Consider the following 55,009-nt stretch of genomic DNA (forward strand, 5'->3'; position numbering starts at 1 on the left):
ACCGAGGCCGGTACCGACTCGATCAACGACATCACGCCGGTGCTGAACAAGGAGACCGGCCGCGACGTCTACCGCAGTGTCGAGATCTCCGACCGTAAGGCCGACGCCGAGCAGACCGACAAGCTGCGCGACGATGTGATCCGTAGCGTCGACGACGGTCGGGCGCTGGTGGCCAACATCGCCGGTACCGCCATCGACACCGGCGGTGGGGTGCACTCCTTCGAGGGCGGCCACTACATCAGCGTGGTGGGTTACCGTGACGGCGGCGAGCAGGTGAAGATCGCCGACTCGGCCAACCCGGACACCGCCTCGTACTGGATGACCACCGAGGCTCTGGCCGACTGGATCGCCACCCGCGGCTACGCCACCTCCTGACCCAACCACACACACGACAAGGGCCGGCCCCCGGGCCGGCCCTTGCGTCGTCACCCCGACGCCTACTCCCGCCCGACGGGCGGCACCGGACCGGTGACCGGCTCGGCCATCCGACGCCGCAGCGAGGTGGTCGCGAGAGCGAGGGCCGCCACCACGAGCAGGCTGGAGACGGCGATCAGGATCATGGCGGTGCGCTGCACCGAGTTCATCCCGTCGGTGGTGTCGTCCGACGCGCTGACGGCCCGGACGCCCTGGGAATGCTCCGGCCCGGGCGGTGACGCCACCGGCGTGGCCAGGGCCGCGGCGGCGACGATCCGGAAACTCAACCGGACCTGCCGGGCCTTGCCGCTGCGCGGGTCGAGCTCCCCGACGACCGCGCCGGCGAGCGGCGCGTCCCGCTGGGCCTCAGGCGTGGCCGTCACCGGCAGCCGCAGGTCGGACGTGCGGCCGGCGCGGACGATGCCGACGGTGCACCGCGTGCGGGTGGGGTCGACGGCGACGCAGCCGGGCGGCTGCGTCGGCACGGTCACCCCGGCCGGGAGGACCACCTCCACGCGCCCGCTGGCATCCACCGAACCGGTGTTGCCGAGCCGCACCTGGAGTGCACTCGCCGCGCCGCTCATGTCGAAGGCGACCTCGTCCGCCTCCAACCTGATGCCGGCGGCCGGCGGGCCGGACGGGAAGAGGACGGCGAAGCCCTGGTTGTCGCTCACCGGCGCGGCACCCGGCGCGGTAGCCGTGACCTGCACCGAACCGCTCAGCGGCATCCGCCGCCAGGCGTCCCGGCTCACCCGCAGCCGCAGGTCGGTGCTGAACCGGGAGCCCGGCGCGCTGGTCCACGCGCCGCACTGGTGCCCACCGCCGCCCGTGGCGGCACAGCCCGCCGTGCCGGCGTCGGTGATCCCGGCCGGCAGGGTGTACGCGAGGCCGATCCGCTCGGAGACGCTGCCGGTGTTGGTGATGGTGACCCGGAGGGTCGTCACGGTGGATCGGGCGTTCCAGTACGCGGACGTGAGAACGACGTCGCCGGTGCTGACGGTCACGCCGAGCGGCGCGGCCCCGCCCGGCGGAGTGGGCTTGACCGGCGGGGGTGGGGGTGGCGGAGCCGCGGTCGTCGGGGCGGCCGTGGTCGGCGCGGTGGTGACCGGGGCGGGATCCGGTGGCCGGGTGGTGGTCGGCGCGGGGTCGCCGGTCGGGGCGGTCGACGTCGGCTCCGCCGTCGTGGGCGGCGGGCTGGTCGGCACCGGCCCGGTCGAGGTCGGGTCGCCGGTCGGCGTCTCCCCGCCCGGCTCGGTCGCACCTGCACCGGGCTCGGTCGGCTCGGTGGTCGCGACGGCGACGCGGTCGAGGACCGGGGCAGCGGTGGCCCACCCCGGCATCGCGGCGACCGTCAGCGCGACCGCCAACGAGGCGGCCAGCCGGTACGCCGTACGCGGGTCGCGCGCGCGGCGCCCGGCGGATTGGTCCACGCGGGCCATCAGTCCTCCGTGAGGATCAGTGAAGAGTCAATACTCGGTAATCGTTGCCTGGAGGCACTAGTCCCACGGGGAAACAAATCCGTAACGTGTTCGGTGCGGGTCCCGGGGCGGACCGGTAGGCTGACCCACCGTGACCGGTTACCTGGGCTCGTACGCGACGCTCGGGCTGCTGCTCCTCGCCAGCCTCCTCTTTTTTGTTACTGCGTTCTCAGCCAATCGGGTGTTACGTCCTGCCCGTCCGGCCGAGCCGGCGGGCAAGCGGGCCACCTACGAGTGCGGGCTGGACCCGGTCGGCGCCGACTGGGCGCAGGTGCAGATCCGTTACTACGTGTACGCGTACCTCTACGTGTTGTTCGCCGTGGAGGCCGTGTTCCTCTTCCCCTGGGCGGTCGTGTTCGACCGGCCCGGGTTCGGCCTGGTCACCGTCGTCGAGATGGCGGTGTTCGTGGCGGTGCTGGCGCTGGGCATCCTCTACGCCTGGCGGAAGAACATCCTGCGCTGGACCTGACGCCGGCCCATCCGGGCGGCCGGCGTGGGTGTGGCGCCGGGCGCCTGTCAGGCCAGCCCGCGCCGCGTCAGCGTCGGCGGGCGGTCCCCCCGGATCGACGCCACCATGTCGAGGACGCGGCGCGTCGGCCGGACCTGATGGGCGCGGAACACCCGGGCGCCGAGCCAGGCCGAGATCGCGGTGGCGGCGAGCGTCCCCTCCAGCCGCTCGGCGACCGGCAGGTCCAGCGTCTCGCCCACGAAGTCCTTGTTCGACAGGGCGACCAGCAGCGGCCAGCCCGTGTCGGTCAGCTCGTCCAGCCGGCGGGTGATCTCCAGTGAGTGGCGGGTGTTCTTGCCGAAATCGTGCGCGGGGTCGATGAGGATGCCGTCCCGCCGCACCCCCAGCGTGACCGCGCGCTCGGCGAGCCCGGTCACCGTCGCGACCACGTCGGCCACCACGTCGTCGAAGGCGGCCCGGTGCGGCCGGGTCCGCGGCGTCAACCCGCCCGCGTGGGAGCAGACCAGTCCCGCGCCGGTCTCGGCCGCGACCCGGGCCAGCGCCGGGTCGGCGCCCGACCACGTGTCGTTCAGCAGGTCCGCGCCCGCGGCGACCGCCTCCACCGCCACCTCCGCGCGCCAGGTGTCGATCGAGATCACCACGTCGGGGAAGGCGGCTCGCACGGCGGCGATGGTGTCGACGGTACGGCGGATCTCCTCCGTCGCGTCCACCTCGGCGCCCGGGCCGGCCTTGACCCCGCCGATGTCGATGATGTCGGCGCCGTCGGCGACCGCACGATCGACCGCGCGCAGCGCGCTGTCCAGGGCGAAGGTCGCCCCCCGGTCGAAGAACGAGTCCGGTGTGCGGTTGACGATCGCCATGACCACCAGGTCACCGGGGCCGAACGTCCGCCCGCCGAGCCGAAGCGCGCCCGCCATCCCGCCTCCCGAGGATCTTCGCCGCCGGCCGTCCGGCCGACCACGACGCTAGCCGGTGCCCGGCCGGCCACGACGCTAGCCGGTGCCCGGCCGGCCACGACGCTAGCCGGTGCCCGGCCGGGCCGGACCGACCGGTCGCCCTCGTCGTCGCAGGTGAGGAGTCGCTGGGGTGGTGGGGTCGCCCCGGTCCGTTCGACATGCCACGATCTGTGCATGGGTCAGGTTCTGCTCCTGCTGGTCGTGGCGCTGACCGTCGCGGCGGTCGTGTTCGGGGTGACGGTGCTGGTCACCGGTCGGGATCCGGGCCTCGCGCCGGCCGAGCCGGACGGGAAGGCCGTCCCCCTGCCCGGCACCCGCCCGCTGCGCGAGTCCGACATCGGGGAGGTCCGGTTCGACACGGCCCTGCGCGGGTACCGGATGGCCCAGGTCGACCAGGCGATGCGCCGGGCGGCGTACGACATCGGCTACAAGTCGGAGTTGATCGGCGTGCTGGAGGCGGAGGTCGCGGCGTTGCGCGAGGGGCGCACCGCCGAGGCCGACGCGCTGCGCAGCGCCCGTGAGAAGGCGGCCGGCGCGCAGCCGGCGCCGCCCGACGCCGCGGCTCTCCCGCCCGCCGACTCGGCCGACCGCACCGGCGCTCCGGCCGCCGCAGCGGTGGCCGGCGCCAACGGCGCCGCCCCGCCGCCCGGCGGTGGGTCCGGGCCGGACGCCGACGCGGCCGGTACGGGCCAGCTCGGCGAGCACGGCCCGGTGGTGCGCTCGGAGTCGGCGTGAGAGCCGAGGACGGCGCGGAGAACCTTCGCGAGGCGGCGCGACCCGGCGCCGCCGAGGTCACCGCCACCGTGATCGTCAGGGCGCCCGCGGAACGGGTCTTCGCGGCCCTGACCGCCTGGGAACGCCAGTCGGACTGGATCCCGTTCACCCGGGTGCGGGTGGTCGAGGGCGACGGGGGCGAGGGCAGCCTGGTGGAGGCGGTCACCGCGGTCGGGCCGGCCGCGCTCCGCGACGAGATGCGGGTGGTCCGGGTGGACGCGCCGTACGAGGTCGGCGTGGTGCACTGCGGGAAGCTGCTGCGGGGCCCGGGCGTGCTGCGCTGCACGCCGCTGGCCGGGGACCGGACGCAGGTCGTCTGGCACGAGTGGTTCCACCTGCCCGGCGGTGCCGCCGGACGGGTCGTCTGGCCGCTGCTGTGGCCCGGGTCGAAGGTCGGCCTCACCCAGGCGCTGAAGCGTTTCGGCCGGATGGTCGAGCAGGGCCGCCTCCCCTGACCATCGAGATCCGCCGCGACCTGGCGTCCGTCAACCGTGTCCCGGCGGCCGGACCGCCGCGCAGCCGGCGCACTCCCGCCCGGCCCCCTTTGCTCTGCTTCAACGGGCGCAACGGTCTCGCGCCGAAATCCTTGCGTGGGTTGAAGCAGAGCAAAGGCGACGACCGGGTGGTCAGCGGGTCGTCGCGGGCGCGGGCGGCGTGGCCGACGCCGGTGCGGTGACCGCCGGATCCTGCGCCGCGACCGCCGGCTCCGGCTGCCAGCCGGGCGTACCGAACAGGTGCCCCGCCCGGTTCCGCCAACTCGTCGCCGCGCGCACGTCACGGGCGATCGCGGCGTACTCGTGGAAGGCCACCCGAACCGGGTTGTAGGTGGCGATGTTCTTGGTGAGCCCGTAGACGCACCGCTCCCGCTCCGGCGCGAACGTGCCGAACAGCCGGTCCCAGACGATCAGGATGCCGCCGAAGTTGCGGTCCAGGTAGCCGCCCTGGGAGGCGTGGTGGACCCGATGGTGCGACGGGGTGTTGAAGACGAACTCGTACCAGCGGGGCAGCCGGTCGATCCGTTCGGTGTGGATCCAGAACTGGTAGAGCAGGTTGAGCGAACCGCAGAACGCCAGCACGGCCGGGTGGACGCCGGCGAGGATCAGCGGGATGTAGAAGACCCAACTGGTGAGACCCGTCCAGGGCTGGCGCAGCGCGGTGGAGAGGTTGAACCGCTGCGACGAGTGGTGCACCACGTGCGACGCCCACAGGATGCGGATGACGTGATGCCCCCGGTGCGACCAGTAGTAGCAGAAGTCCTGACCCAGCAGGATCAGCGGCCAGGTCCACCACATCTCGGCGAGCCGCAGCGGGGTGAGCGTGTAGAGCAGCGCGTACGCGGCGGCGACCGGAACCTTCCAGAGCAGGTCGGTGAAGACGCTGCCCAGCCCCATGGCGAGGCTGGTGGCCGTGTCGGCGGCGCCGTAGCCCACCTCGTCGTCGTCGCGGTGGACCAGGTACGAGATCCGCTCCAGCACGATGAGCAGCAGGAAGGCCGGGATCGACCAGGTGATGACGTCCGGGAAATCCTTCATCTCGGCGGCCTCCCCGTGCCGTTCCTGTGCCGACCGTCACAGCTACCGCTTGGTAACGAGCACCATAGGCAGCGGGCGGGCCGCCAGGCAATGGGTGTGTCGGTGGGCTGCCCTAGCGTTGACGCGTGACTGACCTGGTGATCGGCGCCGACGGGCTGCCGCGCTGCGCCTGGGGGGCGAGCACCCCCGACTACGCCGTCTACCACGACACGGAGTGGGGCCGGCCGGTGCGCGGCGACGACGCGCTCTACGAGCGGATGACGTTGGAGGCGTTCCAGTCGGGCCTGTCCTGGCTCACCATCCTGCGGAAGCGTCCGGCGTTCCGGCAGGCCTTCGACGGGTTCCGGATCGAGTCGGTGGCCGCCTTCACCGAGGCGGACGTCGCCCGCCTCCTCGCCGACGCGGGCATCGTCCGCAACCGCGCCAAGATCGAGGCGGCGGTCGCCAACGCGCGCGCCGCGCTGGACCTGCCGGACGGGCTCTCCGCCCTGCTGTGGTCCTTCGTCCCGCCGCCCCGGTCGGCACGCCCGACCTCGTTCGCCGAGGTTCCGGCGCTGACCGCCGAGTCCACCGCGATGGCCAAGGCGCTCAAGAAGCGGGGCTTCCGCTTCGTCGGCCCGACCACGGCCTACGCGTTGATGCAGGCCACCGGCATGGTGGACGACCATCTCGCCGGCTGCCACGTGTTCGCTCCAGAGGCGACGTGATGGGATGGGGAGCATGACGACCGACGCCGCGTACCGGACCGACCGGACGACCCACGCCGACGGCACGGGCACCTGGGCCGTGCTGCTGCCGCCCGACCGGTACGAGGCCGAGCGGCTCGTCCACCACGACACCCTGGAACTCACCGGTCTCGACGACGAGCCCCGGCCCCGCCTCGGCGACCGGATCGCGGTGCTCGCCGACGAGCCGCTCCGGCTGGTCGCGCTGGGCCGGGTCACCGACGCCGGCGACCGCCGCCCGGAGGTGCCGGAGGACCCGCTGTCCGACCGCGTCGGGCCGCGGCTCGTGGTCGCGTACACCCGGCGGGCCTTCGACGGGCCGGTGCCCGTCGACGCGCTGGAGCTGGCCGGGCCGCTCACCGCGCTGGCCCCGGCCGCCTTCCGGGACCTGGCCGACCGGCTCGGCCCGCCCCCGCCACGGCGCACCTGGCTGGTCAGCCTGGACCTGCCGATCGAGGCCGCGTCGCCGGCGGAGGCGGTCGGGCTGTTCTGGTCGTACGTGCAGGAGTTGGGCCCCCGCGAACTGCCCGCGTTCGTCTCGCCGTCCGGCGACGAGCTGGCGATGCAGGCGTTCGTCCTCGGCGAGGAGGCCAACCAGGACCCGGAGGAGGACGACTGACCGGAGGGCCGCCCCCGACCGGAGCGGTTCGCGTCAGTGGCCCTCGAAGACCGGCTTCTGCTTGTTGACGAACGCCATGGTGGCCGAGCGGTGGTCGGCGGTGGCGCCGCAGATCGACTGTGCCTGCGCCTCGGCGGCGAGGGCGTCGGCGAGGGTGCCCGCGTCGGCGATGGAGAGCTGCCGCTTGATGGCCCCGTACGCGACCGTCGGGCCGGCGGCGAGCCGGGCGGCCAGCTCCTGGGCGGTCGGCAGCACCTCCTCGTCGTCGGCGACCAGCCGGTTGAGCAGGCCCAGCTGGCAGGCCGCCTCGGCGCGGACCGGCTCGGCGAGCATCAGCAGCTCGACGGCCTTGGCGTGACCGACCAGCCGCGGCAGCGTCCAGGACGCGCCGGTGTCGGCGGCGAGCCCGACCTTGGCGAACGCCATCAGGAAGCTGGTCGAGGGCCCGCCGATGCGGATGTCGGCGAGGAAGGCCAGCGAGGCGCCCGCGCCGGCGGCCATGCCCCGCACGGCGGCGACGACCGGCTTGGGCAGGTTCGCCAGCCGGGCGGCGATCGGGTTGTAGTGCGCCCGGACGGTGTCGAGCGGGTTGCCCTCGGTCGACTCCAGGGTCCTCACGTGCTCGCGCAGGTCCTGACCGGCGGAGAACGAGCCGCCCGCCCCGGCCAGCACCACCGCCCGGCAGGTCCGGTCGCTCTCCAGCTCGGCGAGGGTGTCCCGCAGGGCCTCCTTGAGCGCCACGTCGAGCGCGTTCATGGCCGTCGGCCGGTTCAGCGTCAGGGTGACGACGGCGTCGGTGCGGTCGACGAGCAGCGGCTCGGTCACGGTGTCAACGACCCTTCTGTCGGGCGATGCGGTTGCCGGCGTCGAGGCAGTGCTCGACGTACCGGTCGGCGGCCGGCCGCAGCCGGGCCGCGTGCCGGTCGAAGAAGCTGGCCGCCGCGGTGCCCGGCCAACGCTCGGGGAGCAGTGCCGGCGGCAGCTGCGGGTCCCGGAACAGGAAGGTACGCCACGCGTGCACGAGCCGGAACCGGGCCGCGTACGCCTCCTCGTCGGGGCTGCGGACGGTGACGCCGGACAGCAGCGGGCGCTGCTCGGCGACGAACTGCTCGTACGCCCGGCCGATCTCGGCCAGGTCCCACGCCCGGCGGACGACACCCATCGCTCCCGGTGTGCCGGCGGAGTGGGCGGCGGTGAACCGCTCGTAGCGCACCCCTGCCTCCTCCAGCAGCAGGTCCACGTCCTCGCCGGGACGGGTCGCCACCCAGGTGCACTCGTCGAGGGTGCCGTAGCCGAGGAAGCTCAGGTTGGCGGCGAGGCGTTGCCGCTCGCGCCGGGAGGCCGGCGCCTCCAGGACCAGCAGGTCGAACCGCCCGTCCCAGGTGATCCGGCCGGTGCGGTAGATGCGCGCCGCCGCCTCGTCGAGCCGGCGGGCGGCTTTTGGTGTGATGGCGTAACCCGGCCCGGAGGCCATCCGGAGCGGCTCCAGCCATCCCTGGCGCACCATGCGCGAGACCGCCGTCCGCACCGCGGGCGGCGCGATGCCGAGCGGCGCCAGCAGCTTGACCAGGGCGGCGACCGGCGCCCGACCGCCCCGGGGCCGGAGGTAGTCACCGTACAGGTCGAAGAGTGCCGACCGTGCCTGCATGACCGCACATTGTGACAGGCCTTCTCAAGATAAGCTAGATGCTGTTACATCAATGCTGCCTCGGTTTGGGTCCGGCGGTGTTCATCAGGGAAAATCGTTGGTCGACACCTCCGCACAGGTTGCGGATGGTCGTGGCGAAGTGGCTGTGGGGCAACCCACCGACCCTGGTTCAGGTCTGAGGGGAGACAACATGGCGGCGATGAAGCCGCGGACGGGCGACGGTCCGCTGGAAGTCACCAAGGAGGGCCGGGGCATCGTCATGCGGGTCCCGCTGGAGGGCGGTGGCCGGCTCGTCGTCGAGATGACTCCCGACGAGGCCAACGCGCTCGGTGACGCGCTGAAGGCGGCCGCCGGCTGATCAAGAAGCGTTTGGGCGGCGTCCGTCGCCCGGACGGTTCGTCATACCCTGAGCCACCGGCCCGGCCGGTGGCTCAGGGTTTCACCGGCGCGGGGCGCCCGGGTCACTCCCGCTCCGCGCGATCTCAGTCCTGGAGGTACGGTCCCGCGTGCTCGCCATCCGCCTGGTCGCCGAGCCTGAGCGCCTCGACACGCTCGTCCTGCCCCTTCGTCCGGCCAGGGAGGGGGCGGGCGACGACGCACCGGCCGCGCCCGTACCGACCGCGGTGGCGCTGCCCGACGGCGTCGCCGACGAGGCCGCCGCGCTGGCCCCGGCCGCCCGCTCCACCGGCCGCGCCGGTGAGATCCGCACCCAGTTCCGCCCGGGGCGGAACCCCGGTGTGCTGGTCCTGCTCGGGATCGGTGACGGCGAGGAGGGAAGCTGGCGGCGGGCCGGCGCCGCGCTGGTCCGCGCCGTCGCGGATGAGACGCACGTCACGATCGCGCTGCCGCCGGACGCGTCGCCGGCCGCCGTCCGGGGCATCTACGAGGGGCTGCTGCTGGCGTCGTACCGGTTCCGGCTGACCGACGCCGGCGGTGTGCCCGCGCTCACCGGGGTCGACCTGCTGGTGACCGACCCGGACCGCTACGGCGCCGTGGTCGAGACGGCCCGGACCACCGCCCGGCTGACCCGGTGGGCCCGCGACCTGACCAACACCCCGTCGTCGGTGAAGAACCCCGAGTGGTTCGCCGGACAGGTGGCCGCCCACGCCGCCGGGACGCCGGACCTGCACCTGCGGGTACGCGAGCCGGCCGAACTGGCCGCCGAGGGCTTCGGCGGCATCCTCGCCGTGGGCGGCGGCTCGGCCCACGGCCCCCGCCTGGTCGAGTTGGACTGGCGGCCGGCCGACGCCCGCACCCACGTGGTGCTGGTCGGCAAGGGCATCACCTTCGACACCGGCGGCATCTCGATCAAGCCGGTGCCGGCGATGAAGCTGATGCGCAAGGACATGGCCGGGGCGGCCGCGGTGGTGGCGGCCACCGTCGGCGCCGCGGCGCTGCGGCTGCCGGTGCGGGTCACCGCGCTCGCGCCGTTGGCCGAGAACATGGTCAGCGGCTCGGCGTTCCGGCCGGGCGACATCATCCACCACTACGGCGGCCTGACCAGCGAGACCACCAACTCCGACGCCGAGGGACGACTGGTCCTCGCCGACGCCCTCGCGTACGCGGTCCGTGAGCTGCGACCGGACGTGCTGGTCGACCTGGCCACGCTGACCGGGGCGAACGCGGTGGCGCTCGGCAAGCGGACCGGCGCCCTCTACAGCGAGAACGACCGGCTCGCCGGCGACGTGCTGGCGGCGGTCGAGGCGGCCGGCGAGGCGGTGTGGCGGATGCCGCTGCCCGCCGACTACGTCGAGTACCTGGGCAGCGACCTCGCCGACCTGTACAGTGCGCCGAACCAGGGTGCCGGGTCGGTGGTGGCGGCCCTGTACCTGCGCGAGTTCACCGGCGAGCTGCGCGACCGGTGGGTGCACGTGGACATGTCCGCGCCGTCCTGGGCGGACGGCGACGACGCGGAGCTGACCAGGGGCGCGACCGGTTGGGGCGTACGCTCGCTGCTGCGCTGGCTGGACACGCTGCGCTGAGCCGCCCGACGGCGCCGACCGGCCCCGGACCGACGGGGGCCGGGCCGACGCCGGACGGGCTGTCGTGCCGGGCCGGCGGCGGCGCGCTCAGCAGCGCACGGCGGCGAGCAGGCCGTGGCCGACCGGCAGCAGGGCGGGGATCCAGTGCTCCGACTCGCGGATCGCCTTGACCGTCTCCCGGATCGTCACCGTTTCCACGTCCCGGGCCGCCGGGTCGCCGATCCGGCCGCCGGCCAGCGTGCCGTTGAGCGCGAGCACCCCGCCCGGACGCAGCAGCCGCTGGGCGGCGTCCACGCAGGCGGCGAAGCCGGTCGACTCGGCGTCGACGAAGACCAGGTCGTACGCCCCGTCGGCGAGGCGGGGAAGGACGTCCAGCGCCCGGCCGGTGATGATCCGCGTCCGGCCGGCGGGGAAGCCGGCCTCGGCGAAGATCCGGCGGGCGATCCGCTGATGCTCCACCTCGACGTCGATGGTGGTGAGCACGCCGTCGGGGCGCATTCCGCGCAGCAGCCAGAGGCCGCTGACGCCGGTTCCGGTGCCGATCTCCACGACCGCGCGCGCGTTCCCCGCGGCGGCCAGCAGCCGCAGCGCCGCGCCGGCGCCGGGCGTCACCGCGTCGAGGCCGACCTCACGGGCGAGACTGCGGGCCGTGCGGAGCACGAGATCCTCGGTCACGTACGACTCGGCGAACTGCAGGGCCTGAGCCGTCGACGGACCGGAACCGGCGACCGTGGCGATGGGACACCTCCGGGCGGCACATGTGGTACGGGTCGAGTGGGCACTGTGAGCCTAGATGTGACACGTGACGGGCGCAGCCGGGCGTCCCGGCATCGACGATCACGCGCGGCAACCGCTGACCCCACTCACGGCATCCGTGTAATCCTGGAAGCGGCGTCCGTCCGATCGGACGGGGCGGCCCGAGGGCCGCGTGGACGGGCCCGGGGACGAGTGGGAGGCAACGACGTGACCGACGGCTGGGACTGGCGCCAGCCCGGGACGAGCCCCGGACCGGCGGGCCCGCCACCGCCCGCGCACCCGCCGGCGGTGTCGCCGCCGGGCGGCACCGGTGGCACGGCCTCACCCTGGTGGTCCGACGCGCTCGCCGACCCGTGGCGTGACCCGGCGGCGCCCGCGGCGGTGGTGGTGCCCGCGGCGCCGGCCGCCGCCGGCGAGCCGGAGCCGGTGACCGACCCGGACGCCCCCGGTCGGCCGGCGCTGCGGCACCTGCTCCTCATCCCGCTGATCACCGCCCTGCTCGCGGGCGCGCTGGGCGGTGCCCTCGGGTACGCGTTCGCCGTTCGCGGCGGCGGTGGCGCGGGGTCCGTGCTCGGTGCCGGCCCGGTGCAACCGCCGGAGTTGGCGCAGCGGAAGCCGGAGTCGCTGGCCGGGGTGGCGGAACGGGTCCTGCCGAGCGTGGTCACGGTCCGCGTGGCCAGCCTCGGCGGGACGAGCGAGGGCTCCGGGTTCATCGTCAGCGCCGACGGCCACGTGATCACCAACGACCACGTGGTGGCGGGTGCGACCGGCCGGGCCTCCGTGGTCTTCAACGACGGCAGCACGGCCCCGGCCACCGTCGTCGGGCAGGACCCGGAATCCGACATCGCGGTCATCAAGGTCGCCAGGAGCGGCCTGCGGCCGGTGGAGTTCGGCGACTCCGACGCGCTGGCCGTGGGCGACCCGGTGCTCGCCATCGGCTCGCCGCTCTCGCTGGCCAACACGGTCACCGCGGGCATCATCAGTGCCCTCGACCGCACCATGCAGGCGGGTGAGCCGGGCGGCCCGACCCGCTACTACGCGGCGATCCAGACCGACGCGGCGGTCAACCACGGCAACTCCGGCGGTCCACTGATCGACGGCGCCGGCCGGGTGATCGGCGTCAACTCCACGATCAAGTCACTGGTCGCGGACGGGCAGGAGGCGGGCAACATCGGGCTCGCCTTCGCCATTCCCATCAACCAGGCCAAACGGATCACCCAGGACATCATCGGCACCGGCAAGGCCCGGCGTACGGTGATCGGCGCCCAGGTCGGTGGCCCCGGCCTGGGCGCGGGTGCCGGCGTACGGCTGAACTCGGTGGAGCCGTCCGGCCCCGCGGCGGGCGCCGGGCTGAAGGCCGGCGACGTGATCCTCAAGCTCAACGGACGTCCGATGACCGAGCCCACCGACCTGATCGCCCTGGTCCGCAAGTTCGCGCCTGGATCCGTGGTGACCGTTGAGTACCGTCGGGGCACGTCCCAGCAGAACGCCTCGGTGACGCTCGCCGCAGACGTGAAGTGACGCCCGCACCCCCTCCCCGGGTGGCCTACGACGTGCGTAGGCTTGCGGTGACGCCGAGAGGAGGCCCGCGCAGTGTTCGACAACCTGAACTGGTGGGAGATCGGTGCGCTGCTGCTCCTGGCGCTGCTGATCTTCGGTGATCGGCTGCCCGCCGTCATCAACGACGGCCTCCGGATGGTGCGCAACCTCCGCCGGATGGCGACCAGCGCCACCAGCGACCTGAGCCGCGAGCTGGGCACCGACATCCAGCTGGAGGACCTGCACCCCAAGGCGTTCATCCGCAAGCACCTGCTCAGCGAGGAGGACGAGGCGGCCATCCGGAAGCCGTTGCAGGGTGTCTACGACAACCTGCGCGCCGACGTCACCGGCGTGCACAACGAGCTGAAGGACGTGGCCGCCGCCGCGGACGTGCGTTCGAACGGGAGCCGGCCGACCACGGCCACCGGCAGCACCCCCACCGCCCCGGCCCCCCGCGTCAGCTACGACGACGCGACCTGACCGCCGCCGTACCCGGCCGCGCCACAAGATCGACTCGACCCACCGCACATCGCGGCGTCCCGGCACCGGGACACCACGACTCGCCGCACCTCGAATTCGCTCAGTAGGCCCGCGCCGGTCGGCCGTCAGCGGCCGGCGGGCTTGAGACCCAGCGGCTTGCCGAGCAGGGACTCCCGCCGGACGGCGAGCCGGTCGGCGACCTGGCCCAGGGCCTTGGCGGCCGGCGACTCCGGCTCGGCCAGCACGATCGGGGTGCCCTCGTCACCGGCCTCGCGGACCCGCGTGTCGAGCGGAATCTGACCCAGCAGCGGCACCTGTGCGCCGATCGTCCGGGTCAGCGACTCGGCGACGGTCTGGCCGCCGCCCGCCCCGAAGACCTCCATCCGGGAACCGTCCGGCAGCTCCAGCCACGACATGTTCTCGATGACGCCGACGATCCGCTGGTGGGTCTGCAGCGCGATCGCGCCGGCCCGCTCCGCCACCTCGGCGGCGGCGGCCTGCGGCGTGGTGACCACCAGGATCTCCGAGTTGGGCAGCAGCTGGGCCAGGGAGATGGCCACGTCGCCGGTGCCCGGCGGCAGGTCGAGCAGGAGCACGTCCAGGTCGCCCCAGTACACGTCGGCGAGGAACTGCTGCAACGCCCGGTGCAGCATCGGGCCGCGCCAGACGACGGCGGCGTTGCCGGCGGTGAACATGCCGATCGAGATGACCTTCACGCCGTGCGACTCCGGCGGCATGATCATGTCCTCGACGCGGGTGGGCCGGCCGTCGGCGCCGAGCATCCGGGGCACCGAGTGGCCGTAGATGTCGGCGTCGACCACGCCGACGGAGAGCCCGCGGGCGGCCAGCGCCGCCGCCAGGTTGACCGTCACGCTGGACTTGCCGACGCCGCCCTTGCCGCTGGCGACCGCGTACACCCGGGTGCGGGACCCCGGCTGGGCGAACGGGATCACCGGCTCCTCGCTGGCGGCACCGCCGCGCAGCGTCGCCTGGAGCTCCTTGCGCTGCTCCGGGCTCATCACGCCGAACTCGATCTCCACGCCGGCGACGCCCGGCACCGCGCCCACGGCGGCGGTGATGTCGGTGCGCAGCTTGTCCTTCAGCGGGCAACCGGCCACGGTGAGCAGCAGCTCGACCCGGACGACACCGTCGTCCCCGACCGTGGCGGAGCGGACCATGCCCAGCTCGGTGATGGGCCGGCGGATCTCCGGGTCGTTGACGGTGGCCAGGGCGGCCTGGATCGCGTCGGAGACGGTGCTGACGGGTGCTGACATGCCCGCAATGCTACGTCGGCGGAAATCCGTCACCGCCGCTGACGGGGGCCGGTGTGAGCGATTCGATGGCCGGCGGTGTCTGGACGGGATCCGGCGGAAATGCGACGATCCGAGGCGAACGCCGCTCGCCTGGCCCCTTGAGGCAAGCGGCGTTCACCGCGTCTCCGGGCGGCCGTCGCGGGCGTAGTCGGTGTCCCGGTCGTCCCGGGGCTCGTCCAGCCCGTCCCCGCCGCCCGGCCGCCCCCGCCGCTGCCGGCGCTCGGCGGCGTCGTCCAACTCCTCGGCGAGCCGGGCCAGCTCCGAGCGGAGGAAGTCCCGGGTGGCGACCTCGCCCATCGCGTTACGCAGCGCGGCGATCTCCCGGGCCAGGTACTCGGTGTCCGCCTTCTGCGCCGTCGCCCGGCGTCGGTCCTCCTCCAACGCCAGCCGGTCCCGGTCCGTCTGCCGGTTCTGCGCCAGCAGGATCAGCGGCGCCGCGTAGCTGGCCTGCAACGACAGCATCAGGGTCAGGAACGTGAAGGTGTACGGGTCGAACCGCAGGTTCGCCGGCGCGAGGGTGTTCCAGGCGAACCACGCCATGATGACCAGCGTCATGTAGACGATGAAGTTCGCCGTACCCATACCCCGGGCGATCCCCTCCGACCAGCGGCCGAAGGCCTCCGGGTCGAAGCGCGGCAGGGACACCCGCCGGGGTTCGCGGGGTTGGTCCAGCCGCTGCGGCCGTCGCTGCTCAACCATCCGTGCCGTCCGGTGCCTCGTCGTCGGCGGCGGCCGGGCCGGCGGGAACGGCGTCCCGCTCCCGCCAGTCCGGGGGCAGCAGGTGATCGAGCACGTCGTCGACGGTGACCGCGCCCACCAGCCGGTTGTTCCGGTCGATCACCGGCATGGCCACCAGGTCGTACGTGGCCATCCGGCGGGTGATCTCAGGCAGCGGGGTGGTCGGGCGCAGCGGGTCGATGTCGTTGACCACCACGCCGCCCAGCATGTCCGCGGGTGGCTCGCGCAGCAGCCGCTGGAAATGAACCATCCCGAGGTAACGGCCGGTCGGCGTGGTCATCGGCGCCCGGGCCACGAAGACCTGGGCGGCCACGGCGGGGGAGAGCTGGGGCTCCCGGACCCGGGCCAGCGCCTCGGCGACCGTGGCATCCGGCGGCAGGATCACCGGTTCCGAGGTCATCACGCTGCCCGCCGTGCCCGGCGTGTACTTGAGCAGCTGCCGCACCGGGTCGGCCTCGTCCGGCTCCATCAGGTCGAGCAGCACGTCCTGTTCCGGCGGCGGCAGCTCGCCCAGCAGGTCGGCGGCGTCGTCCGGGTCCATCAGCTCCAGCACGTCAGCGGCGCGCTCCCGGTTCAGCGCGGCCAGGATCTCCACCTGGTCGTGCTCCGGCAACTCGCTCAGCACATCGGCGAGACGCGCGTCGTCCAACGCCGCCGCGACCTCGTTGCGCCGCGCGTCGGGCAGGTCCTGCAGGGCGTTGGCCAGGTCGGCCGGGCGCATGTCCTCCAGTACGGCCAGCAGGTTGGCGGTGCCCCGGGTGTCCGCGATCCCGCTCAGCCCGCGGACCCGGTCCCACTCGACCTGGTGCAGGTGGCCCCGGCGGGAGAGCCGGCCGGTCTGCTCCCGTACCGCGACCCGGGTGAGCGACCACTCGCCGCGGGTCGACTCCATCGCCACGTCCACCACCGTGCCCGCCTGCCCGCCCGGGTCGATCTGCACCCGGCGGTCCAGCAGTTCCTGGAGCACGAGCAGCTCGTTGGGGCGCTTCTCGAAGCGACGCAGGTTGAGCGTGCCGCTGCCCAGCACCACGGCGTCGGCGTCGATCGAGGTGATCCGGTTGATGGAGAGGAAGATCCGCCGGCGCATCGGCATCTCGGCGACCAGACCGACGACCTCCGGCGGACGCTTCGTGGGCCGCAGCCGGGCCACCGCGTCACGTACGCGGCCGACCTGGTCGCCGTTGGGGTCGTAGACGGCGACGCCGGCGAGGCGGGCGATGTAGACCCGGGTCGGCGAGCTCACGCGCACCAGCCTAGGGCCTGTCCTGGCGTCCCGGTCCGGCGCGGCCGGGCTGGAACGTCGATACCGGCCGGCAGCGCCTAGTGTTTATCACCATGTCGACCCTGGCCTACGAGATCGTGGACGTGTTCACGGACCGCCCCTTCGCCGGCAACCCGCTGGCGGTGGTGTTCGGTGCCGACGGGCTGGCCACCGAGCAGATGCAGGCGCTCGCACTCGAGTTCAACCTCTCCGAGACCGTGTTCGTGCTCCCGCCCACCCAGGCCGGCGCCACCTATCGGGCGCGGATCTTCACGCCCGTCGACGAGTTGCCGTTCGCCGGGCATCCGAGCGTCGGAGCGGCGGTCACCGCGAGCCGGCGGGGGCTGTTCGGCGCCGGCCCGGTCCTGCAGGAGTGCGGGGCCGGCGTCCTGCCGATCGAGGTCACCGCGACGGGCGCGACGCTGACCGGCGGCATGCCCACCCTCGGCCCCGAACTGGACCCGGACCCGCTGCTGGAGATGGCCGGGCTCACCGCCGACGACCACGTCGGCCCGGCGCCCCGGGTGGCCGGCTGCGGCCTCGAGTTCCCGTACCTCCCGGTGCGTGCGGACGCGGTGGCCCGCGCGCGGGTCAACGCGGCGGCGGCGCAGCGGTACGGGGTGGAGCACGTCAGCGTCTTCTCCTGGGACGCCGACTCGCAAACCGCCCACGCGCGGGTCTTCGTTCCCGGGCTGGGCGTGCCGGAGGATCCGGCCACCGGCTCCGCCGCCCTCGGGCTCGGGGTGTGGCTGGTGGCGAGCGGGCTGCTCCCCGGGGAGGGCCGGTCGAGCTACGCCGTACGCCAGGGCGTCGAGCTCAACCGCCCGTCGTCGCTGGCCTGCACGGTGACCGCGGCCGGGGGCACCGCGGTCGGTGCCACCGTCTCGGGTCAGGTGATGCCGGTGGCCCGCGGCGAGATCCTGGTCCCACCCTTCATCGGCTGACCCGCGCTGAGGTGCAAGGAAGGGCCCCTTCTTAACGCCTGCGGTAGGGGAAGGGCCCCTTGTTAACTCCGCCTGGCCGCGCGAGCCGGGTACGGGTACGGGAGGATGCGGGAGTGACGGACGCAGAGCGGACCACCACGCCCCTCGTCGACGAGGCGACGAAGAAGGCCGCTGTGGCCTGGGTCGCCGTTCCCGGCGGCCCGGCCCTCGCCCTCTGGTGCTTCCCCCTGGAGGGGGCGCTGTTGGTGGTGAGCGGGCCGGGTGAGCAGTCCGCGCCGGGGCTCGCCGACGCCACCCACGCGCAGGTCACCCTGCGGGGCGACCACGGCGGCCGGATCGTCACCTGGCCGGCCGACGTGTCCCGGGTGGCCCCGGGCAGCGAGGACTGGGAGACCGTCGCGCCGCTGGTCGCGGCGAAGCGGCTGAACGCGCCCGGCCCGACCGCCGACCTCGTGGCGCGCTGGGCGGCCGACGGCTGCGCCCTCAACCGGCTGACGCCCGCCGGCGAGCCGGTGGCCGGCGCCGCGCTGCCCGCCGACTCGCTGGCCGAGGTGCCGCGCGAGGCGCCGGTTGTCCGGGCCACCCGCAAGCCGTTCCGCCTGCACCGGGTGCGGCGCCGCTGAGCGGTTGCGCCGTTGACAGGGGTCCCTTCCACTACCGCAGCCGTTAAGAAGGGGCCCTTCCTTTCACCCGCGGCGGGTCGCGGCGATCGGTGCTGGCTCGTCAACCAGGTTCATCACCTCGGTTAGGGAGAGCAGCTCGGGGCCGGTCCAGGCGTCGTCGCGGTTGAACGCCATGTGGCCCGCGAGGTCGGGGGCGACCAGGCGGACGGCGGTCAGCCCGGCTCGCTCCGCCCCGGTCAGCTCCTGGCTGCCGCCGTCGCCGACGTACAGGCACTCGGCCGGTGCCACGCCGAGCCGGCGGCACGCCGTCCGGTACAGCTCCGGGGCCGGCTTGCAGCGGCCGACCTGTACGGAGAAGACGCGGACGTCGAGCAGCGGGTCGATCGGCAGGTGCGGCAGGAAGGCCGGCAGCTCGTGGGTGCAGTCGCTGACCAGCCCGGTCCGCACACCCCGCCGGCGCAGCGCGGCCAGGGTCGGCACCGCCTCCTCACGGAGCCGGGTGTCGGCCCGGACGGCGTCGTGCCGGGCGGCCACCGCCGACCGCACCGCCGTGTCGGAGGGGCGGACACCGGCCTGCTCGCAGACCCAGCGCAAGGTGGCCTCGGCGGTGCCCAGGCGGCCGGTGGCGCGCTGGTAGTAGGTGCGGTCGAGCACGTCGACGAGGACGTCGGGCGGGCATCCGAGCAGGTCGGCGGTCGTCCGGTGCGCCACGCCGCGCTGCACCGAACGGGTCAGCGTGCCGAAGAAGTCGAACAGCACCGCCTGGAACATGGGCATGGGGGAGGGCCTCCGGGCGGTTGAGGGGGTCGCCGACGGACGGCCTGGATCGTAACCGGGCGCTGACCGTCGGTTGTTACCGAAGTTGTGTGACTATCTCTCCCCGTGTCCTCCGCACCGCACCGCCCGGCACCGGACCCGCTGACGTTCGGGGCGCTCGCGCTCGCCGTGGTGGCCGTGTCGTCGTCCGCGCCCCTGGTCGCCTTCGCGGCCGCGCCGGCCCTCGCGATCGCCTTCTGGCGCAACCTGCTCTCGACGGCCCTACTCGGTCCGGTCGCACTGGTGCGGCGGCGGGCGGAGTTCCGGGCGTTGACCGCGCGTGGCGGCCGGCGCGAGGGCTGGTACTGCGTACTCTCCGGTGTCGCGCTCGCCGCGCACTTCGCCACGTGGATGCCGAGCGCGCAGCTCACCTCGGTCGCGGCGGCCACCGCGCTGGTCGCGACCCAGCCCGTCTGGCAGGGACTGATCGCCCGGGCGCAGGGGCGCCGGCTGCCGGTGACGGTGTGGATCGGCATCGGCGTGTCGGTCGCCGGCGCCGCCCTGGCCACCGGGGCGGACTTCGCCGTGTCCGGCCCCGCCTTCGCCGGTGACCTGCTCGCCGTGACGGGCGGCATGTTCGCGGCGGTCTACACCGCGCTCGGCGAGCGCGCCCGTACGGCGGTGAGCACCACCACGTACACGACCATCTGCTACGGGGTGTGTGCGGCCTTGCTGCTGGTGGTGTGTCTGGTCGGCGGCGTGCCGGTGACCGGCTTCGACGCCACCACATGGCTCGTCGTGCTGGCCCTGGTGGCCGGCGCCCAACTGCTCGGGCACTCGATGTTCAACTACGCCCTGCGCCGGGTGTCGGCGACCACGGTCAGCGTGCTGATCCTGCTGGAGGCCCCCGGGGCCGCGCTCATCGGCTGGGTGTGGCTGGATCAGCTGCCGCGTACCCTCGCGCTGCCCGGCCTGGCCCTGCTCCTGGCCGGGGTCGCGGTGGTGATCCTCGGTGGGGCTCGGACCCGCCGCATCCGGGCCACCTCGGCCGCGCCCACCGTCCCCGCGGACGCCGCTCCCGTACCGGACTGACGTCCGTCCGGCGGCGCCGTTCCCGCCGCTTCGGCTGCCCGGCTCGGCCCGTCCGTGACGGTGCGGGGTCGCGAGCCACCTCACCGGTTGCGGTCAGACCTCCTCGACCTCGAGGACCCGGGTCGTCGGGGCGGCGTCGCCGAGGGCGGCCCGCAGCGCGAGCCGCTCCGGGTCGGTCAGGGCGGACTCGTAGCCCGCCCGCGTGTCGAACCGGATGACGTGCACCTCGGTACGCCCGTCACCGGTGCGCAGCCGGCGCTCCACCCGCCCGCCGTGCCGCCCCAGCAGGCCGAGCACCCGGTCCTCGTACGCCCGGCCTTCCTCGACCGCGCCGGGGGGCAGCTCCACCAGCGCGACCAGGCGCACCGCGGCGGCCGGGTCGGTCACCAGCGACTTCCAGAAGTGGTGGTCGACGTTCCCGCCGGGGATGCCCTCGCGGCGCCCGGTGTCCAGGTAGCCGTGCCGGCGGTAGAACTCCGGCGCCTGGAACGAGAACGACGACACCGACATCTGGGTGCAGCCGCGCCGGCGGGCCTCCTTTTCGGCGGCGCGCAGCAGCCGGCCGCCCCAGCCCTCGCTCCGGCGGTCCTCGCGGACCCAGACCATGTTGATCCCGGCGCAGTCGCCCCAGCTCCAGCCGGTCAACCCGGCGACCAGTCCACCGTCGGCGTCGGTCACCCGGACCGACAGGTCGGTCTCGTCCGCCGCCCCGGTCGCCCGGTTGTTGAACGCGGTCAGTTCCGCGCTGAGCCGCTCCTCCAGCTCCTTGTCCGCACCGAGCACCTGGATCGTGTCGCTCCCCGGGGAAGTCATGCGGCGGAGCATCGCAGCGCCGGCGCGACGCGGCAACCCGCCAAGGCCTGTCGCGCCGGTCATCTGTCGGCTCGCGGCGGGCCCGGACGACGCCCGGCGGCGCTGGAGCTTCGTCCGGGTACAACACCGGGCTGGGACGTCGGGCCGCCTACTCGCCGACGCCGACAGCCTTGGCGCTGGCCGTCCAGAGCCGGGCGGCGAGCTGCGGGTCGGCCGCCTTGGGCAGCGGGCGGCGCAGCCGGCGGTCCATGTAGTACGCGCCGCTGCGCAGCCGGTCTGGGTCCTGGTTGGCGAGCCAGACCAGGGTCTCCGCGCCCTTCTCCGGGCTGCGGAACGGCAGCAGGCGCATGCCGAGCGCGACCATCCGGCTGTCGTTGCCGAACCGCGTCCGCACCACGCCCGGGTGGAAGCAGTACGCCGGGATGTCCGGCCAGCGCCGTGCCGCTTCGGCGGTGAAGAGGATGTTGGCCTGCTTGCTGGTGCCGTAGGCGTTCATCGGGCGGTAGCGGCGCAGCGGCCGGTTGAGCTCGTCCGGGTCGAGCGAGCCGCTGCGGTGCGCGCCCGAGGCGGTGACGACGATCCGGCCGACCCGGTCGCGCAGGAGGTTCGTCAGCAGGAACGGCGCGAGGTGGTTCGCCTGGATCGACAGCTCGTACCCGTCGACGGTGGTGATCGGCTGGAGCACGATCGCCCCGGCGTTGTTCGCCAGGACGTCGATGCGGTCGTACGCGGCGCGCAGCCGTTCGGCCAGCCCTCGCACGTCGTCGAGGACCGCGAAGTCGGCCCGGAACAGCTCGGGACGCTCGCCGGCGGCGTCCCGCACCTGCTCGGCGGCGGCTTGGAGGCGGGCGGGGTCGCGCCCGACGAGCACCACCTGGTCGCCCCGGGCGGCCAGGTCGACGGCGGCTGCGAGGCCGATGCCGGAGCTCGCCCCGGTCACCACCACCAGCCGACGCCCAGTGAGATCTTCCACAGGTCCATTCACCCCGGTCACGGCACGAGGTTACCGTGGCGTCACAACGCCCTTTGGGATCGTTAAGTTCTCGGAATCTCACGTTCAGGTGGCGTCGGCGTGCCCGCCGCACGCTGGAAGGAGCGCATCCATGGCCGCAGTCGGTCGCCCCCGCCGGTCCTGCCTCGCGGTACCGGGTTCCAGCGTCAAGATGCTGGGCAAGGCTCAGGGCCTCCCCGCTGACCAGGTCTTCCTGGACCTGGAGGACGCGGTCGCCCCGCTCGCGAAGCCGGACGCCCGTAAGAACATCGTCGCCGCGCTCAACGAGGGCGACTGGGCCGGAAAGACCCGCGTGGTCCGGGTGAACGACCTGACCACGCCGTGGACGTACCGGGACGTCATCGACATCGTCGAGGGCGCCGGCGCCAACCTCGACTGCATCATGCTGCCCAAGGTGCAGAACGCCGCCCAGGTGCAGTGGCTGGACATGACCCTCACCCAGTTGGAGAAGACGCTCGGCCTCGAGGTCGGCCGGATCGGCATCGAGGCGCAGATCGAGAACGCGGCCGGTCTGGTGAACGTCGACGCGATCGCCGCCGCGTCGCCCCGGGTGGAGACCATCATCTTCGGCCCCGCCGACTTCATGGCCTCGATCAACATGAAGTCGCTGGTGGTGGGCGCGCTGATCCCGGACTACCCGGGCGACCCCTACCACTACATCCTGATGCGCATCCTGATGGCCGCCCGCATGCACGACAAGCAGGCCATCGACGGCCCGTTCCTGCAGATCCGGGACGTCGACGCCTTCCGTGAGGTGGCCAAGCGCTCGGCCGCGCTGGGCTTCGACGGCAAGTGGGTGCTGCACCCGGGGCAGATCGACGCGGCCAACGACGTCTACTCGCCGGCCCAGGCCGACTACGACCACGCGGAGCTCATCCTCGACGCGTACGAGCACTACACCTCGGAGGCGGGCGGCAGGCTCGGCGCGGTGATGCTCGGCGACGAGATGATCGACGAGGCGTCCCGCAAGATGGCGCTGGTGATCGCGGCGAAGGGCCGAGCGGCCGGGATGAGCCGCACCTCGACGTTCACCCCGCCCTCGGAGTAGTCGCTTCCGTCCACGTGCCGCCCCGGTGTCCACCGGGGCGGCACGCTGCTTTCCGTGCCGCTCAGAAGCTGCTACCGCTGCTGCCGCCCTCGGAGGCGATGGCAAAGATGATCACCACCACGTAGAAGGCGATCAGCAGCACCAGGAGACCGGTCAGGATCCAGCCGACGATGATGGCGGCCTTCGCCATGCCCTCGCCGCCCTCGCCGGTATGCCGGATCTGCTTGCGCGCCACGTGGCCGAGGATGGCCCCGATCGGCGCGGTGATGCAGGACGCGATACCCACGAGCGACAGCACCAGCGCCACGATGGCCATGGTGTTCGTCCGTTGTGGCGGGTAGCCGTAGCCGGGGTGCGCCGGCGGCGGGTAACCGCCGGGGGCGTACGGGCCGGGCGCGGGCTGGCCCGAGGTCTGCTTGACGCCCGCGTACGGGTCGCCGGGCATGCCCGGGTACGGGTTAGTCGGCGCGTACGGGTCGCCGCCGGTCGGCTGGGTGGGAATGGGCTGACCGCTCACCGGGAGGGTCGGGTCGGCCGGAGGCGTCGGCTGCTGACCGGACCACGCCGGGTCCTGCCAGCCGCCGGACGGCGGGGGATAGCTCATCGTCTGCTCTCCATCGAGGTACGGGTGAGCCGTCAGAGTAATCAGCCGGACGCAAATGCGAGGACGCCACCACCGGGTGCCGCGTTGCCCGGACCCCGGTGACCGGGCAGGATCCTGGCATGGCGATTGACGCGAGAGCCGGCAGCCGACCGAGACGGGACGCGAGCCGTCCCGGCCTGGCCCGCCGCAGCCGGCTGGCGACCGGCCCAGCCGACCACGACGAGCCGGCTGCCCTGCCGGAGCCGGTCACGATGCGGCTCGACGGCAAGGTCGCGCTGGTCACCGGAGCCGGCAGCCCGGACGGCATCGGGTACGCGACCGCCCGTCGCCTCGCCGACCTGGGCGCCCGGGTCGCCATCGTCTCCACCACGCGGCGGATCCACGAGCGGGCCGGCGAGCTGGGGGTCACCGGCTTCGTCGCGGACCTCACCGACGAGTCGGAGGTCGGTGCGCTGGCGGACGCCGTCGCCGAGCAGCTCGGTGACGTGGAGGTGCTGGTCAACAACGCGGGCCTGGCCAGCCGGGCGAGCCCGGAGGTGCTGCGGCCGGTCGCCCAGCTCAGCTACGACGAGTGGCGGGGCGAGATCGACCGCAACCTCACCACGGCCTTCCTGTGCAGCCGGGCGTTCATCGGCGGGATGGCGGAGCGGGGCTGGGGCCGGATCGTCAACCTGGCGGCGACGGCCGGGCCGGTCAACGCCCTGCCGACCGAGGCCGCGTACGCGGCGGCGAAGGCCGGTGTCGTCGGGCTGACCCGGGCGCTGGCGATGGAGATGATCGCCGACGGGGTGACCGTGAACGCCGTCGCCCCCGGCACCATCCACACCGCCGCGTCGACGATGGCGGAGATCAAGCAGGGCCTGGGCACTCCGGTCGGCCGTCCCGGCACGCCGGACGAGGTGGCGGCGGCGATCGCCTTCCTCTGCTCGCCGGCCGCCTCGTACATCACCGGCCAGATGCTGGTGGTGGACGGCGGCAACAGCGTCCGCGAGGCGCAGTTCCGCTGACTGTGCCGGAGCCGTGGTCGGCGCGGCCCGCCCAGCCGGTCGGGCCGCAGCCCGACGGCGGCTCCGGCGTCAGTACGTCATCCCGTCGTTGCCGGCGATGGCGAACAGCGCGATCCATCCGCAGCAGACGAGCACGCCGAGCCCGGTGAAGATGTAGCTGAGGATGAGCCCCCAGGTGGCCAGCTGGTCGCCCTCCTCGCCGCTGGTGCTGATCTGCCGCTTCGCCAGGTGGCCGAGCACGATTCCGGCGGGCGCGAACACGAAGGCGAACACCAGCGAGAGGACGGCCAGGACGTTCATCCCCCGGCCCCCGCCGGGGGGCGGCCCGTAGCCGCCGTGTGGCGCGCCCCACTGCTGCCCGTACGGCTGGCCGCCCGGAGGAGGCCCGTAGGACGGTGGCGGCTGGTGGGGGTCGTACCCCGGTGGCGGCTGGTAGGGGTCGTACCCGGGTGGCGGTGGCGGTGGGGGCGGCTGGTTGGGGTCGTACCCCTGGGGCGGCTCCGGGCCCGGCGCGGGCTGCTCCCAGGGCGACGGCGGCCGGTCGGGATCCGGGGGCGGCGGTTGGCTCACGGTCTCCTCCTCCTGCCGGATCACGTCCCTATTGCCGGACGCTACCCCGAGCGGTGAACCTTTTCACAGCGGTTGTGTGGACTGGTCACCTTGGCGGCGCCGCCCGCGCGGCCGATACTGACCCAGCGTTCAGTTACCCATGAGTAATGCGCCGATCCCCCGGAGGCTGAGATGGCCCGACTCGCCCAGACACCCGGCCTGACCGACGTGCAGCGGTCGATCCTGGAAACCGTCCGGGAGTTCGCGGACAAGGAGATCATCCCGCACGCCCAGCGGCTGGAGCACGCCGACGAGTACCCGACCGACATTCTCGACGGGATGCGGGAGATGGGCCTGTTCGGCCTGACCATCGACGAGGAGTACGGCGGCCTGGGCGAGTCCCTGCTCACCTACGCCCTGGTGGTCGAGGAGCTGTCGCGGGGCTGGATGTCGATCTCCGGCATCGTCAACACCCACTTCATCGTGGCGTACCTGATCTCCCAGCACGGCTCGGCGGAGCAGAAGGCCCGGCTGCTGCCGAAGATGGCGACCGGCGAGGTGCGCGGCGCCTTCTCGATGTCCGAGCCGGAGTGCGGCTCCGACGTCTCCGCGATCAAGTCGAAGGCGGTCCGCCAGGGCGACAACTTCGTCATCAACGGCCAGAAGATGTGGCTGACCAACGGGGCGTACTCCTCGGTGGTGGCCACGCTGGTCAAGACCGACACCGGGGCCGACTCGGTCTACGGCAACATGAGCACCTTCCTGCTGGAGAAGGAGCCGGGCTTCGGCGAGACCGCCCCCGGCCTCACCATCCCCGGCAAGATCGACAAGATGGGCTACAAGGGCGTCGAGACCACCGAGATGGTGCTCGACGGCGTGACCGTTCCCGGCTCCGCCGTGCTCGGCGGGGAGGAGAAGGTCGGCCGCGGCTTCTACCAGATGATGGACGGCATCGAGGTCGGCCGGGTCAACGTGGCCGCCCGCGCCTGCGGCATCTCGATCCGGGCGTTCGAGCTGGCCGTAGCGTACGCCCAGCAGCGCCGCACCTTCGGCCAGCCCCTCGCGAAGCACCAGGCGGTCGCGTTCAAGCTCGCCGAGATGGGTACGAAGATCGAGGCGGCGCACGCGCTCATGGTCAACGCCGCCCGGCTCAAGGACGCCGGCCAGCGCAACGACGTCGAGGCCGGCATGGCCAAGCTGCTCGCCTCCGAGTACTGCGCCGAGGTGGTGCAGGAGGCGTTCCGCATCCACGGCGGCTACGGCTACTCCAAGGAGTACGAGATCGAGCGCCTGATGCGGGAGGCGCCGTTCCTGCTCATCGGCGAGGGCACCTCGGAGATCCAGAAGACCATCATCTCCCGCGGCCTCCTGAAGGAGTACAAGCTCTGAGGTGAAAGGAAGGGCCCCTTCTCAACGCCTCCGGTAGAGGAGGGGTCCCTTCTTAACGCGGCGGCTGGCGGTTCAGGCCGGCGGCGGCGCGTTCCACGACCAGGCAGCGGTCCTCGACGTAGTCGACGCCGGCCTCCTCCGCGACCCGGCGCGCCTCCGGGCTCACGATGCCGAGCTGCAACCAGACCGCCGGGACGCCGATCGCCACCGCCTCCCGGACGACCTCCACCGCGTCCTCGGCCGGCCGGAACACGTCCACCAGGTCGACCGGGTGCGGGATGTCGGCCAGCGAACGGTAGACCCGCTCGCCGAACAACTCGTCAACCGTCGGGTTGACCGGGATGATGCGCCAGCCGTACCGCTGCATCTGCAACGGGACGCTGTGCGCGGCCTTGCGCGGGTCGCGGGACGCGCCCACGACGGCGATCACGGCGGAGTCGGCGAGGATCTGCTGAGGAGAGCGCACCCGCCGACTCTAACTCCGACGGTCAGGACGCGCCGCCGAGCGCACGACGCAGCCGCGCGAACTCCTCCGGCGTCCCGATCGCCGCGCGGTGTTCGGGGTGGCGCAGGTAATGGTTGATCGCGGCGGCCAGGTGCGGTGGTGCCACGTCGAGGTCGCGCAGCCACACCCGCTCCTCGGCCCGCCGACGGCGGCGTCGGGTCACCTGCTCGGGGCGGGCGAGGGGCAGGCGGAGCTCGCTGTCGTGCTCCGTCGCCGGCGGCGGCCCGAGGGGGTCCAGCGCCGACCAGGGTAGGACCATGGCGCGCTGCGGCCCGTCGGAGGCGACGCCGTCGGGGGTGATCCGGAGCATCGGGAGCCGTGTCCATTGCCGGTGCCCGACCACGGCGATGGCGGCCACCGAGCCCAGCAGGAACATCCACCAGAAGGCGTCCCGCTCCCACCGGCCGCCGTACCAGACGAGTTGAGAGGGCAGCCACGCGAGGAACACGGACACGAACGTCACCGCACCGCGCGGCGGCGCGTAGAACGCGGACCGGTCGGGTGCCTGTCGTAGCCCGGCCCGGCTCGGCCGACGGAAGAATCCGTAGTAGGCGAACAGCACGGCCAGCGGGGCGGCCGTCGGCAGGAGCCGGGCCGGGTCGTCCTTCCACAACAGGCAGAGAAGCCCGAGGAGGGCGCCGAGGATCACGGCGCCCGTGGCGGCGCGGCGCTGTCGCCGCAGGGCGGCGTCGATGATCTCCCGCACGCCGGGCAGCGTAGCGGCGGCCGGCTACTGCAGCGACAGTTGCTCGGCGGCCGGGGGCACGGGCCTCGGTTCGGACAGTTGGCGGTTGTCGCCGCGTTCGCCCCGGTGCAGGCCGTGCCGACGCGCCGCGATCCGCACCCGGGCGGTGAGTTCCCGCTGGTACGACTGCGGGGCGTACGCGCCGGACCGGTAGAGCTCCCGGTAGCGGGGCACCAGGTGGGGGAACTCGCGGCCGAGCCAGCGCGCATACCACTCCCGGGCGCCGGGGCGCAGGTGCAGCGCCAGCGGCGTCACGCTGGCGGCGCCGGCGGCGGCGATCGCCGACACGGTCGCGTCGATCGACTCGTCGTCGTCGCTGAGCCCGGGGAGGATCGGCGCCATCAGCACCCCGACGGCGAAGCCGGCGTCGGTGAGCCGGCGGACCGCGTCCAGCCGGCGGCGGGGGCTCGGCGTGCCCGGCTCGACCGCCCGCCACAGGCGTTCGTCGACGAAGCCGACCGAGTACGAGATGCCGACCCGGGTCACCTCGGCGGCCTGGCGCAACAGGGACAGGTCGCGCAGGATCAGGGTGCCCTTGGTGAGGATCGAGAACGGGTTGGCGAAGTCCCGCAGGGCGCCGATGATCTGCGGCATGAGCTGGTAGCGGCCCTCGGCGCGCTGGTAGCAGTCCACGTTGGTGCCCATCGCGACGTGCGCGCCGCGCCAGCGCGGCGCGGCCAGCTCGCGACGGACCAGCTCACCCGCGTTGACCTTGACGATCACCTTGCGGTCGAAGTCCGCGCCCGCGTCCAGGTCGAGGTAGGTGTGGGTGTTGCGGGCGAAGCAGTTGTGGCTGACCACCCCGTTGGCGATGAAGTCCCCGGTGCCGGTGGTGATGTCGAACAGGGGCAACTCCACACCGAGCGGCTCGACGGCGGTTACGCGCGGCGCCGTGACGCGGGGCACCGGCGCCCCCTCGACCAGACGGCCCGACGCGGCCCCCGTCAGGTGCAGGAACCGCAGGCGCTCGCGGAGCCCGCCGGTCAACCGGAGCTGGCGGGGCCCACCGGGAAGGTTGTGGTCCTCCCGGACGAACGTGAAGCCGAAGTGCTCGAGCGCCGCGGTGACGTCGTGGAACAGATCGCAGTCCGGCAGGCCGATGCGCAGCGCGCCGCTGTTGGGCCGGCCGGCCCGGTCGTACGCCCCGGCCAGCAGCCCCAGGAGCCACTCGTCGGTCGGCGCGTCCGGCTTCTCGGCCCGGTCACCGGCTCGGCCCGGAGGAGGTGGCCGGCCGGCCGACGTCGCATGGTGGTGCCCGCGGTCGTGGTCCGCCGAGTCCTTGTGGCCCTCGGCGAACGAGCCGGTGCCGAGCAGCCGCTCGCCCGGGACCAGCCGCCGCCGGCGACCCGCGCCCGGGGCGACGTACCGCCAGCCCTCGTCGGAGAGGAACCGGTGGTCGCCGCTCGCCACCAGGGTCGTGCCGTCGTCGAGCGTCAACCGGTACGCCGGCTTGACGGTGGACCACTTGGCGCGCACGGTCGTGACGACGTAGCGGCGACGCCCGCCCCGGCGCTCGGTGCCGAAGATCCGGTCGCCGATCTCCACGTCGCGAAGCTGCCGCTGCCGGCCGTCGGCCATGAGGATCGGGGTGTCGCCCGACACGCAGTAGACACACGCGTGGCTGCAGCCGCGGTAGGGGTTGATCGTCCACTCGAAGGGAACGCGGGAGGCGCCGGGCACCCGATTGATGATCGACTTGGCCCGCACCTCGTAGAAGGTCATGCCGGCAAAACCGGGCGTGTCGAAGGTGCGGGCGATCGCGCCGGGCAGCGCCAGCGGCAGGGGTGGCGTCGCTGGCGCTGGCCCGTCGGGACGCCCCTCGTCCGGGGGAGCGGAGAGGTTGTCCCAGCGCATGCCCTATTCGAACACGTGTGCGAGCCGTACGCAAGGACCGCCGGTCAGTCGGAGAGCCCGGTGCAGGTTGCGCCGTCGATCGTGCAGGCCGTCGGCAACGAGCTGACGGAGGAGCCGCTCACCCGGAACGACACACGTAGCGAGCCCTGGCCGGGCACCTGCCCGCCGGGTCCGTCCGGTACGAACGTCCAGTTCGCGCCGTCGCGGCTCGCCCGCGCGCCCTCGACGGCCGTGACGTGGAGCGACTCCTCCGGCAGCGTGATCACCAGCGTCCAGCCCGGCACCGGACCGCTGCCCGGGTTGCCGATCGTCACCGCGGCCCGGTAGCTGAGCAGGGCGGTGTCCGTGACGGCGAACGCCGCGGTCAGCGCGGCGGGTGTCGGGGGAGCGGCCGGCGCCGAGGACGGCGCCGGCGTGGCCGAAGGGCTGGCCGGTGGCGGCGTGCGGGAGGGGCCGCTCCGGGTCGGTGCCGGCCGGGCCGAGGCGGGGCTCGCCTTCCGCCCGGGCGTCCCGGCCGGCGGCGGCTCGACGACGGTCACGTCCGGCGGTGGATCGAGCGCCACCGGCGCCAGTCGCTCCGGCGCGCGCAGCACCAGGACGACCGACACCACCGTCGCCGCCATGACGCCCAGCGCCGCGCCGACGGCGACCCACCCGGCACGGGAGCCGTCCCGGCCGCCCAGGGTGCGCGCGACGGACCCGGCCCTGGCCACGAGCCAGTCGAGGATGATGATGGCCACGGTCCGCCGTGGCTCGCGCGGTGATGCCGGCAAGTCCTTACCCTTCAGTTCTCCGCCGGAGGCGTCCCGCCCACCCGGGCCGGCTCCGTCGTCGTCCGCGGTCACAGGGAGCGAAGTCCGGCGAGCAGCGCGGTGAGCAGTTCCATGGACGGCCGTTCGCCGGGCGAGGACGGTTCCCGCGTCTCGACCAGCCCGGCCTCCACCAGGTCACCGAGCAGTACCCGGACGGCGCCCACCGGCAGGTCGAGCACCGCGCCCACCTCCGCCACCGAGAGGGGCTGCCGGCAGCGCCGCAGGATCTCCCGGTGCTCCGGGAAGAGCCCGCCCGGCACGACCGCACCGGGCCGGGTCACGACCAGGGCGATCAGATCGAACCGTCCCACCGGCGCGGTCCGGCCGCGGGTCACCGTGTACGGGCGCGCCACCGGCCCGGCGTCGTCGTCGTACCACGCCTCCTCACGGTCTCCGGAGTGGTCCACCGGTCTCTCCGTTCGTGGCCGTGGGAGCCGGCGCGACGTACGCCGGGTTGGTCGGTCCGCCCGCCGTCGCGGCGGGGATCTCGACGGTCGCGGGCCCGGCCGACGGCTGCTCGGACGGCTGGACCCGACCCGGCGGCTGGTCCGGCGCGCCGACCCGGTCGGCCAGGCGCGGTACGCGTCCGTTCGACCCGGCGGGTGCGCCGACCGGCGTCACCAGGGACGCGGGGAGGTCCACGACGGCCTCGGTGCCCCCACGTCGGCCGGGGCGCAGGAAGATCGTGGCGCCGCAGCGGGTGGCGAGGCGGGCGGCGGCGTACAGACCCGCCCGTCCGGGTGGGACGTCCGGCGGGGGATCGGCCAGCAGGCCCTCCAGTTCCGCCCGCAGCTCGGGCGGCAGGCCCGGCCCGTCGTCGGCGACGACGACCTGGCAACCCGGGCCGGCGGGGACGCCGGTGACCCGTACCGTGGTGTTCGCGGGCGAGAACGCGAGGGCGTTCTCGATCAGTTCGGCCAGCAGGTGTACGACGTCGGTGGCGGCCGGTCCCGCCAGTTCCCACGGCCAGTGCGGCGCGACCAGCACCCGCTCGTAGTCGGGCACCTCGGCCATCGCGCCCCGCGCCACGTCCAGCAGTGGCACCGGCCGCCGCCACCGCCGGGCCGGCGTCCCACCGGCCAGGGTGACCAGCTTCTCCACGTTCCGCCGGATCCGGGTCGCGAGGTGGTCCAGGCGGAAGAGGTCGGCCGAGTCCTCCGGGGCGCGATCACGTCGCTCCATCTCGTCGAGCAGGTCGAGCTGCGCCCGCAGGAGGGCCTGGTTGCGCCGGGTGAGCTGGAGGAACAGCTCCCCGGGGGCCGCGGCCACGCCGGACGCGGGCCGGGTCAGCGGACGTACGGCCCGGGCCCAGCCCCAGAGCACGCCGAGCACGGTGATCAGCCCGAGCCCCACCACGGCACCGGCCCACCCGAGCGCGACGGCGGCGTCCACGCCGGCCCGCTCGACGCTGCGCCGGGCCGTGCTCCGCACCAGCTCGTCGAGCCCGCCGAGAGCCGGCTCGACGCCGGAGCGCCAGGCCTCCTCGGTCGGTGGGGCGCCGGCGCCGGTCAGCCGGTCCTCCGCCAGCAGCAGGCCGAGGAACCGCGGGCTCTCCACCAGCCGCCGGTAGTCGTCCCGCCCGTCGGCGGGAAGGTGTGCGGCCGCCTCGGCGCGGGCGTGCCGCTGGACGGCCACGAGCCCGGCCAGGTGCCGGCGGTCCTCGGAAGAGAGCCCGCCGGCCAGCGCGCCGGTGAGCACGGCGTCCTGCCGGGCGAGCAGTTCGCGGGCCCGGGCCAGGGCGACCACGGCACGGGTCTCGGCCGCCAGGTCGCTGTCCCGCGTGCTCCACGCCGGCCCGTAGACCGCGAACGCGGCGTCGACCAGTCCGTCGTAGCCGGCGGCCGCGTCGGCCCACCGGACCCGTCCGGCATCGATCCGGGACCGGAGGTCGGCCAGGTCGCGCAGCCTGCCGGCGAGGTCGCCGGCCCGGTCCCGGGCCTCGCCGCCGCCGAGCAGCCGGAGGCTGAGCGTGTCCCGACCGGTCTCCACCCCGGTGACCGCCCGGTCCGTGCCGGCGCGGACGTCGGCGAGGGTGACCGGCGGCTCGCCACGGGCGATCGCGCCGACGGTGAGCCGGCGCTCGGCCTGCAGGGCGAGGATCAGCCGGTCGGCCGGCTGCCCGAGGCCCCCGGCGAAGGCCCGGACCCGGAGCATGTCGGCGGTGTCCCGGCTGGTCAGGTAGGCGGCGTACGCCCAGAGGACGAGCAGCACGGCCGCCAGGGCGAGCAGGCGCGTACGGATCGCGCGGTCCTGGGTCGGGCTCATCGCGTCCTCCGCTCCGGCCAGAACCCGGCGCCGGCGCTGCTCGACCGGTCCGCCACGGCGGTCCGCAGCAGAGCCAGCAGTTCGGCGCGGCTCGCGCAGTTCAGCCGGGACCGCATCCGGGCCACGTGATGCTCCACGGTCTTGGCCGAGATGAAGAGCCGGTCCCCGATCTCGCGGTAGGTCAACCCGGCGACCACGAGCTCCGCCACCTCCTGTTCGCGTTCGCTGAGGCGGTGCCGCGGGCCGCCGGTGCCGCCCTCCGCGTCCGTCCCGCCACCCGTCGCCGACGGCTGCCCGCCCCGCTGGGTGGGCGGCCGTTCCTGGAGCATTCGGGCGCAGTCCAGCAGCGTCGTCATCGCCCTCCGGTCGGCGGTGCGGATCGCCGCCTGGCCGGCCAGCCGGGCGGCGTCCCAGCGGAGTCCCACGTCGTGCAACCCGCGGGCGGCCGCCTCCACGCGCACCGGGTCGACCGACCCGCGCAGCACCTCGACCCAGCTCGCCCCGGCGGCGGCGACCACCGCCGCGTACCGGCTGCGGTCAGCCGTGGCGAGCAGCGCGGCGACGTGCTCGTCGGCGACCGCGGGCTGGTCGGCGAGGATCGCCGCGTGCAGCCCGCTCCAGTGCAGCGGCGTGCTCCACAGTGGCGGATCACCCAGCCGGCCGAGCAGCTCGCGGGCCTCCCGCAGGTACGGCTCCAGCCGGGGCAGGTCCCCGAGCCGGGCGGCGACCACGGCCAGCTCGCCGAGAGGCAGAAGGGTGAACAGGTCGACCGGGTGCCGGACGACCGCCTCCAGCGCGCGTCCCCAGCCCCGCTGGAGGCCGGCGAGGTCACTGTTGCGCCGCGCGACGCCCAGTTCCAGGGCGGTGGCGAAGAGCAGATCCCTCGACTCCAGGACCCGACCGGCCCCGATCTCGGCCAGCGCGCCGCCGGCGGCGACCGTACGGCCCCGGAGCATCGCGATCCACGCCTGCAGGAGCCGGTGCCGGGGGACCATCAGGGGCCCTCCGACGCCGCTGGCCACCGCACGGTGCAGGACGCCCTCCGCGATGTCCAGCTCACCGCAGTGCATCCCGGTCAACGCCGCGAGTGCCGCCGGGCTGTCCGGCAGGAGGACCGCCCGGCCGTCCGGTTCCAGCAGCGCGGCGGCCTGCACGAGCGTGGAGAGGGCGGCGGTGGGCGGGCCGTCGACGCTGGCGCGTACCCCCTCGGCCAGCAACCGGGCGGCGCTGCCGTGCAGGGTGGGTGGCGCGCCGGTGTCGCCGGACGTCGGCGCGTCGGCGTCGGGGTGTCCGATGGCCAGCGCGCCGACGGCGGCGAACGCGGCCGACGGCGGGCTCCCCGACCAGCGGTACAGCTCGACGCTGCGGCGCGCCTGGCCCCGGTGGGCCAGCGCGGTGGCGGCGACCAGCGCCGCCTCCGCGCGCTCGGTGGGGGCGGCGGTCGCCAGCAGCCGGTCGGCCAGCCGGAGGGCGGCGTCGAGGTCGCCGGCGAGGGCGACGGCGAGCGCCTGCCGGGCGGCGGCGGGATGCCCGGCCGCCGTGGCCGACGCGTACAGCTCGGCGGCGAGGGTGGGCTCCCCGGCGAGGGCCTCCTCCGCCGCGGCGATCAGCACCGGCGCCGGGCACGCCGCCGTGCCGCCGGCGGGGGCGATGGCGCGGACCAGGGGAAGCAGCGGGCCGCCCCGCGCGAGCTGCGACTCGGCCAGGCGGCGCCACACCGCCGCCCGGTCGGCGGTGGGGGAGAGCGCGACGACCGCCCGCCGGACGAGGGGCGTGATCTGCTGGTCCGCGCCGAGGAGCCCGGCGGCCACGGTCTCGGCGATCAGCTCGTCCACCGCCTCCGGCCCACGGTCGAGCAGGTCGCCCAGCAGGTCCACCGGCAGGGTGACGCCCGCGGCGAGAGCCAGCAGGAGCCGGCGGGCGTCGGCGCTCACGCCGGCCAGGTCGGGGCCGAGTTCCAGGAGGACGGACCGCGGCGGCTGGCTGGGGACGTCCGGTCCCCGCTCCCCGTCGGCCAGGGCGCGGCGCAGCCGCACCACGTCCCGCGGCACACCCCCGGTCTGCCGGTGCACGAAGTCGGCGAGGTCGGGCCGCCGGTCCAGCCCGGGCTCGGCGCCGAGGCAGGCGGCGGTCTGGTCCGGCGTGAACGGCAGCAGCGGAGCCGCCGGCCGTCGGAGCGTGCCGGTGAGCCGGAGCAGCTCGGCGCGGCGCGGCCAGGGCCGGTGGGCGACCACCAGGCGGTGGCCCGCGACGGCGAGGTCCCGCAGCCGGTGCAGCCGGGGCGCGTCGAGGAGGTGGGCATCGTCGATCAGGAGCATCGCCTCCGGCTCGACCGGGGTGTCCGCGTCGGGCACGGACGTCAGCACCGGGAGACCGGCCTGCCGGTGGATCCGGGCCAGTTCCTGGAGGAGGAAGGTCTTGCCGTGGCCGGCCGGGGCGCTCAGCGCGAGCGCCAGCGGCCCGTCGGGGTCCGCGGTGACCGTCTCGAGCAGGGCGTGCGGGGCGGTGCCCGGGACCGGCCGCGAGGGGCGGGTGCTGCTCATGATCATCATGGTCATCCTTCGCGTCCGCGTGCCCTGATCCGGGTGAGCCGGGACGCCTTCGGCAGGTCCAGCGGGGCGGTCCGGACCGGGGGGCGCGGTGGTGGTTCGTCCGGCACCGCCGGGTGGCGGTCATCGCGCCGGGGTCCGACGGCCTCGGCGGCGTACCGGGTGGCGGCGGGAGGGGTCTCCCGTGGCGTGGGGGGCCGCGGCGACGGCGAGATCACCTGACACGCGGCGAGTGCCGCCCCGACGGCGGTCGTGTGGTGGGGATCCGGTTCCACCTCGACCGGGATCCCGAGGGCGGCGGTGAGCAGGTCGGCGATCAGCGGGACCCGGGCGGAGCCCCCGGCGAGCAGGACACCGTCGAGCTGGGCCGGGGTCGGTACGGCGGAGTGGACGGCGTGAACCAGCAGGTCGACCGTCGCCCGGACGGCCGGCCGGATCATGGTCTCGAACTGCGGGCGGGTCACCGGCACCCGGCGGGTGCCGCCGGGTAGGGCCAGCAGCACGTCCACCTCGTCGCCCAGGCTGAGGCCACGCCTGGCCAGTTCGCACTGCGGCAGCAGGGTACGCAGGACCACCGGCGCGTCGAGCGGGTCGACGGCGGCGAGGTCCCGGGCGAGCACGGTCCGTACGTGCTCGGCGAGCGCCTCGTCGAAGTCGACGCCGCCGACCGTGTCCAGCGCCTGCGGGCGGCCGAACGTCTCGTACGTGCCGTACGGCGTCCGCCGCACCAGCGCCGCTTCGAACGTCTCGCCGCCGAGGGCGTAGACGGCGGCCGTCCCGTCCACGACGCCGCGGGCGGCGTGGCTCTCCGCCACGGTCACCGCGCGGGGCAGCAACGTCACGTGGTGCAGGCCGACCTCCCGCAGCGCCCACTGCAGCAGGTCCCGCCGGTGCGGGCCCCAGCTCGACGGGTGGCTGAACACCAGCGCCTCCGCGGGCCCGCCCTCCGCGCCGGCCACCTGGTCGACCACCCACGCCGCGAGCGCGGCGGTCAGCGTGTGCGGGGGCCACGCCTCGCCGCCGAGGAGCAGGGGCACCTCGTCGCCGACCCGGCGCAGGAAACACCGTGCGGTGCGGCCGGGGTCCGGCGGGTCGGGTTCACCGACGATGAGCGTTCCGTCGACCGACACGTGCAGCACCGACGGCACGGTCGTCGACCTGCCGTCCAGGACGACCGTCTCCGGGCGGGCCCACGTCGCGCCCTGCCGCCGGGCGACCGCGGCGACCGTGTTCGTGTTTCCGATGTCTATCCCCAGGACGTACGACATTCGCTTCTTTCCGGCGCGAGCTGGCCCGGCCGACAGCGACGGTGCCCGTGCACCGGACGGCCCACCCCGGTGACCTCCCGGGGGCTCCTACGTTCGTACCAGAGATCACTCCGGCGTCGAGACCCTAACTCTGGCCGTCCCGGATCCCCCATTCCCCCTAACGGAGGAGCGTCGGTGCCCCCCGCGCCGCGGGCCCGGTTGCGGGCCGGTCCCCGATGTGCCGCGCCGGCTTCCGTCCATATCGTCGCTGCCGGCGAACGATCGCTGGACCGCTACGTCGAGGAGAACGGGCCCATGGACTCGCACCAGACCCTGCACGATTTCGTACTCAACCTGCTCACCGACCCCGACGCCCGGGCGGCCTTCGACCTGGACCCGGAGGGTGCGCTGCAGGCTGCGGGCCTCACCGACATCACCGCCGCCGACGTCCAGGACGTGGTGCCGCTGGTGGTGGACTACGCCCCGGTGCAGGGTCTGGTGCCGCTCGCGACGACGACCGAGCAGCTCGGGGTCGACCCGCTGGTGACCGACGCGACCGACGTGGTCGGCCAGTTGCAGGCCGTGACGCAGCAGATCAGCGTCGGCACCTCGTACAACGGTGTGGACGTCAAGGCGGGCGTCCTCGGCGCCATCGCGGTCGACCCGGCCACCGTGTCCGCCGGCGTGAACGTGCTGCCCGGGATCGGCCTGGGCGTGGGGCCGACCGGCCTCACCACCGACCTGACCGGCGTGCACGACGTGACGCACACCCTGGACGCCGACGTCGTCGGCGCCGTGGACACCGTCGCGGACCCGGTCGTCGGGGACGTCACGGGCACCGTGGGCGGCGTCGACGGCACTCTCGGCACCGCCGAGTACGGGCAGTACGGCGACGGGCTGCTCGGCGGCGACCTGGGCGTCCTTCCCGGCACCCAGGCGCAGATCGACGGCGTCGTCGGGTCGCTCGGCGTCGACGACACCCTGGAGGGGCTCGGCGTGGACCGCGCCGTGTCCGGCGTGGTGTCGTCGGTCGACGTTCCGTCCACCGTGGGCGGCGTCACGCAGCCGGTGGACGGTGTCCTGTCCGGGGCCACCGGCACCGTGGGCGGCGTGACCGACGGTGTCGGCCTGAACCTGCGGAGTGACGGGGACGCGACCGGCGGCGCGAGCGCCTCCGGCAACGGCGGCCTGCTGGACATCACCGGTGGGCTGCTCTGACCGCACCTCGCGGGAGGGGAACGGAGGGCCGGGTCACCCATCCCGGCCCGGCCCTCCACCCGGCCCTATCCGATCCCTCTTGATAATTACGTTTAAATCAGCACACTTGTTGCGTGGTCGCGGGGATCTGGCTGGACATCCTGGACGAGATCGGCCGTACGTGTCAGGCGTACGGCCGGGGTGACCTGCTCCAGACGGTACGCCGGAAGCGGGTCCAGTTGCTGGATCCGACGCTTCGCGTGCTGGTCGTCGGTGAGCCGAAGCAGGGCAAGAGCCAACTCGTCAACGCCATCGTCAACGCTCCGGTGTGCCCCGTCGGCGACGGTGCCACGACCGTCCTGCCGACCGTGGTGGGGTACGCGGAGGCGCCGGTGGCGACGATGGTCGAGGATCCCGCCGCCGTGCGGCCGGCGGTCGGTCCCGTACCGGCGAACGCCGAGCGGACGCCGGTGCCGCTGGACCGGATCGCCGCCGGGGTCGCCGGCACGTTCGGCCGGCACGCCGGAAGCGGGCCCGCGCACGTCGAGATCGGACTGCCGCGCGCCCTGCTCAAGGCGGGACTGGTGCTGGTGGACACGCCCGGCACCGACGAGGTGACCGCGATCGGCGCGGGCGTCCCGGCTGCCACGCTGGCCCGGGCCGACACCGTGCTCCTGGTCTCCGACTCGACCCGGGAGCTGTCCGTCGCCGAACTCAACATGCTGCTGCACGTCACCCGGTCGCATCCGAACGTGGTGGTGATCCAGACCCGGACGGATCTGGTGCCGGACTGGCGTGCCGTCGCCGAGCGGAACCGGAAGCACCTGGCGGAGGCCGGCGTCCCGGCGCCGCTGATCCCCGTCTCGGCCGCGTTGCGCCTGCGGGCCGCCGCCACCGACGACCACGCCCTCAACGCCGAGTCCGGCTTCCCGGCGCTGATCGCCCGGCTGCGACGGGACCTGGCCGGCAAGCCGGACCCGCTGGCCCGCGCGGCGGTCGGCCTGACCGCGCGTACGGTCCTGGAACAGCTCGCCGCGCCGCTGCGCGCGGAACTGGAGAGCCGGGAGGCCGAGAAGGACACGGGGCCGATCTCCCGGCTGCACGCCGCCCAGCGTGAGGTGGACGAGCTGCGCCGGTGCTCCACTCGATGGCAGAACACGCTCGCCGACGAGATGACCGATCTCATCTCCGACCTCGAGTACGACCTGCGTGACCGCACCCGCGAGATCCTGCGTACGGTCGACGAGGCGTTCGACTCCGCCGACCCCCTGACCGCCTGGGACACCTTCCAGGAGTGGCTGGACCGCAGCCTCGTCGAGGCGGCGGAGTCGAACCGGGAGTGGCTCGTCCAGCGCTGCGACTGGGTCGCCCGCCGCGTGGCGGCCCACTTCGCCCGGTACGGCCACGACGTCCTGCCGCCCTGGTCCGCTGTGGTGCCGGAGCACCTCGCGGAACGGCTCCCCGAGATGGAACGTCCCCGGGTCGACCGGTTCACCGCCACCCAGAAGGTCATGACGGGGATGAAGGGCTCGTACGGCGGCCTGCTGATGTTCGGCCTGGCGTTGACGCTGGCCGGGATGCCGATGATCAACCCGGTTTCGATCGGCGCCGGTGCGCTGTTCGGTGGCAAGAGCATCCATGACGAGAGCCGGCAACTGCTCCGCCGCCGCCAGTCCACCGTCAAGGCCGCCGTGCAGCGGCACGTCGACGACTTCTTCGTCCGCGCCACCCGGGACCGCCGCGACACCGCCCGCCAGGTGCAGCGGATGCTGCGGGACCACTTCGCCGTCCTGACCGAGGAGCTCCAGGAGGGAATCATCCGCTCGCTTCGGAGCGCCAAGGCGGCGGCCGACACTGACGCGGCGGCCCGCGACCAGCGGCAGCGCGAGATCCGGCTGAAGATCACCCGGCTGGCCGCGCTCTACGAGCAGGCCCAGCAGCTCGCCGTGGGGCGACCGGCCTCCGTACCGCTGGAAAACCTGACGTGACGGCCGCGACCACCCTGGTGGAGGAGGTGTGGGGCCTCCTGCACCGCGCGCTCCAGCTCTACCGGGACGACCCCCGGGCAACCGGCCGCCTGCGCGGCGAGCTGGCCCGGTTGGAGCAGCCGTTGCGAGTGGCGATCGCCGGGCCGTGGCGGTCCGGCCGGTCCACGCTCCTCAACGCGATCATGGGCGAGGAGGTCGCGCCCGTCGAGGGAGCGGACGGCGACACCTTCTTCACCTGGTACGAGGACGGCGACCGCCCGCGCGCCACCGCGTACCCGACCGGCCATCCGCCGCGGGACCTGACCGTCGTCAAGTCCGCGACCGGGATGCGGGTGGACCTGGTCGGCTGGCGGGCGGGGGAGCTGCGGGACATCGTGGTCCGGTGGCCCACCCGGGCGCTGCGGCAGCTCACCCTGATCGACACGCCGCCGGTAACCGGTCCGGACGAGCACGGTCGGGCGACGGTGCTGGACCGGGTGCTGCGCGACGCCGACGCGGTGCTCTACCTGACCCGCGACGGGCGCGCCTCCGACCTGCGCGTGCTGACCGCCGCCCGGGAGACCGCCACCGGGCAGGTCGCCCCGGTGAACATGATGCTGGTGCTGTCCCGTGCCGACGAGGTCGGCGGCGGACGCGTCGACGCGTTGCTGACCGCCCGCCAGCTGGCCCGGCGGATGCACCGGGACCCGGCGGTCGGGGCGCTGTCCCTGACCGTGCTGGCCTGCAGCGGTCTGGTCGGGCTGGCCGGGCGGCTGCTCACCGGGTCCGAGTTCGCCGCGCTGGCGGAGTTGGCCCGCGTTCCACGGCCCGAGCTGGAGGCGTACCTGCTCTCCGCCGAGCGGTTCCTCCGCGGGGAGCCGCCGGCACGCGTGGACGCCGCGCAGCGCGCCGCGCTGCTGGACCGCTTGGGGCTCTTCGGGGTCCGGCTGGCGACGACCCTGGTACGTACGGGTTGCGACAGCCGGACCAAGCTGTCCGGGGAGCTGATCCGGCGTAGCGGCCTGACCGAGCTGCGGGAGTCCGTGAGCCGGCTCTTCATCGACCGGCAGGAGACGCTGAAGGCGCGCTCGGCGCTGGTCGGGCTGGAGGAGGTGCTGCGGGACGAGCCGGGTCCCGGTACCGCTGAGCTGCTCGGCTCGACCGAGCGGATTCTCGCCGGGGCGCACGAGTTCCAGGAGTTGCGCCTGCTCGCGGCGCTGCGCGGCGCCGGGCTCGGCTTCGACACGGAACTGGCCGCGGAGGCGCGTCGGCTGGTGGGCGGCGACGGAGTCGGGCTGGCCGCCCGGCTCGGCTTCGAGCACGACGCACCGGCCCACCAGCTCTGGCAGGCCGCGGCCGAGGCGCAGTGGCGATGGCGGGACCGGGCGGAGGATCCGCTGCTCCGCCTGCCGCAGCGGCGTGGCGCCGAGGTCGTCGTACGGAGCTGCGAGGGGATGTTGGCGACCCTGGCCGCCGGCGGCCGGTGATCCTCGCGGGCGTGACGAGGAACGGCCGGGCCCATGCGGGCCCGGCCGTCATCGGTGCGTGGATCAGTGCTTGTGCTCGGCGAGCTTCTTGCGGACGTCGTCCATGTCGAGCCCCTCGACCTGCTCGATCAGGTTCTCCAGGGCCGACTCGGGAAGCGCACCCGGCTGCGCGAAGACGATGACGCCGTCGCGGATCGCCATGATGGTCGGGATGGACCGGATGTCGAACTTCGCGGCCAGCTCCTGCTGGGCCTCGGTGTCGACCTTCCCGAAGACGAGGTCGGGGTGCTTGTCCGAGGAGCGCTCGTAGACCGGGGCGAACCGCTTGCAGGGGCCGCACCAGTCGGCCCAGAAGTCGACCAGCACGATGCCGTCGCGGCTGGTCACCTCGTCGAAGTTTGCCGTGGTCAGCTCAACGGTTGCCATGGGAATCTCTCCGATCACCGCGGAATAGCTACGTCTGGTGGAACCAGGGCGTACCTCGTCGAATTCCCGGTCCAGAGGGGCTGAAACGGCTCGGGAAGGCGCGGGCGGGTGGATCACCATCATCGACCGCCGTCGGTGGCGGGTGAGTGTGCGGAGCGCAAGTGCATGCCGCACTTGCGTGACGAGGGGTGATGGGAGCGTTTCCATTGAGATCGCGGCCAGCGGCTGTTACGAATCGGTAACTTGAGGCCTGACATGGTGGTACCCAGCGTCAGAGATCGCTCCCACAACTGATCTCAGTGACCGAGAGTAGTGTTACAAAAGGATAAATGTGATCCCCGTCTCTGTCCGTTGGATGGTCGGGTGGGGCAGAATCTTTCGCATCAGAGCGTGGGCGGCGGGTGCCGGGGAGGGCCCCGCCGTTCATTGCGTCTCCCCCCAGGTCGCCGCCGATGTGACATTTCCCGGCCGCCACCGCCCCGCTCCTCGCCTTAACACCCGATAAGGCATGCTGTGCCGAACTCCATCGCCGCCCGTCGAAGGGGACAAGGATGCAGTTCGGCCGCTACTACGAGGAGTTCGAGGTCGGCGCGGTCTACCGGCACTGGCCGGGCAAGACGGTCACCGAGTACGACGACCACCTCTTCTGCCTGCTCACCATGAACCACCACCCGCTGCACATGGACGCCCACTACGCCGAGACGTCCAGCCAGTTCAAGCGGAACGTGGTGGTGGGCAATTACATCTACTCGCTCCTCCTCGGCATGTCGGTCCCGGACGTCAGCGGCAAGGCGATCGCGAACCTGGAGATCGAGTCCCTGCGCCACGTCGCCCCCACGTTCCACGGCGACACGATCTACGGCGAGACCACCGTGCTGGACAAGCGGGAGTCGTCCTCCAAGCCGGACCGCGGCGTGGTGGCCGTGGAGACCCGCGGCTACAACCAGGACGGCACGCTGGTGTGTGTCTTCCGGCGCAAGGTCATGGTGCCGAAGAAGGAGTACGCCGCGGCCGCGGTGTCCGAGGGCGTCGACCCGGAGCGGCCGAGCTTCCCCGAGCCGCGCTGAGACAGGCGTACCGGGTCGGGCCGGGCGCGTGACGCCGCCCGGCCCGGCGGCCTATTCCGGCGTTTGCGCATGGAAGGGGCCCTGTCCGGTGAACCGGGGCATATGCTGACGCCGGAGGTCCCCATGAGCCACTCCGTCGCCGGAGAGCCGTCCTCTGCCGGCCGTCGTGCCGTACCGCTGACCACCGCCGTCTACTCCACCGCCGAGTGGGAGTTGCTCACCACCCTGCCCGGCCGCGTCGTGGTGGCCGCCGCCGCCCCGGGCCCGGGGCGCCCGGGACGCGGGGTCACCGCCGGGCTGGCCGGGCTCGACGCCGTCGCGGCCGGTCGGGCGTTCGACAGCGACCTGGTCCGTGCCGTGGTGGCCGCGATCTACGCCCGCCACGACGGCGCGTCGCCGTCGGCCGGCCGGTTCGCCGACCTGGGGTCACTGTCGACGGCGCCGCCCGGGGCGTCGACGCAGACCCTGGTGGACCTGCTGGCCGCCGCCCGGGCCGCGGCCCGGGTGCTCCAGCGGCGCGCCGACCCGGCCGACTCGGCGGCGTACCGCCAGTGGGTGCAGTCGGTCGCGGCCCGCGTGTGCCGGGCGGAGCCGGGCGGGGACCGGTTCCCCGGTCCCGCCGACCGCCGGTTCCTCGACCGGCTCGGCGACGCGCTGGGCCTGCGCTGACCCGTGCCGGCGGTGGCCGTAACGTCTTGTGACCGTGACCGGTGAACAGCTCGACGTCGGTGTGGGCCCGTGGGAGGGCGACCCGCCGGACGACCCGCGGTACGACCCGGAACTGCTCGCCACCGGCGACCGGCGCAACGTGGTCGACCGGTACCGCTACTGGCGGCGGGAGGCGGTGGTGGCGGACCTCGACCGGCGCCGGCACGACTTCCATGTGGCGATCGAGAACTGGCAGCACGACCTCAACATCGGCACGGTGGTCCGCAACGCCAACGCGTTCCTCGCCGCCGAGGTCCACATCGTCGGCCGGCGCCGGTGGAACCGGCGGGGCGCGATGGTGACCGACCGCTACCAGCACGTACGGCACCACGAGACGATCGAGGACTTCGTGGCCTGGGCGGCCGGCGAGGGGCTGCCCGTGGTGGGCATCGACAACCTGCCCGGATCCCGGCCACTGGAGACCACGACGCTGCCCCGGCGCTGCGTACTGCTGTTCGGCCAGGAGGGGCCGGGCCTCTCCGACGCCGCCCGCGCAGCCTGTGACGAGCTCTTCTCGATCGCCCAGTACGGCTCTACCCGGTCGATCAACGCCGGCGTGGCCAGCGGCATCGCCATGCACGCCTGGGTCCGCGCGTACGGCGGACCGCCGCCAGCCTGAGCGGTCGGCACCAGGTGAACGGAAATGCCCGCTCCGCTTGACGGGGTCGCTCCACGGGGTGACCGTGGGGTGGTGAGCGTCGCGGTGAGTTGTCCCCGGTGCGGCGGCGAGGTCCGGCCGCCGGACCTCATGCACTCCGAGTCGCGATGCCTCCTGTGCGGGCCGGTCCCGCCGCTGCACGTGCCGGAGCGCATCGGGGCGGAGATCGTCGCCAGCGTCGTCGACCGCGTCACCGCCGCCGCCGACCCGCCGCAACGGCCGGCGGTCCCGCTCTGGTGCCCGTGGCCGCTGCCACCGGGATGGACGATGACCGGTGTGGCGTACGCCGGTGACGACCGGACCGGGGTGCGCGCCACGGCGATCGCCTGCGCCGGGCCCGAGCCGCTCGGCGGCGGCCCGGCGGACCTGGTCTTCGTGGCCGAGGAGCCGGGCGTCGGGCTGGGGACGCGCTTCGCCGGCATCACCGGGCCCGACCCGGGTCCGCAGCTCGCGGAGGCGCTGACCGATCCGGGGCCGGGGCATCCGGAGCACCACGGCCAGGCCAGGATCCGGGTGGGCGGCCACCCCACTCCACTGTGGCTCGTGAGCTCGCCGACAGATCGAAGCGCGTACGCCGGCGAAGCTCGGGGAATGTGGCTGCATGCGATAGCCTGGCCGGCGAGTGCGGGTCATCTGCTCGCCGAGGACGTCATCCTGTGCGACCTCGCCGAGTGGATGCCACCCGAGCTCGTCTACGGCGCACCATCTCCGTATCTGCACGGGAAGGCTTGACAAGTCACCCGGAATGTCGGAGAACGGACGCAGGAATAACTGTACGACACGGCGCTGATACTCTGAGTGCCGCTTCGGTAGACGGACCCGGCGCCGCGCGAGAGGATGGCCCGCCATGGTCAAGAAGGTCCTCACCTGGGCTGGTATCGCATTCTTGATCTTCTTCATCGCCTACCGGCCAAACTCCGCCGCCGACGTCTTCAAGTCCCTGGGCGGCGGCATCGTGGACATCGCCCAGGGGTTCGGCGACTTCTTCACCAACCTCGTCGCCTAGCCGTCGATGGGCAGCCCCTCCGGTCCCCCCTTCGACCCCGACGACCCAGACCGGGAGCGCCGGGAGCGAGACACGGAGCCCATCCCCCGCATCGGCCCGGACGACGGGCCGGGCTACGGCTCCGGTCCGGGCCTGTCCGACGGCCCTTCCCTTTCGGACGACGCCGGCTTCGGTGACGGTCCGGGCTACGCGGGTGAGGGGCGGTCGGGCCGGGCGTGGATCCGTGATCCCGAAGCCGGCTACCAGCCGCCCCAGATCTCCGAGGACGAGCTGGCCGGTCTGCGGGCGGACGCGGCCGGCATGGCACCGCGCCGGGTGCTGCCCTTGGAGGACGAGCCGAGTTCCCTCGTCGCCCGCTACCTGTTCCCCACCGAGCGGTACCGGGGCGAGTGGAAGCGGCACTGGATCCACCTCGCGACGCCGCTGCTCATCGGCATCGCCGCCACCTTCGTGCTCGGCTACCTCTCCGGCTTCCTCGCCGGGCAGGACGTGGGCGCCCTCACCACCGTCGCGGTGCTGCTCTGGTTCGCGGTGATGGGCTGGGTGGCGTGGAAGGTCGCCGACTGGTGGTATGACCGCTTCATCCTGACCAACAAGCGGGTGATGGTGGTCAACGGCATCATCACCCGGCGGGTGGCCATGATGCCCCTGGTCCGGGTCACCGACATGAAGTACGAGCAGACGCCGGCCGGGCGTGCGCTCAACTACGGCACGTTCGTGCTGGAGTCCGCCGGCCAGGAGCAGGCGCTGCGCGAGATCAAGAACCTGCCCAACCCGAACGAGCTCTACCTGCGTGTCGTCGAGGAGATGTACGAGCCGCAGGCGGTCGAGGCGCGGCTGGGCAAGGAAGCGGACGAGGCCAAGGCCGACGACGGCGCCTGAAAGTTTTTGTCCGAACATCGGATCAACGGCACACCATTTTCCGTGGGAGCCTGCCAGGCAGGACGGGGTACGGAGGTGGACGGTGGCGAGCAGGGACCCGCGGGAGGAGGAGTTCCGCGAGTTCGTCGCGGCCCGCTCGGGCGCGCTGCTGCGGACCGCGTACCTGCTCGCCGGTGACTGGGCCACCGCGGAGGATCTGCTCCAGACCGCGCTGACCAAGACGTACCTGGCCTGGAAGCGGCTGGGCGGGATCGAGGCCGTCGAACCGTACGCCCGGCGCGTGATGATCAACACCTCGACCAGCTGGTGGCGGCGGCGGTGGCACGGTGAACGCCCGACCGATGTGCTGCCCGAGCGGGCCGGGGTCGACGAGATCGAGCGGCAGCTCGACCGGGACCTGCTCTGGCGGCACCTGAGCGCCCTCCCGGCCCGGCAGCGCGCGGTGCTGGTGCTGCGGTTCTACGAGGACATGTCCGAGGCCCAGACCGCCGCCCTGCTCGACATCTCGCCCGGCACGGTCAAGAGCCAGACCTCCCGTGCCCTGACGACCCTGCGGCGGCGGATGGGAGTCGACGCCGCCGACCTTCCCGCCGAGCCGGCGTCGCTGCGGCAGCAGCAGCGGTCCACCCGTACCCCGGCACCTGTCGGCGTGCCGGCCCCGCGCACCGGCGTGCCGGCGGCGCAGGCCGGCGTGCCGGCCCGTCCGGTCGACGAGCGGCCGGGTGAGCCGACGGTCATCGGCGGAACAGCACCCGTCCCGCCAGCGGTGACCGAGGAGCCGCCGGTGCCGGTGGGAGCACCGACCGGCCGCCGTGCGGGCGCCGGCGCGCCGCGCACGGAGGACCGGTGAGCGCAGCCCGTCCTCGTGACAACCGGACCGCGCCCCCGGCGCGTCCAACAGGCGTGACGCGGGACGAGCTGGAGCAGGCGGTGCGGGAGACCCTCACCCGGCAGGTCGCCGAGCCGCGCCTGCTCGGCGCCGACCACGCCGACGTCGCCATCCGGCGGGCCCGGCGGGCGCAGCGCCGCCGCACGGCCGTCGGCCTCGCCCTCGCCGCGGTCATCACGGTGACCGCCAGCGCGGGGCTGACGCAGCTCGCCCGCGATCCCTCCGTCCCCGGTCCCGCCGTCGTCGTCCTGGGCGATCCCGAGGACTCCGGGCGGTCCGCCCCGACCCCCGCGCTCCCGCTCCCCGCCCCGGCCGAGCCGGCGGCGGTCGACCTGATCGTCGACGACGTGCTCGTCACGACCGCCGCGCGGCAGGTGAGGCTGACCGGGGTGGGAGCCGTCGAGCGTGCCCAACGCTCGCCCGACGCCGCCGGGTGGCTGCTCGTCGGGACCCCGACGCCGGCCGGCCGCTCGCTGTGGGTCGTGCGGCCGAACGGGGTCGCGCAGGTGCTGCTGGCCGGCGCGGCCGAGATCGCGCTGTCCCGCGACGCGCGCCTGGTCGCCTGGCGGGAGGGCGGCGAGCTGGTCAAGGGAAGCATCGTCAACAACCAGGTCATGACCGTGGCCCGGCACTCCCTGCCGGCCGGGGCGGCGCCGGTCGGCTTCGTCGGCGACGAGGTCCTGCTGCGGCTGCACGCGCAGCGCGGCGGTCACGGCGTCTGGGACCCGGTGACCGGCGAGACGACGACGGAGGCCGGCGCGGGCGCGCGCCACATCTACGGCGTACGCCCGGACGGGCTGGTCGTCGGGCAGGTTCTCGCCGGTACGCCCGGCCGCCCCTGTCTCGCGCTGCTCGACCCGGCCAGGGCGCTGACCGTGGTGCGAACCGGCTGCGGTCCCGCGCTCGCCGGCGACGGCCGTGGCACCGTGTCCCCCGACGGGCGCTGGTTGCTGGTGAACGGCGAGGCCACCGCCCTCCTGGTGGACCTGGACCGGATGGAAGGCGCGCCGGTGACCCGTCCGGCCGGGCCGCCCCTGACCGGGCCCGCCGTCTGGACCGCGGACGTGGCCGTCCACGTGGTCGACGGCAATCGCCTCGCCCGGGTCGACCCCGAGCCGGTCCTGGCCGGGCAGGCGGTGCCGACCCAACCGCTGGCCGGCGTGCCCGCCGACGTCCGTCCGCTGCCGGTCGCCGGCACCGGCTTCTGAGCGGATTGATCCGCTCGCCCGGTAGCTTCAGGCGATGAGCACGCGGATCGACCTGCACGCCCACTCCACCGCCAGCGACGGCACCCTCACCCCCGCCGAGCTGGTCCGCGCGGCGGCGGACGCCGGCCTCGACGTGCTCGCGATCACCGACCACGACACCACCGCCGGCTGGGAGCCCGCCGTCCGCGCGCTGCCGCCCGGGCTGCGCCTGGTTCGCGGCGCGGAGCTGTCCTGCCGGTGGTACGGCGAGGAGCCCGCGGTGCCGCTGCACCTGCTCGCGTACCTCTTCGACCCGGACCACCCGGACCTGGTCGCGGAGCTGGCCCGGGTACGCCTCGCCCGGGAGGAGCGCGGCGAGCGGATCGTCCGCCTGCTCCAGGCCGACGGCATCGAGGTGAGCTGGTCCGAGATTCTCGCCGGGGCGGGCGGCGGGACGGTCGGCCGGCCGCACATCGCCCAGGCGCTCATCCGGGCCGGGCTGGTCGCGACCACGACCGAGGCGTTCGGCCCGGACTGGTTGGGCGAGCGGTACCGGCTGCCGAAGGAGGACATCGAGGTCTTCGACGCGGTCCGGCTGGTGCTCGCGGCCGGGGGCGTCCCGGTCTTCGCCCACCCGCGCGCCACCCGGCGGGGACGGATCGTGCCCGACGAGCTGATCGCGGATCTCGCCGCGGCCGGACTGATGGGGCTGGAGGCCGACCACGAGGACCACTCGCCGGCGGAGCGGGCGCACGTCCGCGCCCTCGCCGCCGAGCTGGGCCTGCTGGTCACCGGATCGTCGGACTTCCACGGCAGCCACAAGACGGTCCGGCTGGGCGCGTTCACCACCGACGTCGAGGCGTACGAGCGGATCGCCGCCGCCGGAGTGACGGCGGTCGCTTCCGGCTGATCGGCGTTTCCGCTCCGGACGGCGCGGCTAGGTTGGTCGGGTGGATCTCAAGCTCTTCGGCGAGGTCTTCGTGACCCTGCTGGTGATCGTCGACCCGCCGGGCATGATGCCCATCTTCCTCGCGCTGACCGGGCCGCTGCCGGCCCGGGACCGGAACCGGGCGGCCTGGCAGGCCGTGGCGCTGGCGCTCGGCGTGATCGTGATCTTCGCGGTGGCCGGACAGACCCTGCTCGACTACCTGCACGTGGACCTGCCCGCGCTCCAGGCCGCCGGCGGCCTGCTGCTCGTGCTCGTCGCCCTGGAGCTGCTGACCGGCAAGGCGGACGACCCCAGCCAGCAGGTCACCTCCAACATCGCCCTGGTGCCGCTGGGCACCCCGCTCCTCGCCGGCCCCGGCGCGATCGTGGCCACGATGCTCTTCGTCCAGCAGGCCGAGGGCACGGCCGACCACACCGCCATCGCGGCCGCCATCGTCGCGGTGATGCTCGCGGTCTGGGTGGTGCTGCGCTTCTCCGGCGGAATCGTCAAGATCCTGCGCCCCGGCGGCATCGAGGTGCTGACCCGCATCGCCGGCCTGCTGCTGGCCGCGATCGCGGTGCAGCTCATCGCCGACGCGGTGGCCGCGTTCGTCAGCCAGTACACGACCATGGCCTGATCCTGTCGGGGCGGGGTGGCAGGATCGCGGTGTGCGACGACCCGGCCGACCTTCCACCTCCCCGCCGCGCCCCCGGGGCGCCGAGCCCGAGCAGCTCGGCTTCGAGGGCATGCCCGAGCGGCTGTTCGTCTGCACGCCCAGCAAGCTCGGGGCGTACGCCGACTGTCCCCGGCGCTACCGCTACTCCTACGTGGACCGGCCGGCCCCGCCGAAGGGGCCACCCTGGGCGCACAACTCGCTCGGCGCCAGTGTCCACACCGCACTGAAGAACTGGTACGCGCTGCCCGCCGAGCGCCGCCACCCGGAGGTGCTGGCCACGCTGCTCAAGGGCACCTGGGTCCGCGACGGCTACCGGGACGACGAGCAGGAACGGGCCGCCTACCGGCGGGCGCTGGGCTGGCTCGAGGCGTACGTGGCGACGATCGACCCCGACACCGACCCGATCGGTGTGGAACGGGTGGTCGCCGTGAAGACCGGCGTGCTGGCGTTCAACGGCCGCGCCGACCGCATCGACTCCCGCCCGGGGCCGGCCGGCCCGGAGCTGGTCATCGTGGACTACAAGACCGGCCGCGCCGGGCTGGACGCCGACGACGCGCGCGGCTCGCAGGCGCTGGCGCTCTACGCGTACGCGGCCGAGCGGACCTTCCGCCGCCCCTGCCACCGGGTGGAGCTGCACCACCTGCCGACCGGCACGGTCGCCGCGCACGAGCACACCACGGAGTCGCTCGCCCGCCAGGTCGGCCGCGCCGAGGAGACCGCCCGGGACATCATGGCCGCCGAGCGTGCGGTGGCCGACGGCGGCGACCCGGACGAGGCCTTCCCCACCACGCCGGGGCCGCGCTGCGGCTGGTGCGACTACCGACGCACCTGCCCGGTCGGGGCGGAGACGCCGGGCAAGGACCTCTGGGCCGCCGTCGAGAGCGGCGTCGGCCAGTCCTGACGCCCCGTCGCGGGTCGGGGCGCCGTCAACGGCGGGGGCCTGTCGCGGGTCACGGCGAAGGACGGCATCCCGGCTTCGGGAAGCCCTCGGTCTGCCGCATCCCGAGTCGATCATGTGCTGGGCCGGCCGTCCCCGTGCTCGCGACCCCGTCCGGCCGGCCCAGGCCGCCCCGGACCGGGCAGCGGGTCAGCCCGGCAACGGTGCGCCGGCCAGCCGGGCGGCCCGCTCCCTGGCGGCCTGCGGCATCGGCCCCTCCCGCCACCGGCGGGGCACCGCCGCCAGCGCCAGCCGCAGCGCGCGTACGGTCAGGTCGGCGGAGAGCGCGGTGGTCGGCAGGCCCAGCCCGCCGTACATCCGCCGGGCCCAGGCCGGCAACAGCGCGAGCGCCGTCCCGGCGATGCCGAGGTACGCCCAGCGGGGCGGCCCCAGGGTGAGCCCGAGCCGGGCCGGCAGGCTGAGCTTCCACGGCAGCGGCGGGGCGGTGAGGAACAAGGCGGTCTCGGCCGCCTCGCGGGTCATCCGCAGCTCGGGCCGGACCGTGCGGTAGTACGCGGCCACCTCGGCCGCCGTCCCCGGAACGGTCTCCGGGGCAAGCCCCACCAGGGCGGCCGCCCGCCGCTGCTCGGTGTAGTACCCGTCGATCTCCTCGGCGCTCAACGGCACCCCGGCCCGGCGTGCGGTGTCGAGGAACGACTCCACCTCGGTGACGTGCACCCACCGCAGCAGGTCGGGGTCGTCGATCCGGAACTCCTCACCGGTCAGCGGGTCGGTGGCGCGCATCCGCCCGTGCAGTCGGCGCAGCCGCCGCCCGGCCTCCTCCGCCTCGGCGGTCGTGCCGTAGATCGTGGTCCCCACGTAGGTGGCGGTGCGGACCAGGCGGCCCCAGGCGTCCGAGCGGTAGTTGCTGTTCTGCGCCACCCCGGCCATCGCCCTCGGGTGCAGGGCCTGCAGGTAGAGCGAGCGCAGGCCGGCGACGATCAGGACCGGCTCCTCGTGCACCTTCCAGGTGACCGAACCCGGGCCGAAGAGGCCTACGTCGTCGGAGTCCACGGATCAAGAGTGCCACGACCGGGAGCGTCCGGCCGGGCGTGCGGTCACTCGTCCGCGGAGCGCCGGGCCTGGCAGGAGGGGCAGAGACCCCAGAAGGTCACTTCCGCCTCGTCCACCTCGAAGCCGTGGGCGGTGTGCGGGTCGAGGCAGGGCGCGCTGCCGACGGTGCAGTCGACGTCGGCGATCTCGCCGCAGCCCCGGCAGACCACGTGGTGGTGGTTGTCGCCGACGCGCGCCTCGTAGCGGGCGGGGCTGCCGGCGGGCTCGATCCGGCGGGACAGCCCGGCCCGGGACAGCGCACCCAGCACGTCGTACACCGCCTGGGTGGAGACGGAGTCGAGGCGCTCCCGGACCCGCCGGGTGATCTCGTCCACCTCCAGGTGGCCGCCGGCGGCGAGCACGTCGAGGACGGCGAGGCGCGGCCGGGTGACCCGAAGGCCCTTCGACCGGAGCAGCTCCTCACCAGCGGACATGTGCCAATGACAGCACGCGGCAGGTGAGTCGACAACCGAGCCCGGAGCCGGGTGGCCCCGACCACAGCCGGGAAGTTTCCGGAAACACTGTGAACCGGTCGGACGAGGCGCGCGTGTAGCCCCGGTGAGAGTCCTGGGCGGGCGGACCGGTGCACCGTAGGCTGGCGTCCCGCGATCGCTCCCTGCCGGAGGTGCCGATGTTCAAGGAGATCCTGGGTCTACCGGCGCATGCGCTGGTGGTGCACGCGGTGGTCGTGTTCGTACCCCTGCTCGCGCTGCTGTCGATCGCGTACGTGGCGCTGCCCCGGTTCCGGTCCCGCATCGACTGGGCGATCGTGCTGCTGGCGGTGGCGGCGCCGATCACCGCGTGGGTGGCGGTGCAGTCCGGCGAGGAGCTGACCGACGTGTTCGTGGCCCGTGGGCTCCAGGGGCCGATCGTCGACCAGATCTTCGAGCACTCCCGGTACGGCGACCTCACGTTCCGGTACGTGCTGCCGCTGGCCATCGCCGCCGTCGTGCTGCTCGTGGTGACCAGCGGCCACCCGCGCGTCCCGAAACTACCGTTCTGGGTGACGCCGGCGCTGTCGGTGGTGGTGGTCGTGCTGGCCGGCGCGAGTCTCGTGTACGTCTACCTCACCGGGCACAGCGGCGCCGAGGCCGTCTGGGGCAACACGCTCTGACGCCCCTCGCGCCCGGCACGCGCTGACGCGGCTCCGCCCGGACCCGGCACGCCGACGTGGCGTCAAAGGACCAGCCGCGAGCAGAGCAGGCACATCAGCACCAGGAGCAGCACCCCGGCCACGGCACCCACCGCCCAGGTGAGTCGCTGCGCCCGCTGCTCGGCGAGGTCGAGCTCGGCCATGTCCTGCGGGGGCAGCCGCCGGGGCGGTGGTGGCTGCACGTGCAGGGGCGGCCGCCAGCCGCTCGGGGGCGGGGTGGTGGGCGGGGGACCGGCGTACCCGCCGGCCGGTGCCGGCTGCTGCGGTGCCGGGCCGGTCTGGTCCGGGGGCGGACCGTCGGCGCCCGGGCCGGGCCGCCAGTAGTCGTCCGGGGAGCTGCCGGGGGTCGTCACGCCGTCCGACGCTACCAACGCACCGGCCGTCCGACGCCCGGCGCGCGCGGTCGCCCCCGGATCGGCGCACGGACGCCGTACGGCCCGGCCGGCGCACCGCCGCGCGCCGTCGCCCTCCGGATCGTGCACGGGGCCCGGCCTCCGGGTCGGCGCACGGGGGCCCGGCCTCCGGGTCGGCGCACCGGCGGAGACATCCCGCTGCGCTAGTCTTGCCGCTCGTGAGCACCGAGGACCCCGCGACGCGCGGCGACGACGACCGGCTCGTCGACCTGAGCGACGACGACTTCGTGATGCTGCCCGAGCAGACCACCGACGACACGGACCGCGGCTGGGGCGAGCGCTCCGGCGGCAACGACGACTGGCTGCTGGAGCAGCGCCCGCCGCACTGGGACTGACCGTCAGGCGTTAAGAAGGGCCCCCTGTACAACGCGAGGCGTTAACAGGGGGCCCTTCCTTACACCTCAGGAGGAACTGGCGCTGCTCGCGGCCGGGGCCTTGGTGGTGCTGCCGGAGGAGCCGTTCGACGACGAGGACGTCGACGTGGACGTGGACGTGGACGAGCTGGACGACGAGCCCGAGTCGCTGCCCGCGGCGGGCTTGCTGGCGGAGGTGCCGCTGCCCGGGTCGGAGCCGGACGAGCGGGAGTCGGTGCGGTAGAAGCCCGAGCCCTTGAACACGATGCCGACGGAGTTGAACAGCTTCCGCAGCCGACCCTCGCACGTCGGGCACTCGGTCAACGGCTCGTCAGAGAAGGACTGCACCGCCTCGAGCTGGTGACCGCACGCGGTGCAGGCGTACTGGTACGTGGGCACGTTCTCCTCCGGTTCTGGCGCGGCCGGTTGGCACTCGACGTCTTCGAGTGCCAATGGTGCGTCATCGCCCCGGATTCGTCCAGCGGAAGTGTGGGGCGCGACACCCGCCCGCGCCCGGTCACGCCGGCGGGGCGGCGTCCAGCGTACGCAGGCCGCCGGCCGGGGTGACCACCGCGCGGACCGGGCGGTCGTGCGCCTCGGCGGGCAGCTCGTCGACCAGTTCGCCATCGTGCAGGGGCACCACGGTCAACGCGGTCGACGGGACGCGGGCGAGAGCGCGGTCGTACGAGCCGCCGCCCCGGCCCAGCCGCACGCCCCGCCGGTCCACCGCCAGCGCCGGCACCACCACCAGCTCGGCCTCGGCCACGGCGGTCACGCCGAGCCGGGGCCAGGTCGGCTCCCGCATCCCCCGCCCGGCGGCCACCAGCGCGTCCGGCCCGGCCCACGGCGCCCAGTTCAGGTCGAGGTCGTCGCGCAGCACCGGCAGCAGCAGTTCGGCGCCCGTCGGCAGCGCCGCCTGCAGCACCGCCGGCAGGTCCGGGCCACCCGGCTCGGAGGCCACCGGCACGTACGCGGTCATCCGGCGCGGGCGCAGCCGGCGTACCAGGGCCACCAGCTCGGCCTGGACGCGCCCGGCGGCGGCGATCAGCTCCGGATCGGTCAGCGTCCGGCGGCGGGTGAGCAGCGCGGCCCGCGCCTCGCGCTTCGCATCAGGGGTCACTTCCGCTCCATCAGAAAAATCCGGCACGCAACACTCCTGACGCAACGCTGGTCATGTGGTGGCTCTGTGTCAGCATCGCAAGCATCGGCCGGCGAAGTTCCGGGGGGACCGAGTGACACTGCGCGGGCGCCTGACCGCAGCCTTCCTGACGGTGGTGCTCGGCCCGGTCCTGGTCGGGGCGTTCTTCGTGGGGTCGGCCGTGGCGGTGGTCGACCGCAGCCGGTCCACCGAGCGGCTCGCCGTGGCCGCCGCCGCCGTACGCACGTCGGTGGACGCCCTCTGTCAGCAGCTCCGCGCCGCCGCCGACGCGGTGGCCCTCACCGAGGACCGCGCCGCCGCGGCCGGTCAGGTGGTCAGCCGCGGGCTGGCCGCCGCCGTGCTGGTCGCCGACGTCGCGGGCGGTG

At 74.1% G+C, this 55,009-nt stretch carries 60 protein-coding genes and 2 pseudogenes (1 of these 62 cut by a window edge); 34 read left to right on the top strand and 28 right to left on the bottom strand.

Translation table 11 applies throughout. The features are described 5' to 3' along the window. Nucleotides 1–375 (top strand): C39 family peptidase (locus AB0873_RS24945; RefSeq protein WP_366602546.1); only part of this gene is annotated, 375 nt, incomplete at its 5' end. A 62-nt stretch (nt 376–437) separates the two neighbouring features. Here the strand turns inward: AB0873_RS24945 and AB0873_RS24950 are convergent. Next, complete coding sequence (locus AB0873_RS24950) at nt 438–1,853, bottom strand: hypothetical protein (RefSeq protein ID WP_366602548.1); 1,416 nt, start codon at nt 1,851–1,853, stop codon at nt 438–440. Nucleotides 1,854–1,983: 130 nt separating this feature from the next. On the opposite strand from AB0873_RS24950, the gene ndhC reads away from it, so the two are divergent. Beyond that, nucleotides 1,984–2,361 (top strand): NADH-quinone oxidoreductase subunit A, encoded by a 378-nt coding sequence (gene ndhC / locus AB0873_RS24955; RefSeq protein WP_366602550.1) that lies wholly within the window; start codon nt 1,984–1,986, stop codon nt 2,359–2,361. A 47-nt stretch (nt 2,362–2,408) separates the two neighbouring features. Here ndhC and folP read toward each other — a convergent pair whose 3' ends face one another. After that, a complete protein-coding gene (gene folP, locus AB0873_RS24960) occupies nt 2,409–3,278 on the bottom strand; it encodes a dihydropteroate synthase (protein ID WP_366602552.1) in 870 nt (289 codons plus the stop codon). A 213-nt stretch (nt 3,279–3,491) separates the two neighbouring features. Here folP and AB0873_RS24965 point away from each other — a divergent pair, with 213 nt between their 5' ends. Then, nucleotides 3,492–4,052: a DivIVA domain-containing protein gene (locus AB0873_RS24965; protein WP_366602553.1), complete on the top strand. Its 561-nt coding sequence runs from the start codon at nt 3,492–3,494 to the stop codon at nt 4,050–4,052. Next, the gene (locus tag AB0873_RS24970; RefSeq protein ID WP_366602555.1) at nt 4,049–4,546 is read left to right on the top strand and encodes an SRPBCC family protein; all 498 of its coding nucleotides are present in this window, start codon (nt 4,049–4,051) and stop codon (nt 4,544–4,546) included. Before AB0873_RS24965 ends, AB0873_RS24970 begins: the two co-directional genes overlap by 4 nt. A 171-nt stretch (nt 4,547–4,717) precedes the next feature. Here the strand turns inward: AB0873_RS24970 and AB0873_RS24975 are convergent, their stop codons facing one another. Continuing rightward, nucleotides 4,718–5,623 (bottom strand): sterol desaturase family protein, encoded by a 906-nt coding sequence (locus tag AB0873_RS24975; RefSeq protein ID WP_366602557.1) that lies wholly within the window; start codon nt 5,621–5,623, stop codon nt 4,718–4,720. Between the two features lie 125 nt (nt 5,624–5,748). On the opposite strand from AB0873_RS24975, the pseudogene AB0873_RS24980 reads away from it, so the two are divergent. Continuing rightward, nucleotides 5,749–6,347: pseudogene (locus tag AB0873_RS24980) on the top strand (DNA-3-methyladenine glycosylase I). Then, complete coding sequence (locus AB0873_RS24985; protein WP_366602559.1) at nt 6,344–6,967, top strand: hypothetical protein; 624 nt, start codon at nt 6,344–6,346, stop codon at nt 6,965–6,967. The pseudogene AB0873_RS24980 and the gene AB0873_RS24985 overlap by 4 nt, the downstream one beginning before the upstream one ends. Before the next feature lie 33 nt (nt 6,968–7,000). Here AB0873_RS24985 and AB0873_RS24990 read toward each other — a convergent pair whose 3' ends face one another. Then, nucleotides 7,001–7,792: an enoyl-CoA hydratase-related protein gene (locus AB0873_RS24990; protein WP_366602560.1), complete on the bottom strand. Its 792-nt coding sequence runs from the start codon at nt 7,790–7,792 to the stop codon at nt 7,001–7,003. A gap of 4 nt (nt 7,793–7,796) precedes the next feature. Next, on the bottom strand, nt 7,797–8,615 hold the full coding sequence (locus AB0873_RS24995) for a PaaX family transcriptional regulator C-terminal domain-containing protein (protein ID WP_155329047.1): 819 nt from the start codon (nt 8,613–8,615) through the stop codon (nt 7,797–7,799). 190 nt (nt 8,616–8,805) lie between these two features. On the opposite strand from AB0873_RS24995, the gene AB0873_RS25000 reads away from it, so the two are divergent. Continuing rightward, a complete protein-coding gene (locus AB0873_RS25000) occupies nt 8,806–8,973 on the top strand; it encodes a DUF3117 domain-containing protein (RefSeq protein WP_007455245.1) in 168 nt (55 codons plus the stop codon). A gap of 148 nt (nt 8,974–9,121) precedes the next feature. Continuing rightward, nucleotides 9,122–10,597 carry a leucyl aminopeptidase family protein gene (locus AB0873_RS25005; protein ID WP_366602564.1) on the top strand — a complete coding sequence of 492 codons (1,476 nt, stop codon included), beginning with the start codon at nt 9,122–9,124 and terminating at the stop codon, nt 10,595–10,597. Nucleotides 10,598–10,684: 87 nt separating this feature from the next. Here AB0873_RS25005 and AB0873_RS25010 read toward each other — a convergent pair whose 3' ends face one another. Next, nucleotides 10,685–11,272: an O-methyltransferase gene (locus AB0873_RS25010; RefSeq protein ID WP_155329045.1), complete on the bottom strand. Its 588-nt coding sequence runs from the start codon at nt 11,270–11,272 to the stop codon at nt 10,685–10,687. 288 nt (nt 11,273–11,560) lie between these two features. Between AB0873_RS25010 and AB0873_RS25015 the strand changes: the two genes are divergently transcribed. Both AB0873_RS25015 and AB0873_RS25020 read left to right on the top strand, forming a co-directional pair. Further along, on the top strand, nt 11,561–12,874 hold the full coding sequence (locus tag AB0873_RS25015; RefSeq protein WP_366602566.1) for a trypsin-like peptidase domain-containing protein: 1,314 nt from the start codon (nt 11,561–11,563) through the stop codon (nt 12,872–12,874). 72 nt (nt 12,875–12,946) lie between these two features. Next, the gene (locus AB0873_RS25020) at nt 12,947–13,372 is read left to right on the top strand and encodes a preprotein translocase subunit TatB (RefSeq protein WP_155329043.1); all 426 of its coding nucleotides are present in this window, start codon (nt 12,947–12,949) and stop codon (nt 13,370–13,372) included. A gap of 125 nt (nt 13,373–13,497) precedes the next feature. Here AB0873_RS25020 and AB0873_RS25025 read toward each other — a convergent pair whose 3' ends face one another. The 3 genes from AB0873_RS25025 to AB0873_RS25035 all read right to left on the bottom strand — a co-directional run bounded on the left by AB0873_RS25025 (nt 13,498) and on the right by AB0873_RS25035 (nt 16,666). Further along, nucleotides 13,498–14,646, bottom strand: a complete 1,149-nt coding sequence (locus tag AB0873_RS25025) for an Mrp/NBP35 family ATP-binding protein (protein WP_366602568.1) — start codon at nt 14,644–14,646, stop codon at nt 13,498–13,500. A gap of 153 nt (nt 14,647–14,799) precedes the next feature. Next, complete coding sequence (locus tag AB0873_RS25030) at nt 14,800–15,384, bottom strand: DUF1003 domain-containing protein (RefSeq protein ID WP_155329041.1); 585 nt, start codon at nt 15,382–15,384, stop codon at nt 14,800–14,802. Then, on the bottom strand, nt 15,377–16,666 hold the full coding sequence (locus tag AB0873_RS25035; protein WP_155329040.1) for a CBS domain-containing protein: 1,290 nt from the start codon (nt 16,664–16,666) through the stop codon (nt 15,377–15,379). The genes AB0873_RS25030 and AB0873_RS25035 overlap by 8 nt, the downstream gene beginning before the upstream one ends. A 92-nt stretch (nt 16,667–16,758) precedes the next feature. On the opposite strand from AB0873_RS25035, the gene AB0873_RS25040 reads away from it, so the two are divergent. Both AB0873_RS25040 and AB0873_RS25045 read left to right on the top strand, forming a co-directional pair. Then, complete coding sequence (locus AB0873_RS25040; RefSeq protein ID WP_155329039.1) at nt 16,759–17,628, top strand: PhzF family phenazine biosynthesis protein; 870 nt, start codon at nt 16,759–16,761, stop codon at nt 17,626–17,628. A gap of 113 nt (nt 17,629–17,741) precedes the next feature. Further along, nucleotides 17,742–18,251, top strand: a complete 510-nt coding sequence (locus AB0873_RS25045) for a hypothetical protein (RefSeq protein WP_366602571.1) — start codon at nt 17,742–17,744, stop codon at nt 18,249–18,251. A 63-nt stretch (nt 18,252–18,314) separates the two neighbouring features. Here the strand turns inward: AB0873_RS25045 and AB0873_RS25050 are convergent, their stop codons facing one another. Next, nucleotides 18,315–19,028 carry an HAD family hydrolase gene (locus AB0873_RS25050; protein ID WP_366602573.1) on the bottom strand — a complete coding sequence of 238 codons (714 nt, stop codon included), beginning with the start codon at nt 19,026–19,028 and terminating at the stop codon, nt 18,315–18,317. A gap of 105 nt (nt 19,029–19,133) precedes the next feature. Between AB0873_RS25050 and AB0873_RS25055 the strand changes: the two genes are divergently transcribed. Then, on the top strand, nt 19,134–20,099 hold the full coding sequence (locus AB0873_RS25055; protein ID WP_366602574.1) for a DMT family transporter: 966 nt from the start codon (nt 19,134–19,136) through the stop codon (nt 20,097–20,099). Nucleotides 20,100–20,192: 93 nt separating this feature from the next. Here AB0873_RS25055 and AB0873_RS25060 read toward each other — a convergent pair whose 3' ends face one another. Together AB0873_RS25060 and AB0873_RS25065 are read right to left on the bottom strand one after the other, a co-directional pair. Continuing rightward, nucleotides 20,193–20,912 carry a GNAT family N-acetyltransferase gene (locus AB0873_RS25060; protein ID WP_366602576.1) on the bottom strand — a complete coding sequence of 240 codons (720 nt, stop codon included), beginning with the start codon at nt 20,910–20,912 and terminating at the stop codon, nt 20,193–20,195. A gap of 148 nt (nt 20,913–21,060) precedes the next feature. After that, nucleotides 21,061–21,885, bottom strand: coding sequence for an SDR family NAD(P)-dependent oxidoreductase (locus tag AB0873_RS25065; protein ID WP_366602577.1), 825 nt, complete (start codon nt 21,883–21,885; stop codon nt 21,061–21,063). Nucleotides 21,886–22,015: 130 nt separating this feature from the next. Between AB0873_RS25065 and AB0873_RS25070 the strand changes: the two genes are divergently transcribed. After that, nucleotides 22,016–22,972: a CoA ester lyase gene (locus AB0873_RS25070; RefSeq protein ID WP_155329033.1), complete on the top strand. Its 957-nt coding sequence runs from the start codon at nt 22,016–22,018 to the stop codon at nt 22,970–22,972. 61 nt (nt 22,973–23,033) lie between these two features. On the opposite strand, the gene AB0873_RS25075 is transcribed toward AB0873_RS25070, so the two are convergent. Further along, the gene (locus AB0873_RS25075) at nt 23,034–23,576 is read right to left on the bottom strand and encodes a DUF4190 domain-containing protein (protein ID WP_366602580.1); all 543 of its coding nucleotides are present in this window, start codon (nt 23,574–23,576) and stop codon (nt 23,034–23,036) included. Nucleotides 23,577–23,695: 119 nt separating this feature from the next. On the opposite strand from AB0873_RS25075, the gene AB0873_RS25080 reads away from it, so the two are divergent. Beyond that, complete coding sequence (locus AB0873_RS25080; protein ID WP_155329031.1) at nt 23,696–24,583, top strand: SDR family NAD(P)-dependent oxidoreductase; 888 nt, start codon at nt 23,696–23,698, stop codon at nt 24,581–24,583. Nucleotides 24,584–24,652: 69 nt separating this feature from the next. On the opposite strand, the gene AB0873_RS25085 is transcribed toward AB0873_RS25080, so the two are convergent. After that, nucleotides 24,653–25,153, bottom strand: coding sequence for a DUF4190 domain-containing protein (locus AB0873_RS25085; RefSeq protein ID WP_366602582.1), 501 nt, complete (start codon nt 25,151–25,153; stop codon nt 24,653–24,655). Nucleotides 25,154–25,324: 171 nt separating this feature from the next. Between AB0873_RS25085 and AB0873_RS25090 the strand changes: the two genes are divergently transcribed. After that, nucleotides 25,325–26,521 carry an acyl-CoA dehydrogenase family protein gene (locus AB0873_RS25090; protein ID WP_155329029.1) on the top strand — a complete coding sequence of 399 codons (1,197 nt, stop codon included), beginning with the start codon at nt 25,325–25,327 and terminating at the stop codon, nt 26,519–26,521. Between the two features lie 52 nt (nt 26,522–26,573). Here the strand turns inward: AB0873_RS25090 and AB0873_RS25095 are convergent, their stop codons facing one another. The 8 genes from AB0873_RS25095 to AB0873_RS25130 all read right to left on the bottom strand — a co-directional run bounded on the left by AB0873_RS25095 (nt 26,574) and on the right by AB0873_RS25130 (nt 36,519). Further along, the gene (locus AB0873_RS25095) at nt 26,574–26,987 is read right to left on the bottom strand and encodes a CoA-binding protein (protein WP_366602584.1); all 414 of its coding nucleotides are present in this window, start codon (nt 26,985–26,987) and stop codon (nt 26,574–26,576) included. A 22-nt stretch (nt 26,988–27,009) separates the two neighbouring features. Next, complete coding sequence (locus AB0873_RS25100) at nt 27,010–27,732, bottom strand: hypothetical protein (protein WP_366602585.1); 723 nt, start codon at nt 27,730–27,732, stop codon at nt 27,010–27,012. Between the two features lie 24 nt (nt 27,733–27,756). Next, nucleotides 27,757–29,625, bottom strand: a complete 1,869-nt coding sequence (locus AB0873_RS25105) for an intein-containing Rv2578c family radical SAM protein (protein WP_366602587.1) — start codon at nt 29,623–29,625, stop codon at nt 27,757–27,759. 44 nt (nt 29,626–29,669) lie between these two features. After that, nucleotides 29,670–30,365, bottom strand: a complete 696-nt coding sequence (locus tag AB0873_RS25110; RefSeq protein ID WP_366602589.1) for a cellulose binding domain-containing protein — start codon at nt 30,363–30,365, stop codon at nt 29,670–29,672. Nucleotides 30,366–30,466: 101 nt separating this feature from the next. Further along, nucleotides 30,467–30,844 (bottom strand): DUF742 domain-containing protein, encoded by a 378-nt coding sequence (locus AB0873_RS25115; protein WP_366602591.1) that lies wholly within the window; start codon nt 30,842–30,844, stop codon nt 30,467–30,469. Beyond that, the gene (locus AB0873_RS25120; RefSeq protein WP_366602592.1) at nt 30,822–32,702 is read right to left on the bottom strand and encodes a nitrate- and nitrite sensing domain-containing protein; all 1,881 of its coding nucleotides are present in this window, start codon (nt 32,700–32,702) and stop codon (nt 30,822–30,824) included. Before AB0873_RS25120 ends, AB0873_RS25115 begins: the two co-directional genes overlap by 23 nt. Beyond that, nucleotides 32,699–35,245, bottom strand: a complete 2,547-nt coding sequence (locus AB0873_RS25125; RefSeq protein WP_366602594.1) for a helix-turn-helix transcriptional regulator — start codon at nt 35,243–35,245, stop codon at nt 32,699–32,701. Before AB0873_RS25125 ends, AB0873_RS25120 begins: the two co-directional genes overlap by 4 nt. A gap of 11 nt (nt 35,246–35,256) precedes the next feature. Further along, on the bottom strand, nt 35,257–36,519 hold the full coding sequence (locus AB0873_RS25130; RefSeq protein WP_366602595.1) for an Hsp70 family protein: 1,263 nt from the start codon (nt 36,517–36,519) through the stop codon (nt 35,257–35,259). Nucleotides 36,520–36,813: 294 nt separating this feature from the next. On the opposite strand from AB0873_RS25130, the gene AB0873_RS25135 reads away from it, so the two are divergent. The 3 genes from AB0873_RS25135 to AB0873_RS25145 all read left to right on the top strand — a co-directional run bounded on the left by AB0873_RS25135 (nt 36,814) and on the right by AB0873_RS25145 (nt 41,149). Then, entirely contained in the window at nt 36,814–37,716 is a 903-nt protein-coding gene (locus AB0873_RS25135) for an IniB N-terminal domain-containing protein (protein ID WP_366602597.1), read from the top strand. A gap of 113 nt (nt 37,717–37,829) precedes the next feature. After that, nucleotides 37,830–39,683, top strand: coding sequence for a dynamin family protein (locus tag AB0873_RS25140; RefSeq protein ID WP_366602599.1), 1,854 nt, complete (start codon nt 37,830–37,832; stop codon nt 39,681–39,683). After that, nucleotides 39,680–41,149, top strand: coding sequence for a hypothetical protein (locus AB0873_RS25145; protein ID WP_366602600.1), 1,470 nt, complete (start codon nt 39,680–39,682; stop codon nt 41,147–41,149). The genes AB0873_RS25140 and AB0873_RS25145 overlap by 4 nt, the downstream gene beginning before the upstream one ends. Nucleotides 41,150–41,212: 63 nt before the next feature. On the opposite strand, the gene trxA is transcribed toward AB0873_RS25145, so the two are convergent. Next, the gene (trxA, locus tag AB0873_RS25150; protein WP_155329016.1) at nt 41,213–41,575 is read right to left on the bottom strand and encodes a thioredoxin; all 363 of its coding nucleotides are present in this window, start codon (nt 41,573–41,575) and stop codon (nt 41,213–41,215) included. A 551-nt stretch (nt 41,576–42,126) separates the two neighbouring features. On the opposite strand from trxA, the gene AB0873_RS25155 reads away from it, so the two are divergent. The 11 genes from AB0873_RS25155 to AB0873_RS25205 all read left to right on the top strand — a co-directional run bounded on the left by AB0873_RS25155 (nt 42,127) and on the right by AB0873_RS25205 (nt 50,477). Further along, nucleotides 42,127–42,642 (top strand): MaoC family dehydratase, encoded by a 516-nt coding sequence (locus tag AB0873_RS25155; protein ID WP_366602601.1) that lies wholly within the window; start codon nt 42,127–42,129, stop codon nt 42,640–42,642. Nucleotides 42,643–42,744: 102 nt separating this feature from the next. Next, nucleotides 42,745–43,311 (top strand): hypothetical protein, encoded by a 567-nt coding sequence (locus tag AB0873_RS25160; RefSeq protein ID WP_366602602.1) that lies wholly within the window; start codon nt 42,745–42,747, stop codon nt 43,309–43,311. 34 nt (nt 43,312–43,345) lie between these two features. Then, nucleotides 43,346–43,969: an RNA methyltransferase gene (locus AB0873_RS25165; protein WP_155329013.1), complete on the top strand. Its 624-nt coding sequence runs from the start codon at nt 43,346–43,348 to the stop codon at nt 43,967–43,969. 72 nt (nt 43,970–44,041) lie between these two features. After that, nucleotides 44,042–44,740, top strand: a complete 699-nt coding sequence (locus tag AB0873_RS25170; protein WP_366602604.1) for a DUF6758 family protein — start codon at nt 44,042–44,044, stop codon at nt 44,738–44,740. Nucleotides 44,741–44,855: 115 nt separating this feature from the next. Then, complete coding sequence (locus AB0873_RS25175) at nt 44,856–45,014, top strand: hypothetical protein (protein ID WP_168004014.1); 159 nt, start codon at nt 44,856–44,858, stop codon at nt 45,012–45,014. Between the two features lie 6 nt (nt 45,015–45,020). After that, nucleotides 45,021–45,896, top strand: coding sequence for a PH domain-containing protein (locus AB0873_RS25180; RefSeq protein WP_155329012.1), 876 nt, complete (start codon nt 45,021–45,023; stop codon nt 45,894–45,896). A gap of 82 nt (nt 45,897–45,978) precedes the next feature. After that, nucleotides 45,979–46,746 (top strand): SigE family RNA polymerase sigma factor, encoded by a 768-nt coding sequence (locus AB0873_RS25185; protein WP_366602606.1) that lies wholly within the window; start codon nt 45,979–45,981, stop codon nt 46,744–46,746. A 53-nt stretch (nt 46,747–46,799) separates the two neighbouring features. Continuing rightward, the gene (locus tag AB0873_RS25190; RefSeq protein ID WP_366602607.1) at nt 46,800–47,993 is read left to right on the top strand and encodes a hypothetical protein; all 1,194 of its coding nucleotides are present in this window, start codon (nt 46,800–46,802) and stop codon (nt 47,991–47,993) included. A 34-nt stretch (nt 47,994–48,027) separates the two neighbouring features. Further along, entirely contained in the window at nt 48,028–48,882 is an 855-nt protein-coding gene (locus AB0873_RS25195) for a PHP domain-containing protein (protein ID WP_366602608.1), read from the top strand. A gap of 40 nt (nt 48,883–48,922) precedes the next feature. Continuing rightward, nucleotides 48,923–49,537, top strand: a complete 615-nt coding sequence (locus AB0873_RS25200; RefSeq protein WP_155329009.1) for a MarC family protein — start codon at nt 48,923–48,925, stop codon at nt 49,535–49,537. Nucleotides 49,538–49,568: 31 nt separating this feature from the next. Further along, a complete protein-coding gene (locus AB0873_RS25205) occupies nt 49,569–50,477 on the top strand; it encodes a PD-(D/E)XK nuclease family protein (RefSeq protein ID WP_366602609.1) in 909 nt (302 codons plus the stop codon). 186 nt (nt 50,478–50,663) lie between these two features. Here AB0873_RS25205 and AB0873_RS25210 read toward each other — a convergent pair whose 3' ends face one another. Together AB0873_RS25210 and AB0873_RS25215 are read right to left on the bottom strand one after the other, a co-directional pair. Next, a complete protein-coding gene (locus AB0873_RS25210) occupies nt 50,664–51,527 on the bottom strand; it encodes an oxygenase MpaB family protein (RefSeq protein WP_366602611.1) in 864 nt (287 codons plus the stop codon). Between the two features lie 44 nt (nt 51,528–51,571). After that, entirely contained in the window at nt 51,572–52,000 is a 429-nt protein-coding gene (locus AB0873_RS25215) for a Fur family transcriptional regulator (RefSeq protein WP_155329006.1), read from the bottom strand. Nucleotides 52,001–52,197: 197 nt separating this feature from the next. On the opposite strand from AB0873_RS25215, the gene AB0873_RS25220 reads away from it, so the two are divergent. Continuing rightward, nucleotides 52,198–52,680 carry a DUF2231 domain-containing protein gene (locus AB0873_RS25220; protein ID WP_155329005.1) on the top strand — a complete coding sequence of 161 codons (483 nt, stop codon included), beginning with the start codon at nt 52,198–52,200 and terminating at the stop codon, nt 52,678–52,680. Nucleotides 52,681–52,742: 62 nt separating this feature from the next. Here the strand turns inward: AB0873_RS25220 and AB0873_RS25225 are convergent, their stop codons facing one another. After that, entirely contained in the window at nt 52,743–53,072 is a 330-nt protein-coding gene (locus tag AB0873_RS25225) for a hypothetical protein (protein WP_366602613.1), read from the bottom strand. A 218-nt stretch (nt 53,073–53,290) separates the two neighbouring features. Between AB0873_RS25225 and AB0873_RS25230 the strand changes: the two genes are divergently transcribed. Beyond that, a complete protein-coding gene (locus AB0873_RS25230; RefSeq protein WP_196255778.1) occupies nt 53,291–53,467 on the top strand; it encodes a hypothetical protein in 177 nt (58 codons plus the stop codon). A gap of 103 nt (nt 53,468–53,570) precedes the next feature. Beyond that, entirely contained in the window at nt 53,571–53,729 is a 159-nt protein-coding gene (locus AB0873_RS25235) for a hypothetical protein (protein ID WP_366602642.1), read from the top strand. Nucleotides 53,730–53,743: 14 nt separating this feature from the next. Here the strand turns inward: AB0873_RS25235 and AB0873_RS25240 are convergent. After that, a pseudogene (locus AB0873_RS25240) lies at nt 53,744–54,112 on the bottom strand (FmdB family zinc ribbon protein); the annotation flags it as partial. Then, nucleotides 54,003–54,632, bottom strand: coding sequence for a 5-formyltetrahydrofolate cyclo-ligase (locus AB0873_RS25245; RefSeq protein ID WP_366602616.1), 630 nt, complete (start codon nt 54,630–54,632; stop codon nt 54,003–54,005). The gene AB0873_RS25245 and the pseudogene AB0873_RS25240, both read right to left, overlap by 110 nt. Nucleotides 54,633–54,717: 85 nt before the next feature. Here AB0873_RS25245 and AB0873_RS25250 point away from each other — a divergent pair, with 85 nt between their 5' ends. Beyond that, nucleotides 54,718–55,009, top strand: partial view of a diguanylate cyclase gene (locus AB0873_RS25250; RefSeq protein WP_366602618.1) — the 5' end (the start) only. The gene runs 1,910 nt beyond the window's last position; the window shows 292 of its 2,202 coding nt (coding positions 1–292); the start codon lies at nt 54,718–54,720; the stop codon falls past the right edge of the window.

Origin of the sequence: Micromonospora sp. NPDC047707, from assembly GCF_040704235.1 — a bacterium.
Classification (GTDB): Bacteria; Actinomycetota; Actinomycetes; order Mycobacteriales; family Micromonosporaceae; genus Micromonospora.

Excerpts from the sequence above, each read along its gene's own strand:
- AB0873_RS24950 (WP_366602548.1), bottom strand. The coding sequence starts at position 1,853 with ATGGCCCGCGTGGACCAATCCGCCGGGCGCCGCGCGCGCGACCCGCGT.
- folP (WP_366602552.1), bottom strand. The coding sequence starts at position 3,278 with ATGGCGGGCGCGCTTCGGCTCGGCGGGCGGACGTTCGGCCCCGGTGAC.
- AB0873_RS24965 (WP_366602553.1), top strand. The coding sequence starts at position 3,492 with ATGGGTCAGGTTCTGCTCCTGCTGGTCGTGGCGCTGACCGTCGCGGCG.
- AB0873_RS24975 (WP_366602557.1), bottom strand. The coding sequence starts at position 5,623 with ATGAAGGATTTCCCGGACGTCATCACCTGGTCGATCCCGGCCTTCCTG.
- AB0873_RS24985 (WP_366602559.1), top strand. The coding sequence starts at position 6,344 with ATGACGACCGACGCCGCGTACCGGACCGACCGGACGACCCACGCCGAC.
- AB0873_RS24995 (WP_155329047.1), bottom strand. The coding sequence starts at position 8,615 with ATGCAGGCACGGTCGGCACTCTTCGACCTGTACGGTGACTACCTCCGG.
- AB0873_RS25000 (WP_007455245.1), top strand. The coding sequence starts at position 8,806 with ATGGCGGCGATGAAGCCGCGGACGGGCGACGGTCCGCTGGAAGTCACC.
- AB0873_RS25025 (WP_366602568.1), bottom strand. The coding sequence starts at position 14,646 with ATGTCAGCACCCGTCAGCACCGTCTCCGACGCGATCCAGGCCGCCCTG.
- AB0873_RS25030 (WP_155329041.1), bottom strand. The coding sequence starts at position 15,384 with ATGGTTGAGCAGCGACGGCCGCAGCGGCTGGACCAACCCCGCGAACCC.
- AB0873_RS25040 (WP_155329039.1), top strand. The coding sequence starts at position 16,759 with ATGTCGACCCTGGCCTACGAGATCGTGGACGTGTTCACGGACCGCCCC.
- AB0873_RS25050 (WP_366602573.1), bottom strand. The coding sequence starts at position 19,028 with ATGCCCATGTTCCAGGCGGTGCTGTTCGACTTCTTCGGCACGCTGACC.
- AB0873_RS25060 (WP_366602576.1), bottom strand. The coding sequence starts at position 20,912 with ATGACTTCCCCGGGGAGCGACACGATCCAGGTGCTCGGTGCGGACAAG.
- AB0873_RS25070 (WP_155329033.1), top strand. The coding sequence starts at position 22,016 with ATGGCCGCAGTCGGTCGCCCCCGCCGGTCCTGCCTCGCGGTACCGGGT.
- AB0873_RS25075 (WP_366602580.1), bottom strand. The coding sequence starts at position 23,576 with ATGAGCTATCCCCCGCCGTCCGGCGGCTGGCAGGACCCGGCGTGGTCC.
- AB0873_RS25080 (WP_155329031.1), top strand. The coding sequence starts at position 23,696 with ATGGCGATTGACGCGAGAGCCGGCAGCCGACCGAGACGGGACGCGAGC.
- AB0873_RS25090 (WP_155329029.1), top strand. The coding sequence starts at position 25,325 with ATGGCCCGACTCGCCCAGACACCCGGCCTGACCGACGTGCAGCGGTCG.
- AB0873_RS25105 (WP_366602587.1), bottom strand. The coding sequence starts at position 29,625 with ATGCGCTGGGACAACCTCTCCGCTCCCCCGGACGAGGGGCGTCCCGAC.
- AB0873_RS25120 (WP_366602592.1), bottom strand. The coding sequence starts at position 32,702 with ATGAGCCCGACCCAGGACCGCGCGATCCGTACGCGCCTGCTCGCCCTG.
- AB0873_RS25125 (WP_366602594.1), bottom strand. The coding sequence starts at position 35,245 with ATGAGCAGCACCCGCCCCTCGCGGCCGGTCCCGGGCACCGCCCCGCAC.
- AB0873_RS25130 (WP_366602595.1), bottom strand. The coding sequence starts at position 36,519 with ATGTCGTACGTCCTGGGGATAGACATCGGAAACACGAACACGGTCGCC.
- AB0873_RS25135 (WP_366602597.1), top strand. The coding sequence starts at position 36,814 with ATGGACTCGCACCAGACCCTGCACGATTTCGTACTCAACCTGCTCACC.
- trxA (WP_155329016.1), bottom strand. The coding sequence starts at position 41,575 with ATGGCAACCGTTGAGCTGACCACGGCAAACTTCGACGAGGTGACCAGC.
- AB0873_RS25155 (WP_366602601.1), top strand. The coding sequence starts at position 42,127 with ATGCAGTTCGGCCGCTACTACGAGGAGTTCGAGGTCGGCGCGGTCTAC.
- AB0873_RS25160 (WP_366602602.1), top strand. The coding sequence starts at position 42,745 with ATGCTGACGCCGGAGGTCCCCATGAGCCACTCCGTCGCCGGAGAGCCG.
- AB0873_RS25175 (WP_168004014.1), top strand. The coding sequence starts at position 44,856 with ATGGTCAAGAAGGTCCTCACCTGGGCTGGTATCGCATTCTTGATCTTC.
- AB0873_RS25180 (WP_155329012.1), top strand. The coding sequence starts at position 45,021 with ATGGGCAGCCCCTCCGGTCCCCCCTTCGACCCCGACGACCCAGACCGG.
- AB0873_RS25195 (WP_366602608.1), top strand. The coding sequence starts at position 48,028 with ATGAGCACGCGGATCGACCTGCACGCCCACTCCACCGCCAGCGACGGC.
- AB0873_RS25215 (WP_155329006.1), bottom strand. The coding sequence starts at position 52,000 with ATGTCCGCTGGTGAGGAGCTGCTCCGGTCGAAGGGCCTTCGGGTCACC.
- AB0873_RS25220 (WP_155329005.1), top strand. The coding sequence starts at position 52,198 with ATGTTCAAGGAGATCCTGGGTCTACCGGCGCATGCGCTGGTGGTGCAC.